The sequence below is a fragment of the Rhodovulum viride genome, assembly GCF_003265965.1.
GTDB lineage: Bacteria > Pseudomonadota > Alphaproteobacteria > Rhodobacterales > Rhodobacteraceae > Rhodovulum > Rhodovulum kholense.
In genome coordinates this window covers 166,233-222,439 of sequence record NZ_MUAV01000006.1, presented here as the reverse complement: position 1 = coordinate 222,439, position 56,207 = coordinate 166,233, and the positions used below count along the sequence as shown (strand labels likewise).

Here is a 56,207-nt window from a genome sequence, read left to right as displayed (position 1 = left end):
GCACCCGGCTCTGCAATTCGGGCGTCCGCTGGCTGCATGTGCCGCCGACCAACGCCCCGGCCGAGGCGCGTCCCGACGAGCGCGCCGCCTGGCCGAACCTGCACGAAGAGGCCCGCCGTGCCATCATGTGGCGATTGCTTGACGAGGGTGCCGCGCTCTTCTCGGCCTGCTGGCGCGCCCCGATCCCGCGCGTCGCGGTCGAGAACCCGGTGATGCACCCGCATGGCCGCGCCCGCCTGCCCGCCGATCTGCCGAAACCGCAGATCGTCCAGCCATGGTGGTTCGGCGAGCCCTTCTTCAAGGCGACCGGCCTTTACCTGCGCGGCCTCGCGCCCCTGAGCGCCACCGACCGCCTGACCCCGCCCGCGCCCGGCACCGAGGCGCACAAGCGCTGGAGCGCGGTCCACCGGGCCCCGCCCGGCCCCGACCGCTGGAAGATCAGATCCCGCACCTTCGAGGGCCTCGCCGCCGCTGCGGCCGTCCAATGGGGCGGCGACGCAAGACAGGAGGCCGCGTGATGAAAGAGACCGAATGGCCCCGCGAGATCTGGGCCGCCCAACCCGACCCGGACGATGCAGAGGGCAGGCACGTCTTTTCAGAACACGCCACCGTCCCGCGTTTCGAGGGAGACAGCGAGCGCGATTGCGTGTTCCACCGCTATGTGGACGGCGACATCGTCGACAGCGCGGATCGCTACCACCGCGAAATGCTGATCGCCGCGCGCGCCCGGGCCGACGCCGCAGAGGCCGAACGCGACCGGCTCCGCGCCGAGCTCGGGCGGCTGCGGGAGGACGCAGGACGGTATCGGTGGCTGCGCGCCCGGGATCTCGACACGATCCAGTCCGGGGGCGTCTTCGCGGGCAAAACGCCCGAAAACCTCGTCTTGAACCTGGAAGACCTCGACGCGGCGATTGATGCCGCCCGCCACCACGGGGACCGGGGCAATGGCTGATACGCTCCGCGCCAGCTTCGGCCCGTTCGAGGCCGAAGCCGTCCCGGCCGAAGCCCGTCTGACAATCAGCAGGGACGGTACGCCCGTGATCCGGCTCTTCGGCCGCGATCTGGTTCGCAGCACGCTTCTGGGCGGCAGCTGGTGCCCTGACATGCAGCGCGCTCTGCGCTGGGGCCTTCAACGGATCGAGGCCAGGCTCGGCGAGGATCTCCGCTTCCGCGCCGGTGTGATGGCCGCATGCGATCTCATTTCGCGCCTTCGCCTGGCCGGGGATCCGAGGCGCGCCGAGCGGCTTCTGCTTGGGGATATGGACGCCGGGCGGTCGCAGGGCGAGACCCCGCTCTCACAAGACTGCGGCGCGCCGGAGAACGACAAGACCGTCTGCGGCGGCAGCTACTCCGCGCCAGACGCCATGCCCAAACCGGTCGAAGAGCCTGCGGCCGAAGCGTTCCGCGAGGCCGTCGCCGAGCTGGTTTATTCTGTCATGAAGGAAGGAAAGACCGATGTTTGAGAATCCGTCGCAAGCCGCGCCAATCTACATTCGTCCGAAGGATGCCCCTGCTTTGCTCGGGGTCAGCACATCCACGTTTCACCGATGGATGAACCGTGCCGGAGATGAGTGGCGCACCATCAAACGCGGGAACGTGAGGCTCGCGAGATTCGAGGATGTCCAAGCCTGGCTCGAAAGGGGCGACGCATGAAGCCGATATGCTCAGGTCGCCGTGAAATCCGCTACGCTTTTGGGGGACTAGATGGGGGACTAACCGGAAAAATAGAGCCAAGCCTTTGATTTTGCTTGGACTATGGTGCGGTCGAGAAGACTCGAACTTCCACGGGAGTTACCCCACAGCGACCTCAACGCTGCGCGTCTACCAATTCCGCCACGACCGCACGTGTCTGGTAGTGCCGGGGTTCATAGCGAGTCGGTTCGGGGATGTGAAGGGGGATTCTTGCCTTTTTCGCCCCATCGGGTGCGGCGCAACGGCCGGGTTCCGCAGACGTGCGACACCCGGCCTCGCGGACAGCTAGTCCGCGACCGAAAACGCCGGCAGCGCAGGCATGGCCGCCTGCCCCGGGACAGCGGGGGCGGGCGCCGCAAACGCGGTCCCGTCGCCGCGCCCGCCGATCCGGTAGGCGGCCTTGCGGATCAGATCCGACCGTTCGGGCTGGCCGGGGGCAAAGACCGGCGCGGCGCCCCGCGCCACAGCATCGAGCCCCGCATCGTACCAGTCGAGCGCCAGATCGGCCCGGGTCGCGGTGCCGAAACCCTGGCTCAGATGGTGGCCCAGAAGTTCGCCATAAACGTCCTCGCCCAGCACGTTCAGCAAAAGCGCCGACCCCAGAGCCACATCCATGTTGTCGGTGCGATAGCCGACCGACAGGCAGATCCGCGCGGTGCCCGTCAGCTGTTCGGGCGACATGCCCGAGCCCTGCACGAAGCCCCCGAGATCGGACATCACCTCGGCGCGCGGCCGGAAGGACAGCGCCGAGACATAGGGCTTGAGCAACGGCCCGAGGCGGTCGCATTGCGCGGCGATCTGATCCTGCGAGAGGGTCGAGACCCGGCCCGCCATGTCCTCGCCCGAAGCGATGGCATAGGTGCGCGCGAGGCAGAACTGTTCGTTCAGCGCGACCGAGGGGTCGGTCATCGCCGCCGAGGTGACGAAACCGCCATTGGTGCTGGTCAGCAGGCTGACCTTGTTGCAATGCGAGGCCAGCGACTTGCCGGTGCCCGAGCCCAGGAAATTGGGCAGCCCCGTTACGCCCGGGCCCGGATCGCGCGCGGCATTCATCACCGGGATGGTCGCGGGGACCGGGGCTGGCGCGGGCGCGGCGGGCGCGATGACAACGGTGGTGTTCGGCACCGGCTGCGCCACAGGCGGCGGCGCAATGCCGGCGGCCTGCTTCTGATAGGTGCGCAGCAGCCCGCGCGGCCCCATCGGGTCGCCGGCGATCATCTGTGCGGTGGCCGGGCCGCCCGCGATGGCGCGGCGATAGGAACCGGTCAGGAAATCGCGCTCATAGGGCTGGAGCCGTCCCGTGACCGGGTACCCCATGGTCGCCTGATACTCGGAAATGGCCGTGCGCGACCGGCTGCCCAGAACGCCGTCGACGGCGCCGACCGGGAAGCCGAAATAGTTCAGCGAGGTCTGGACCTCGCGGTTCTGCGCCACCGTGGCCGGGTCGGCATAGGTCCGGTGCTGGCCGGTACGGTGCTGCCGCCCCTTGCTGGCCTCGTTGAGGATGGCACCGCCGATGATACCGGCGATCAGTCCGCCGACGACATCGCCGCCATCGGCGGCGGCCCGGGTGGCGGGGGTGAGGGCGAGGCTGGCCGCGAGGCAGGCCATTGCAACTTTCGTCTTCATGCCGACATGTCTCTCCTGCAATGCCGTGAAGGCGCCCGCCCCACCCGGAAGGCACCAGACTGCCCGCACTGTCCGGGCGCACCGCGATACCTGTCAAGCAAGGAAGGCCTTAAGATGGAGCCGGAATGGATTGAATTCGAACAGCTTTCTCCGTATCTGGAAACTGTTGCCGCAATGGAAACGCGCGCCGATGCCATCGCTGCCGGCCGCGCGGGCGAGGCGATCTGGCTGATCGAACATCCTCCGCTTTACACTGCGGGCACCTCGGCCCAGCCCGCCGATCTGACAGATCCCGGCCGGTTTCCGGTCTTCGAGACGCGCCGGGGCGGGCAATACACCTATCACGGGCCGGGCCAGCGGGTGGTCTATGCGATGCTCGACGTGGGCCAGCGCGGCCATGACGTCCGCCGCTTTGTCTGGCAGCTCGAGGAGTGGGTGATCGCGACCCTGGCCGAGTTCAACGTCCGGGGCGAACGGCGCCCGGGCCGGGTCGGGGTCTGGGTGGTGCGGCCCGAATTGCCCCCCGGCCCCGACGGCGCCCCGCGCGAGGACAAGATCGCGGCCATCGGCGTGAGGCTGCGCCGCTGGGTCAGCTTTCACGGGCTGGCGATCAATGTCGATCCCGATCTCGGCCATTTCGACGGCATCGTGCCCTGCGGCATCCGCGACCATGGCGTCACCAGTCTGGTCGATCTGGGGCTTCCGGTGACGATGGGCGATGTCGACGTGGCGCTGAAGCGCAGCTTCGCCCGGGTCTTCGGCCCGCTGCCCGCGCGCCGGACGGCGACGGGATAGCCGCCTCTTCGCAAGCGGACGGGCCCCGAATCCGAGGCCCCTCCGCAGCATATCCTGTTTCGGCGACCGGTCAGTGCCGCGTCGAGCGGGTCGAGATGTCTTTCAGCGAGGCCGCGCCTTCGATCAGCAGCGGGTGGCGCTCGGTCTGCTGAGCGTCCTCCCGGGCACCGTGCAGTTCCTTTTCGTATTCCTCGGCCTTCAGGCGGAAGAACCGCTGCGACAGATCCTCGTACATCTCGCGCGCCAGCAAAAGCCCCATCACCAGCGCGGACAGGATGAACAGCGGGTGCTGATAGATGAAGAGGAAGACGATCAGATGCACCGTGATCAGCAAAAGCGCCCCGACGCGCAGCAGCAGAGCAGGCCAGTCTTCCGGTCTGACTTTCTTCAGGTAAGTGAACATGAGCTGGTCCCCGCCTCCGTGTAAGCGTTCACGTTATCCCCCCTCGGGTCCGGGAGGAAGTGCCCGCAGATGCTTCCTATCCGCCGATCCGTTACCAAATCGCTTTCCAGATGGCCCCGCAGGCGCGTGACACAAGACTTACAGGACAGGCTCCGCCGAAAAAACGGGCACAGGTTGCCGCAGGGCCGCGCGCGTCACCGCGTTCAGGCCAGGCGCTGCCGCACCGCGGGGCCCACGGCCGCGAAATCCATCCGCCCGGCATATTCGGCTTTCAGCAGCGCCATGACCCGGCCCATGTCGCGGATCGAATTGGCCTGGGTCTCGACGATGGCGGCGCCGATCGCCGCATCGACCTCGTCCTCGGTCAGCTGGCGGGGAAGGAAGTCCTCGATCACCCCGATCTCGTCGCGTTCGCGTTCCGCGAGGTCGAGCCGCCCGCCCTCTTCATAGGCGCGCGCGCTTTCCTGACGCTGCTTGACCATCCGCGCGAGGATCGCCAGCACCTCGGCCTCGCCGACGCCGTCCTCGCCACCTTCGGTCCGCGCCGCGATGTCGCGATCCTTGATCGCGGCATTGATCAGCCGCAGCGTTCCCAGCCGGTCGGCCTCCCTGTCCTTCATCGCCGCCTTGAGCGCCGCCGAAATGCGGGTGCGCAGGTCCATGGGGTGCCTCGTGTCTTTGCTTGGATCAAGTTGGGCAAGATAAGGGCAGGATCTTGCCATGACAACCCGGAGAGACCCGCGCCAAGTCCTTGAAATCGTGTGGTTCTACAATTTGCCGCTGGCTCTTGATTCTTCCTTGGCACCGACCTAGTGTCCGCGCGACCAGCGCCCAGGAGATCCCGATGCCCGCCGCCACGCCCCGCCCGACCGCCTGCCTGACCCTTGCCGATGGCACAGTTTTCTACGGCCAGGGCTTCGGCGCCGTGGGCGAAACGGTGGCCGAGTTGTGCTTCAACACGGCGATGACCGGCTATCAGGAGATCATGACCGATCCGTCCTATGCGGGTCAGGTGGTGACCTTCACCTTCCCCCATGTCGGCAATGTCGGCGTCAATGACGACGACGACGAGACCGCCGAGCCCGTCGCCGAGGGCATGGTGGTGAAATGGGACCCGACCGAGCCGTCGAACTGGCGCGCCGCCGAAGAGCTGAAGACCTGGCTGGCCCGGCGCGGCCGGATCGGCATCGGCGGGCTCGACACCCGGCGGCTGACCCGGGCGATCCGCCAGCAGGGCGCGCCGCATGTGGCCATCGCCCATGACCCCGAGGGCAGGTTCGACATCGAGAAGCTGGTCGCCAAGGCGCGCGGCTGGTCCGGACTTGTCGGGCTCGACCTCGCCAAGGACGTGACCTGCGCCCAGAGCTATCGCTGGGACGAGATGCGCTGGGCCTGGCCCGACGGTCACGCCAAACGGACCGAGCCCGGCCACCGGGTCGTTGCCATCGACTATGGCGCCAAGCGCAACATCCTGCGCTGCCTCGCCTCGGCCGGCTGCGACGTGACCGTACTGCCCGCGACCGCGACCGCCGAGGACGTCCTGGCGCTCGATCCCGAAGGCGTCTTCCTGTCGAACGGGCCGGGCGATCCGGCGGCGACCGGGGACTATGCGGTGCCGATGATCCGCAAGGTTCTTGAAAAGGACGTGCCGCTGTTCGGGATCTGCCTCGGCCACCAGATGCTGGCGCTGGCGCTGGGCGCCAAGACCGTCAAGATGAACCACGGCCATCACGGCGCCAACCACCCGGTCAAGGATCTGGAAACCGGCAAGGTCGAGATCACCTCGATGAACCACGGCTTCACCGTGGACAGCCAGACCCTGCCCGAGGGCGTCAAGGAAACCCATGTGTCGCTGTTCGACGGGTCGAATTGCGGCATCCGGATGACCGGCCGCCCGGTCTTCTCGGTGCAGTATCACCCCGAGGCGAGCCCGGGCCCGCAGGACAGCTATTACCTGTTCGAACGCTTCGCGGCCGCGATGGCCGAACGCCAGCAGGCCTGACCGGACTGGAGGCTTCACAGGGGGCTTCGGCCCCCGTCCCCAGTTCGGCCCCCGTCACCGCCCGCCTCCGGGCTCAGTCTTCCAGCAGATCCAGCACCCGCTCGGGCGGACGGCCCAGCACGGCGCGGCCATCGGCCATCGCAATCGGCCGCTCGATCAGCCTGGGATGAGCGGCCATGGCGGCGATCAGCACCTCGTCGGGCGCGTCCTTCGTGAGGTCGAGATCGGCAAAGAGATCCTCGCCGGTGCGCATCATGTCGATGGCGGGTCCGCCCAGCATGTCAAGCGTCTCGCGCAGTTCCTTTTCGGTCGGCGGCACGTCCAGATAGCGCCGCACGGTCGGCTCGGCCCCCTTCTCTTCCAGAAGCCGCAGCGCCTCGCGCGATTTCGAACAGCGCGGGTTGTGCCAGATCACGATGCCGGTCATTCCCAATCCTTTCGTCCGGTGCCCACGGCCTCGGCGACATGCGCAAAGCCGTCCCGCGCCAGCAGCAGGTCAAGCCCGTCGACGATGTCGCGCACGAGGCTCATGCCGCCATAGACAAGCGCGGTGTAAAGCTGCACCGCCGAGGCGCCCGCGCGGATCTTGGCATAGGCCTCTTCGGCCGAGCCCACGCCGCCCACCCCGATCAGGGGAAGACGGCCACAGGTGGCGGCCGACAGCCGCGCCAGCACCCGGGTCGACCGGGCGAAAAGCGGCGTACCCGAAAGCCCGCCGGCCTGCCCCGCATCCGGGCTTTTCAGCCCGGCCCGGGCCAGCGTCGTGTTGGTGGCGACGATGCCGGAGACCCCGGCCTCCAGCGCCACCTCAGCGATATCGTCGATCTCGGCGTCGGTCAGATCCGGCGCGATCTTGAGGAAAACCGGGATCGGGCGGGAAAGTTCCGCCCGCGCGGCCATCACGCCCGCCAGCAACGCCGTCAGCGCCTCATGCCCCTGCAGATCGCGCAGCTTTTCGGTATTGGGCGAGGACACGTTCACGGTCGCGAAATCCACATGCGCGCCGCACGCCGCCAAAACCGTCGCGAAATCGGCCGCACGGTCGGCGCTGTCCTTGTTGGCGCCGAGGTTCAGCCCCACCGGCACGCCCGCGGGGCGCGCCGCCAGCCGGGCACCGATCGCCTCCATGCCGTCATTGTTGAAGCCAAAGCGGTTGATCGCCGCCCGGTCCTCGATCAGCCGGAACAGCCGCGGCCGCGGATTGCCGGGCTGCGGGCGGGGCGTCGCGGCCCCCACCTCGAGAAAGCCGAAACCCGCGCGCATCAGCGGGCCCAGCGCCACCGCGTTCTTGTCATAGCCCGCCGCAAGCCCCACCGGATTGGGTAGCGACAGCCCGGCCAGATCGGTGGCAAGGCGCGGGCTGGTCAGCCGCCCCGGCAGCGGCACGAGCCCGCTTTGCAGCGCCGTCAGCGACAAGCTATGGGCGCGTTCGGGATCCATCCGGTGAAACACCGCAAGACCCGCACGTTCGAGCGGCGTCATACCACCCCCTCGGGAAAGATATGGCCCGTGGCACCCAGCGGCAGCGACTTGTCCCAGACCAGATCGGCAAGCCGAAGCTCGCGGTAAAGATGCGGGAACAGCGCGCCGCCGCGCGAGGGTTCCCATTTCAGGTCGGCCCCCAGCCTGTCGGCCTCGACAGCGACCAGCACCAGATCGCTTTCCCCGGCGAAATGCTTCTCGGCGGTGCCGGTCACCTGCTCGGCGGTCGACAGGTGAATGAAGCCATCGGCCAGATCGACCGGCGCGCCAAGGCTGGCGCCCCGCTCGCGGAGCGCGTCCCATTCGGCGCGGCGGAAAATCTTGTAGATCAGCATGTGCCCGACATGCCCCCTGCCGCGCCCCGGGTCAAGCGCGGCGGGCTTTGACAGCCTCATCGAACCGCGCCACTCTGGCCCGCGTCAACCCAGATGGAGACCCTGACCGATGACCATGCGCATCCTCTCCTCGGCGGCGGTGCTGGCGCTGCTGTCCGGCGGCGCGGCACAGGCCGAGTTCGCGCTGACCCTGCTGCACACCAACGATGTGCATGCCCGGCTGGAGCCGATCTCGAAATACGATTCGGGCTGTCCCGAAGAGGACAACCTGGCCGGGGACTGCTTCGGGGGGTCGGCGCGGCTGGCGAGCGCCATCGCCGCGGCCCGGGCCGAGGGCGGGCCGAGCCTGCTGCTCGATGCGGGCGATCAGTTCCAGGGCACGCTGTTCTACACCTATTACAAGGGCAAGGCCGCGTCCGAGATGGTCAACCGGCTGGGCTATGACGCCATGGCCGTCGGCAACCACGAATTCGACGACGGCCCCGAGGTGCTGGCCGAATTCGCCGCCCGGCTGACGATGCCGCTTCTGATGGCCAATGCCGATCTCTCGGCCGAACCGCAGCTGAAGGACAGGATCCGGAAATCGGTCGTGATCGAGGAAGCGGGCGAACGGATCGGCGTGATCGGCCTCACCCCCCGCGACAACCCCGAACTGGCCAGCCCCGGCCCCAATATCGTCTTCACCGATCCCATCGACGCGGTCCAGGCCGAGGTCGACCGCCTGACCGCCGAGGGCATCGACAAGATCGTCCTGCTCAGCCATTCGGGCTATGAGGCCGACAAGCGGATCGCGGCAGGTACCAGCGGCGTCGATGTGATCGTCGGTGGCCACAGCCATACGCTTCTGTCGAATACCGACGAGACCGCCGCAGGCCCCTACCCGACCATGGTGGGCGACACCGCCATCGTGCAGGCCTATGGCTATGGCAAGTATCTCGGGCGGCTGAACGTGGTCTTCGACGATGCGGGCAAGCTGGTCTCGGCCGAGGGCGCGCCGATCCTTCTCGATGCCTCGGTCGCCGAGGATGCGGAGGTCAAGGCCCGGGTCGCCGAACTGGCGCAGCCGCTGGAAGAGATCCGCCAGAAGGTCGTGGCCGAAACCACCGCCCCCATCGACGGCGAACGCGGCTCCTGCCGCGCGGGCGAATGCCAGATGGGCAATCTGGTGGCCGAGGCGATGCTCGACCGGGTGCGCAGCCAGGGCATCCAGATCGCGCTTCAGAATGGCGGGGGCGTGCGCGCCTCGATCGACGAGGGTCCGGTGACCATGGGCGAAGTGCTGACGGTGCTGCCCTTCCAGAACACGCTGTCCACGTTCCACGTCCCCGGCGCGACGGTGCGCGCGGCACTGGAACACGGGCTGAGCCAGGTCGAGGAAGGCGCGGGCCGCTTCCCGCAGGTCGCGGGGCTGCGCTTCACCTGGGACCCCGAGGCCGAGCCCGGCCAGCGGCTGCGCACGGTCGAGGTGCAGGAAGGTGCCGAGTGGCTGCCGCTCGATCCCGAAAAGTCCTACGGGCTTGTGTCGAACAACTATGTCCGGAACGGCGGCGACGGCTATGCCATGTTCCTCGACGCGCGCGAGGTCTATGATTTCGGCCCCGATCTGGCCGATGTGACGGCCGACTATCTGGCCGCCCGGGCGCCCTATACGCCCCGTCTCGACGGGCGCATCGCCACCGAGTGACCTCGGCCCGGGCGGCGCGTCCAGTCACGATGCCCCGCCCGGCGGGCGCGGCCGATCTTCCGGCTTGATCTTGCGCCCCCGGGCGGGTTCAACGGGGTCCGACCCGGCCCCGCGAAGGTTCCCCGATGCCCGACCCCGACCCCGCCGCCCCGATCGCGGGCACCCGCCCGCCCCCGCTCGCGACTGGGGTGCTGGTCGCGGGCGCGGGCTTTGCGGGCCTCGTCGCGGCCATCGAGGCGCGTCTGCAAGGCGCGGCGGTGACGCTGATCGACCCGGCCCCCCCGCCCCTGCTGGGCGGCAATACCCGCCATTGCCGCAACATCCGTCTGGCCCATGACCGCGAGACGCCGTGGCAGCGCGGCGGCTATCCGGCGGCCGAGTTCGCCACCGATCTGGCGCGGCTTTCCCCGCCCGAAACCGGCCTCGGGGGCGTTCTGGCCGAGGGCTCGACCGGGCTCGGCCCCTGGCTGGCCGCCCGGGGCGTCGCCTTCGAGCCCTGGGCCGAGGGCAACCTGCCCTTCTCGCGCCGCACCGCCTTCTTCCGGGGCGGCGGGCAGGCGCTGACCAACACGCTTGTCCGTTGCGCCGAAGGGCTGGGGGTCGAGATCCTTTGCGGCTGGCGGATCGAAGCGCTTCCCCAAGGCTGGGCCGAGGATCGCACGCTGGTCCTGACCGCCGAAACGCCCGACGGTCCCCGCGCCCTCGAGGCCGGGGCGCTGATCCTCGCCTCGGGCGGCTACGGCGCCAACCGGGCCGAACTGATCCGCCATCTCGGCCCCGGCGCGGATGCGTTCGCCAATCGCGGCACGCCGCATCAGCAGGGCGCACCGCTTCTGTGGCTGATGGCCCATGGCGCAAAGACGGCCGGGCAGCCCGGCGACGGGCATCTGGTCGCCGTCGATGCGCGCGCGCCACGGGACGACGCGGGCATCGTCAGCCGCGCCGACGGGATGCAGGTCGGCCTTGTCGTCGACGCGGACGGGCGGCGGCTCCGCGACGAGGGCGCCGAGACCGGATCGGCGCGCTATTCGGTCTGGGGCCGGGCGCTGGCAGAGCGCGCCGATCCGCGCGCCTGGCTGATCCTCGACGCCGAGGGCGCCCGGCGGCTGCCGCCGCTCCTCTACCCGCCGCTTGCCGCCGACAGCCCGACCGAACTCGCCCGGCTCTGCGGCATCGATGCCGAGGGGTTGACCCGGACGCTGCAGACAGCAACGGAAGACGCCCCGCTCGACCCGCCCCGAAGCCGCCCCGACGGCGTGCCCCTCACCGGGTCGCCCGTCGCGGCGATCCCGCTGGTGCCGGGGCTCGGCTTTACCCGCCACGGGGTCGCGGTCGACGCGACCGCGCGGGTCCGGCTCGCGGGCGGCGGCACCGCGCACCGGGTCTTTGCCGCGGGCGCCGCGATGACCGGCGCGGTGCTGGGCGAGGGCTATCTTTCCGGCACCGGGCTGACCGTCGGCGGCGTCTTCGGCCGCATCGCCGGGGCAGGCGCGGCCGCGCTTGCGGGCCCCGCCGCCAACCGCCCGCGCCCCGCCGCCGTTCCGGCCCCGGCGGCGACGGACCCCGCTCCGCCAGAGCCCGAGCCCTGGGCCGAGGCCGCCCGCGCGCTGAACATCTGCAACACCTGCGGCTTCTGCACCGGGCTTTGCGCGGTCTTTCCGGCGGCCCGGCGGCGCCCAAGCCTCGCGGCGGGCGATCTGCGCCATCTGGCCCATCTCTGCCATGACTGCCGGTCCTGCCATTACGACTGCCAATACGCGCCGCCCCATGCGCTGGCCGTCAACCTGCCCGCGGCGCTGGCCGCCGCGCGCGCCGCCGATCACGCAGCAGGGCTGCCCCCGCGCCTGCCCGACCTGATCTTCCTGATATGCCTGATCGGCCCGCCGCTGGCCGCCCTGATCCTGCTCCCGCCCGGAGTTCTTTTTTCCGCCCGAAACGGGCCGGGCGCCTTCTATGCGGTGATCCCACACGCGGCGATGGCGGGCGGCGCGGCACTGGCCTTCGCGGGGGCCGGTCTTGGCCTCGGGCTGCGGCTCTGGCGGTTCTGGCGCGCAACCGGCGGCCCACCCGCCCGGCCGTCGCTTGAAAGCCTCGGCCGGGGCTGCCGCGATGCGCTGACGCTGGCCAATCTCGGGGCCGCACGCGCCTGCGACGGGGCGCACGGCCCGGTCGGGCGGGCGCGGCGCTGGAGCCATCACCTGCTGGTCACAGGCACCGCGCTGACCGCGCTCGCAACCCTTGCCGGAGCCGTCCTGCATCTTGGCGGCGCGCTGGCGCCCTATCCGCTGGCCAGCGCGCCCGTGCTGCTGGGCAGCCTTGGCGGCATCGCCATGCTGGCCGGGCTCGCCGGGCTCGAACGCTGGCACCGGACCGCCGACCGCCGACCGGCCGCGCCGCGCATGCAGGCCGCCAATCGCGGGCTTCGGGCGCAGCTTGCCATCGTCGCCGCCTCGGGCCTTGCGCTTCTGGCCTTGCGCGACGGCGCCGCCATGGGGCTGATGCTGGCGCTCCATCTGGGCGCGGTGCTGGGGCTGGTGCTGGCGCTGCCCTTCGGCAAGCTCGGCCATGGCGGGTTTCGCAGCCTCGCCCTGATCCGCCATGCGGGCGAAGAGGCCGCCCGCCGCCCCGGCCCCGACCATCGCGCTTGACAAGACCCGCGCGGGGCGGGCATGACACGCGGCGCTGGTGCCCGCCTCAGGACGGGTGAAAAGGGAATGCGCCAGAGGCCGGAGTCGATGCATCGGGCCTTCAAGCGCAGCCGCCCCCGCGACCGTGACCGGAGAGGCCGCCCGATGCCACTGGCCCGATGAGGCTGGGAAGGCAGGGCCGCCGCCAGAGGCCCCGCCTCTGACATCCGCAAGCCGGGAGACCTGCCAGCCCGAACGACGTGAACCGGACGGGGTGTTCCGGTGTCGGGTCCGGCTTCGGCTCTGCCCGCGCTTCGCCCTTGTCCCCCGACCAAGTGGGGCCCGACGATGAGTGTTTCCGTTTCCTTCTGCCGCCGGGCCTGTCCGGCATGAGCGCGCCCGAACCCGCCCCGGTCGAGCTGCTGGTCTGCACGACCTGCAAGCGCCGCCAGCCCGCCGATCCCGATACCCCCCGTCCGGGCAGCCTGCTTCACGAGGCCCTCCGCGCCCATGGCTTGCCCGACGGCGTGCGCCTTGTGCCCGTCGAATGCCTCTCGGCCTGTGCCTCGGGTTGCACCGTCGCGCTGCGGGGGCCGGGCCGCTGGACCTATGTCTATGGCAATTTCGACGAGACGACCGGCGCGCCCATCCTCGCCGAGGGCGCCCGTGCCTATCGCGACGCCGCCGACGGGCTCGTGCCCTGGCGCGAACGCCCCGAGCATTTCCGCAAGAACTGCATTGCCCGCATCCCGCCCATGGAGGCCCTGAAATGACCGATCTCGCCAAGCTTCCCGTCACCGTCGTCACCGGCTTTCTCGGCTCGGGCAAGACCACGCTGATCCGCCACCTGATGCAGAATGCGGGCGGCCGCCGGCTGGCCGTCCTGGTCAACGAATTCGGCGATGTCGGCGTCGATGGCGAGATCCTGAAGGGCTGTGCCCTGCCCGACTGCCCGGCCGAGAACGTGGTCGAGCTTGCCAATGGCTGCATCTGCTGCACCGTCGCCGACGAGTTCATCCCGACCATGGAGGCGCTGTTGCAGCTTGACCCGCGCCCCGACCACATCCTGATCGAGACCTCGGGGCTGGCGCTGCCGAAACCGCTGCTGAAGGCCTTCGACTGGCCCGCGATCCGCTCGCGCATCACCGTCGACGGGGTGATCGCGGTGGCCGATGCCGAGGCCGTGGCCGCGGGCCGCTTCGCGCCGAATGTCGCCGCGGTCGATGCCCAGCGCGCCGCCGATGACAGCCTCGATCACGAGACGCCGCTGTCCGAGGTCTTCGAGGACCAGATCGCCTGCGCCGATATCGTGCTGCTGACCAAGCCCGATCTGGCCGGGCCCGAAGGCGTGGCCGCCGCCCGCGCCGTGATCGAGGCCGAGGCGCCGCGCCCGCTGCCCGTGGTCGAGGTGACCGAAGGCGCGGTCGATCCGCGCGTGATCCTGGGACTTGGCGCGGCCGCCGAGGATGATCTGGACGCCCGGCCCAGCCATCACGACAGCGGCGCCGAGCATGACCATGACGAATTCGAAAGCGTGGTGATCGATCTGCCCGAACAGGACGACCCCGAGGCGCTCTCGGCCCGGATCGAGGCTCTGGCGCGCACGCAGAACATCTTGCGGGTCAAGGGCCATGTCGCGGTCGCGGGCAAACCGATGCGGCTTCTGGTGCAGGCGGTGGGCGCGCGGGTGCGCCATCAGTTCGACCGGCCCTGGGCGCCGGACGAGACCCGCGCCACCCGGCTTGTCGTGATCGCCGAGCATGACGATATCGACGAAGGCGCGATCCGCGCGGCTCTGAGCGCCTGAGGCCGCCCCCATGCATGTCGTCTTCCGCGAAAGCCACGGGCTCGAGGAAACCGCCGTTCCGACGGATCTGGGTCAGGACCCGGCCGATCTGGCGGTGCTGTCCTTTTCCGACAGCGATCTCGGGGCCTTCGCGGCGGGCTGGCATCGCGGCGGCGGCCCCGAAGGCCGGATGCCCACCCTCAGGTTGGCCAATCTCGCGGCCCTGATCCATCCGCTCTCGGTCGATACCTATGCCGAGCGCACGCTTTCGGGGGCGAAGGGCATCCTGATCCGGCTGATCGGCGGGCGCGCCTATTGGGAGTACGGGCTGACCCAGATCGGGGCGCTGGCCCGCGCGCATGGCATCGCGCTGGCCGTGCTGCCCGCGGACGGGCGCCCCGATCCCCGGCTCGACGCGGCCTCGACCCTGCCGGTCTCGACACTGCGGCGGCTGTCCGAACTTTGCGACGAGGGCGGTGCGGTCGCGGCGCAGGCGGCACTGGCGCAGCTGGCGCTGGCCGCGGGGCTTTACGCCGCGCCCGTGATCGGCACCAAGACCGTGCCCGAAATGGGCGCCTGGAGCCCCGAGGGCGGCGCCGTGCCCGCGCCCGACCTGTCGCCGGTGGATGCCCCCCGGATCGTCCTGACCTTCTACCGCGCCTATGTCACCGCCGCCGATCTCGGCCCCGTCGAGGCGCTTTTCGACGCGTTCCGGGCGCGCGGCTGCGCCGTCACCGGCCTCTTCGTGCCGTCCCTGAAGGCGCCCGAGGCGGCGCGCTGGCTGGCGGACCAGCTGCGCGCCCTGAGCCCTGCCGCCATCGTCAACGCCACCGCTTTCTCCGGCAAGGGCGAGGATGGCAGCTCGGCGCTGGACGCGGCGGGCGTGCCGGTCTTTCAGGTGGCGCTGTCCGCCGCGCCGGAAACCGCCTGGGCCGAGGCCGAGCGCGGGCTTTCCCCCGCCGATCTCGCCATGCATGTGGTCCTGCCCGAGGTCGATGGCCGGATCTTCGCGGGCGTTGCGTCCTTCAAGGAGGCGGGCACCCGCGACCCGCATCTGCAATTCGCCCGCATCGCCCATCGCGCCCATCCGGGCCGGATCGCGGCCATCGCCGACCGCGTCATGGCCTGGACCGGCCTTGCCCGCACATCGCTGGCCGACCGCCGCCCGGCGTTGATCCTGTCCACCTATCCCGGACGGCCGTGGCAGATGGCCCATGCGGTGGGGCTCGATGCGCTGGCCTCGGCCGAGGCGGTTCTGGACGATCTGGCCCGCGCGGGCCTGCCCACCGCCCCCACAGGCGATCTGGCCAAGGCCCTCGGCCGCGAGACCCTGAGCTGGCCGCTCGCGGACTACCACACCGCGCTGGCCACCCTCCCCGTACCCCTGCGCGACGCCCTGTCGGACGCCTGGGGCGCACCCGAGGCCGATCCGGCCTGCCGCTACGGCGCCTTCCAGTTCGCGGCCACCCGGCGCGGCGCGGCGCTGGTGGCACTCCAGCCCGAACGCGGCACGCCCGAGGCGCGCGAGGGCGATTATCACGACCTCTCGCGGGTGCCCCGCCACGGCTATGTCGCCTTCTACCTGTGGCTGCGCCGCGCCATGGGCTGCGATGCGCTGATCCATATGGGCGCGCATGGCACGCTGGAATGGCTGCCCGGAAAGGCGGTCGCGCTGTCCGAGGCCTGCTGGCCCGAGGCGCTGATCGGCGATCTGCCGGTGATCTATCCCTTCATCGTCAACGACCCCGGCGAGGCGGCGCAGGCCAAGCGCCGGATCGGAGCCGTCACCCTCGGCCACCTGCCGCCGCCCCAGCGGCGGGCGGGCGTCTCGGACCGGCTGGCCCGGCTCGAAACGCTGCTCGACGAGTTTTCCAATGCCGACGGGCTCGACCCGCGCCGCCGCGACCGACTGATGGCCGATATCCGCGCCGAGGCGCGGGCGCTGGGCGTCGAGGCCGATCTGGGGCTGGGCCCGGGCCTGTCACCCGCCGAGGCCATCACCCGCATCGACCGCTTCGTCTGCGACGTCAAGGAAAGCCAGTTCGGCGACGGGCTGCATGTCTTCGGCCGCCCGCCGGAAACTCAGCCGGAAACACAGCCCGAGGCCGCCTCCGGCTTCGACACCGGCGCCTCTGTCGCGGCCGAGAGCGCCGCCCTTCTCGGCGCGCTGCAGGGCGCCCCGGTCGCCCCCGGCCCCTCGGGCTCGCCCTGGCGGGGGCGGCGCGACGTGCTGCCGACGGGGCGCAACCTCTTCACCACCGATCCGCGCGCGGTGCCGACCCGTGCCGCCCATGCCCAAGGCGTGCGGCTGGCCGAGGATCTGGTGCGCCGCCACCTGCAGGACCATGGCGACTGGCCCCGGCAGCTGGTCGTCGATCTCTGGGGCTCTGCCACCATGCGCACGGCGGGCGAGGATTTCGCCATGGCGCTGCACCTGCTGGGCGTGAAGCCGGTCTGGGACGAGGGCTCGGGCCGCGTCTCGGGCATCGAGGTGGTGCCCATCGCGCTGCTCGACCGGCCGAGGCTCGACGTGACCCTGCGTGTCTCGGGGCTGTTCCGCGATGTCTTCCCGTCGCTTTCGGCACTCTACCAGCAGGCGGTGCGCGCGCTCGGCCAGCGCGACGAGGCGCCTGACTGGAACCCCCATGCGGGCCGCCCCGAGACGCCGCGGGTGTACGGCCCCGCGCCGGGGATCTACGGGATCGGCCTGGAGACGCCCGAACCGACCGAGGCGGGCCGTCAGGCCGCTGGCGCCGCTTGGCTCGCCGCCAGTGCCTGGGCGCTGGACGGGTCCGAGGCGCGGCGCGACGCGCAAGGCATCCGCGACCGGGTCGCGGGGGCCGAGGCCTTCGTCCATGCCCAGGACCTGCCCGAGACCGACCTTCTGCTGGCGGCCGATTACGCCCGGCACGAGGCGGGCTTTGCCGCGGCGCAGGGTGTCGCGGGCGGCCGCGCCGCGCTCTACCATCTGGACAATACCGACCCCGCCCGGCCGCGCACCCGGACCCTGAGCGAAGAGATCGCACGCGTCGTCCGCGCCCGGGCCACCCACCCGGCCTGGCTGGCAGGGATGCAGCGCCACGGCTTTCGCGGCGCGGCCGAAATCGCTGCGACGCTCGACCACATGGCCGCCTTTGCCCGTCTGGCGGGGGTCGTACCGGATCACCTTTTCGACCTCTATTTCGAGGCTACGCTGGCCGATCCGGGCTTGACGGCCTTCCTCGAAGAGGCCAACCCGCAGGCGCTCGCGGCGATGCGGGCCGAATTCGCGGCGCTGGCGCGGGACGGGCTCTGGCAAACCCGCCGCAATTCGATCGCCGCCGCCCTGACAGACCTGGAGACCCCGAATGCCCCATGAGTACGAAAAGGACGGCGCGGCGATCTACCTGCAGTCCTTCGCCACGATCCGGGCCGAGGCCGATCTGGCCCGCTTCGACGCCGATGAGGAACAGGTGGCGGTGCGGATGATCCATGCCGCAGGCATGGTCGAGCTGGCGCCCCATATCCGCTTTTCGCCGGGCTTCGTGACAAAGGCCCGCGCGGCGCTCGAGGGCGGCGCGCCTATCCTCTGCGATGCGCGCATGGTGTCCGAAGGGATCACCCGCAAGCGCCTGCCCGCCGATAACGAGGTGCTCTGCACCCTGCAGGCCGAGGGCATCGCCGAACGCGCCGCCGCCATGGGCAACACCCGCTCGGCCGCCGCGCTGGAACTCTGGCGCCCGCATCTCGCGGGCGCGCTGGTTGCCATCGGCAATGCGCCGACCGCGCTGTTCCATCTGCTGAACATGCTGGAAGACCCCGCCTGCCCGCGCCCCGCCGCCATCATCGGCTGCCCGGTGGGCTTCGTCGGCGCGGCCGAGTCCAAGGACGCGCTCTGGGCGGACCAGCCCGTGCCCTGCTGCATCGTCGAGGGGCGCCTGGGCGGCAGCGCCATCACCGTCGCCGCCATCAACGCGATCGCCAGCCGCAAGGAATGACCATGGCAACCGTCTACGGCCTGGGCCTCGGCCCGGGCGACCCCGACCTGATGACCGTCCGCGCCGACCGCCTGCTGCGGGGCGCGCGCCATGTGGCCTTCTTCCGCAAGGCGGGCTGCGAGGGCCAGGCCCGGTCCATCGTCGCCAATCTGATCCCCGAGGGCGCCGCCGAGCACCCTATGGAATATCCCGTCACCACCGAAATCCCCTTCGACGATCCGCGCTACAACGAGATCCTCGCGGCCTTCTACGCGGACTGCACCGCGCATCTGAAGGCGCTGGCCGAGGCGGGCGAGGACGTGGTCGTGCTGTGCGAGGGCGACCCGTTCTTCTACGGCTCGTTCATGCATCTCTATACCCGCCTCAAGGACGATGTCCCGGTCGAGGTCGTGCCCGGCATCACCGGCATGTCGGCGGCCTGGACGGCGACCGGCGCGCCGATCACCTGGGGCGATGACGTGCTGTCGGTGCTGCCCGGCACCTTGCCCGAGGAGGACCTGATCCGGGGCCTGCGCGCCGCCGATGCGGTCGTGGTGATGAAGATGGGGCGCCATCTGGGCAAGCTCAGGCGTGCGCTGCTGATGGCGGGCCGGGCCGACGAGGCCTGGATTGTCGAATATGCCTCGATGAAGGGGCAGACGGTGACCCGGCTCAAGGACTATCCCGCCACCTCGGCGCCCTATTTCTCGATTGCCCTGATCCACGGGCGGGGGCGGCGGCCGTGACCGGCTGGGTCGCCATCGCAGGCCTTGGCCCGGGCGCCGAGGCCCTGGTCACGCCCGAGGTCACCGCGACGCTCGCCGACGCCACCGACGTCGTGGGCTACATTCCCTATGTGGCGCGGGTCGCGGAGCGGCCCGGGCTGACGCTCCATGCCTCCGACAACCGGGTCGAGGTGGACCGCGCCCGCCATGCATTGCAGATGGCCGCCGAGGGCCGCCGCGTCGTCGTGGTCTCGTCGGGCGATCCGGGTGTCTTCGCCATGGCCGCCGCGGTCTTCGAGGCTTTGGAGGCCGGCGCGCCCGACTGGCGCGATCTCGAGATCCGGGTGCTGCCCGGCATCACCGCGATGCTGGCCGCCTCGGCCCGGGCAGGCGCGCCGCTGGGCCACGATTTCTGCGCGATCAACCTTTCCGACAATCTCAAGCCCTGGGCATTGATCGAAAAACGCCTGCGGCTCGCGGCCGAGGCCGATTTCGCGATGGCCTTCTACAACCCGCGCTCCAAGGCCCGCCCCGAGGGCTTTGCCCGGGTGCTGGAGGTGCTGCGCGCGGCCTGCGGCGACGACCGCCCGGTGATCTTCGCCCGCGCGGTCTCGACGCCCGAGGAAAAGCTGACCGTCGTGCCCCTGACCGAAGCCCGCCCCGAGATGGCCGACATGCGCACCGTGGTGCTGGTCGGCTCCTCGCTGACCCGGGTGCTGCGTGCGGGCGACCGGCCGCTGGTCTACACCCCCAGATCCGCCCCGGAATGAGCGAGCCAGTCCAGAACCTCGTCGGGATGCGCCAGTTCCCGCCGCGCGGGCAGGACGGGACGGTCGATCATCAGGACCGGCAGGCCCAGTGCCCGGGCCGCATCGATCTTGGCCCGCGCGCCCGTGCCGCCCGCGTTCTTCGACACGACAAGCTCGGTGCCATGCCCCTCCATCAGCGCCCGGTCGCCCGCTTCGGTGAACGGCCCGCGCGAGACGATGACATCGGCCTGCGGCAAGGGCAGCGGCCCCTTCGGCGCATCGACCAGACGCAGCAGATAGCGGTGCTGGGGCTGGGCCGCGAAGGCCTCCAGATGCATCCGCCCCACCGCCAGGAACACCCGCCGGGGCGGACCGGACAACGCCGCAACCGCAGATGCGATGTCGGGCACATGCCGCCAGGTGTCAAGCAGCCCGGCCATCCAGGCGGGACGGGTCAGCGCGACCAGCGGCAGGCCGAGGGCCGTGCAGGCCTCGACCGCGTTCCGGCTCATCTGGGCCGCGAAGGGATGGGTCGCGTCGATCACATGGGTCACGCCCTCGGCGCGCAGATAGGCGATCAGGCCCGGCACGCCGCCAAAGCCGCCAACCCGCATCGGAATGGGCTGGGCCTTCGGCGTCTCGACCCGGCCTGCCAGCGACAGCGTGGCCTTGAGCCCGGTGCCCGCCAGCCGCGCGGCCAGCGCCGTCGCCTCGGTGGTGCCGCCAAGGATCAGAAGGGTGGGACGCATGGCTGAGACTCCGTGGCTGACCATCGTGGGGCTGGGCGAAGATGGCCCGGACGGGCTGCCGCCTGCAAGCCGTGCGGCGCTGGAAGAGGCCGAAATCGTCATGGGTCCGGCGCGGCATCTGGCGCTTCTGCCGGATCTCGCGGCCGAGAAGGTCGACTGGCCGGTGCCCTTCGCCGACGGGCTGCCAATCCTGCAGGGTCTGCGCGGGCGCCGGGTCGCAGTGCTGGCCTCGGGCGATCCGTTCTGGTTCGGCGCAGGCAGCGTCATCGCACGGACCTTCGCGCCCGAGGACTGGTGTGCCCTGCCCGGCCCTTCGGTCTTTTCGCTGGCCGCCGCGCGGCTTGGCTGGCCCTTGGAGGCCACCCATTGCGCCGGTCTCCATGCCGCCCCCTTCGCCCGGCTGCGCCCCCTGCTGGCGCCGGGCTTCACTGCCATCGTCACCCTTCGGGACGGCGCGGCGGTGGCCGAGTTCGCGGCCTTCCTGACCGAAGCGGGCTTCGGCGACAGCCGCCTTCACGTGCTCGAGGCCCTTGGCGGCCCGCGCGAGCGCATCCGCGAGACCACCGCCCGCGCCATGGACCTGGAGGGTATCGCCCATCCGGTGGCCGTGGCGCTGGAAACGGCGGGCGACGGCCCCGCCATTCCCGCCGCCTCGGGCTGGCCCGACGGCTTTTTCGACAATGACGGCCAGATCACCAAGCGCCCCGTCCGCGCACTGACGCTGTCGGCGCTGGCCCCGCTGCCGGGCGAGCATCTGTGGGATATCGGCGGGGGTTCGGGGTCGATTTCCATCGAATGGCTCGCCCGTCACCCGAGGATGCAGGCGACCGCCATCGAGACCGATCCCGTCCGCGCCGAACGCATCGCCGCCAATGCCGCGGCCCTCGGGGTCGAGCGGCTGCGTGTCGTCACCGGCCGCGCGCCGGAGGCGCTCGAGGGGCTCGCCGCCCCCGATGCGGTCTTTGTCGGCGGCGGGCTCTCGCAAGAGCTGCTGGAGACGCTCTGGGCGCGCCTTCCCCCCGGCACGCGGATCGTCGCCAACGCCGTCACGCTCGAATCCGAAGCGCTGCTGGCCCTCTGGCAGGCCGCCCATGGCGGTGAGCTTTTGAGGATCGAGCTGGCCGAGGCCCGCCCGCTGGGCCGCAGGCGCGGCTGGCGCGCCGCCTTCCCGGTGGTGCAATGGACCGTCCGGCGGTGAGGGTCGCAGGCTTTGGCTTTCGGGCCGCCGCGACCGAGGCGAGCCTGACGGACGCGCTCGCGCGCGCGGGCGGGCCCACCGGGCTGACGGCGCTGGCCGCGCCCGCCGACAAGGCCGCCGCAGCCGCGATCACCGCACTGGCCGCGCGGCTGGCCCTGCCCATATGCCCGGTCACCGCCGACGCGCTGCACCGCCCCGCCACGCCGACCCGATCGGCGCAGAGCCTCGCCCGTCGCGGGACCGGATCGGTCGCCGAAGCCGCGGCCCTTGCGGCCTGTGGCGAGGGGGCTCGCCTTCTGACCCCGCGCAAGGTATCGAACGACCGGATGTCCACCTGCGCCATCGCAACGAAAGACCTGCCATGACCGTCCATTTCATCGGTGCCGGGCCCGGCGCCCCCGATCTTCTGACCCTGCGCGGCCGCGACCTGATCGCCGCCTGCCCGGTCTGTCTTTATGCCGGATCGCTGGTCCCCGAAGAGATCCTCGGCCATTGCCCCGAGGGCGCGCGGATCGTGAACACCGCGCCGATGGACCTCGATGCCATCATCGCCGAGTGCAAGCGCGCCCATGAGGCCGGGCAGGACGTGGCGCGGCTGCATTCGGGCGATCTGTCGGTCTGGTCGGCCATGGGCGAGCAGATCCGCCGCCTGAAGGCCGCAGGCATCCCGGTCAGCGTGACCCCGGGCGTGCCGTCGTTCGCCGCCGCCGCCGCCGCGCTCGGGACCGAGCTGACCCTGCCCGGCCTGGCCCAGTCGGTGGTGCTGACCCGGACGCCCGGCCGCGCCTCGTCGATGCCCGAGGGCGAGAGCCTGGCCAATTTCGCCGCGACCGGAGCGACGCTCGCCATCCATCTCTCGATCCACAACCTCGCGAAGGTGGTCGCGGATCTCGTGCCCCATTACGGCGCCGATTGCCCGGCGGCCATCGTCTACCGCGCCAGCTGGCCCGACCAGCAGATCCTGCGCGGCACGCTCGGCACGCTGGAAGCCGCCCTGCCCCAGGACATCGAGCGCACCGCGCTGATCCTTGTCGGCCGCAGCCTCGGCGCCGAGGGCTTCGATGAAAGCTGCCTATACGATCCCGATTACGACCGGCGGTTCCGGCCGCGCTCGGCCCGGGCGGGCAGCGATGGCTGAAAGGCCGCCGGGTCTGGTGATCGCGGCGCCCGCCTCGGGCAGCGGCAAGACCACCGTCACGCTGGGGCTCCTTCGGGCCTTCCGCGCGGCGGGTGTTGCCGTGCAGCCCTTCAAGAACGGCCCCGATTACATCGACCCGGCCTTCCATGCCCGTGCCTCGGGACGGGCCTCCTACAATCTCGACCCCTGGGCGATGGACGAGGGTCTGCTGGCCACGCTGGCGGCCGAGGCCCAAGGCGCCGATCTGGTGATCGCCGAGGGCGCGATGGGGCTTTACGACGGCACCCTGACGCGCGGCGTCGCGGGCCATGGCACAAGCGCCGAACTGGCGCGGCGCTTCGGCTGGCCGGTGGTGCTGGTGATCGACGTCTCGGGGCAGGCGCAATCGGCGGCGGCGGTGGCCCATGGCTTTGCCAGCCATCCCGACGCGCCGCCCGTCGCGGGCGTGATCCTGAACCGCGTCGCGGGCGCGCGGCACGAGGCGATGATCCGCCCCGAAATGGCCCGGCTCGGCATCGCGGTCCTGGGTACCCTGCCCCGCCGCCCCGACCTCACCCTGCCCGAACGCCATCTGGGCCTCGTGCAGGCGGGCGAGCAGGCCGATCTGGAGGCGCGGATCGACGCCATCGGCCAGTTCGTCGCCGAGCATGTCGAGCTAGACGCGCTCCGCGCCGCCGCCCGGCCCGGGATCTCGGGCACCACGGGCAACTGGCCCGCCCCCCCGGCCCAGCGCATCGCGCTTGCGCGGGATGCGGCGTTTTCCTTCGCCTATCCGCATCTTCTGGAAGGCTGGCGCCGCGCGGGCGCCGAGATCCTGCCCTTCTCGCCGCTGGCCGACGAGGCGCCTGACGCGGGCGCCGATCTGGTCTGGCTGCCCGGCGGCTATCCCGAGCTTCATGCGGGCAGGATCGCCGGGGCCGCGCGGTTTCTGAAGGGCCTCCGCGCCCATGCCGGAACCCGCCCCGTCCATGGCGAATGCGGCGGCTACATGGTGCTGGGTGAGACCCTGATCGACAAGGACGGCACGGCACACGCAATGGCGGGGCTTCTGGGCCTTGTCACCAGCTTCGAAAGCCGCCGCCTGCATCTGGGCTATCGCCGGGCCGAGCTGCTGGCGCCGATGCCCGGCCACGCCCCCGGCACGAGGCTGCGGGGCCATGAATTCCATTATTCGACGATCCTTTCCCAGCCCGACGCGGCCTTGGCACGCGTCACCGATGCCAATGGCGCCGAGCTGGCCGAAACCGGATCGCGGCGCGGCCCGGTCACGGGCAGCTTCTTTCACCTGATCGCGGAGGACCCAAGATGAGCGGTTTCGTGAGCTTCGTGAGTTCCGGCCCCGGCGATCCCGAGCTTCTGACCCTTAAGGCGGTCGACCGGCTGTCAAAGGCCGATGCGGTCCTGTTCGACGATCTGTCCTCGGGGCCGATCCTGGGCCACGTGCGGCCGGGCGCCGATCTGGTCGGCGTCGGCAAGCGCGCGGGCCGGGCCTCGCCCAAGCAGGACCATGTCAGCCGCCTGCTGGTCGATTACGCCGCCTCGGGGCAGCGCGTGGTGCGGCTCAAATCGGGCGATTCGGGGCTGTTCGGACGGCTCGAAGAGGAAATCACCGCGCTGCGGGCGGCGGGCATCGGTTACGAGGTCATCCCCGGCGTCACCTCGGCCTGCGCAGCGGCGGCGGCGGCGGGCATTCCGCTGACCCGGCGGCTGACCGCGCGGCGGGTGCAGTTCGTCACCGGCCATGACGTGACCGGCGACCTGCCCCGCGACATCGACCTGGCCGCGCTGGCCGACGAACATGCGACGACGGTGGTCTACATGGGCAAGCGCACCTTCCCCGCGCTGGCCGGGGCGCTGATCGCGCGCGGCCTGCCCGGCACCACGCCCGCGCTGCTGGCCGAGGGCGTGGGCACGCCCGATCAGGCGCTGACCCGGACCACGGTCGCGGACCTGGCGGCACGTCTGGCCGAGGCCCCGGGGTCGGCCGCGCCGGGTCTGATCCTGTTCGGGCCGCTGGTCGAGGAGGCCCCCGATGCATGAGCTGTTCCTGATCGGCATCGGCACCGGCAACCCCGATCATATCACCTTTCAGGCCGCCGAGGCGATCCGGAGCGCCGATCTGATCCTGATCCCGAAGAAGGGGGCCGACAAGGCCGACCTCGCCGATCTGCGCCGCCGGATCTGCGCGCGCGTGATGGGCGAGGACGCAAGCGACCGGATCGCCGAGTTCGACCTGCCCGTCCGCGACGCCTCGGGCGACTATCGCGCGGGCGTTCTGGACTGGCACGACGCCATTGCCGGGGTCTGGACCGACACTGTCGCCGCCGCCAGCCCCGCACCGCAAAAGGTCGCGCTGCTGATCTGGGGCGATCCCTCGCTGTACGACAGCTCGCTGAGGATCGCGGCGCGGCTGTCGCCTGCGCCCAAGATCACCGTCATTCCCGGCATCACCGCGATCCAGGCGCTCTGCGCCGCCCATCGCATTCCGCTGAACGAGATCGGCGCGCCGGTCGTCATCACCACGGGGCGGCAGATCCGCGACCATGGCTGGCCCGAAGGGGCCGATACCGTGGTCGCGATGCTCGATGGCGGCTGTGCCTTCCAGACGCTGGCGCCCGAGGGCATCCGGATCTGGTGGGGCGCCTATCTGGGCATGGCCGAGGAAATCGTCCTGTCAGGGCCGCTGGCCGAGGCCGGGCCCGAGATCCTGACAACCCGCGAAGAGGCCCGTGCCCGGCATGGCTGGCTGATGGACATCTACCTGATGCGCCGAAGTCAGAAGCGGGGCTGAGACCGGCGCGGACCGCCGGGGCTGACGGCTGACGCGGGGGCTGACCGTTGACGCAGGGCTGACCGCTGATGCGGGGGCTGAGGGCTTACGCCGGAACCAGCCGCCCGGCGCTGAGCCGCATTCCCTCGGGCGCGATGCGCGCGCGCATCTCTGCGTCATGGGTCACCAGCAGGATCGCCTGCGGCAAGCCTTGCAGGATCGCGACCAGCCGCTCGGCGTTTTCCTCGTCCAGCGCATTGGTGGGCTCGTCCAGAAGCAGCACCTCGGGCTCCATCGCCAACACGGCGGCAAGGCTGACCAGCCGCTTTTCGCCGCCCGACAGCCGGTGGGTGATCCGGTCCTTCAGATGCATGAGGTCAAGCCGGGTGAGAACCGCCTCGACCTGCTCCATCGCCGCCGCGCGCCCAAGCCCCAGATTGAGCGGCCCGAAGGCCACATCCTCGGCCACGGTGGGGCAGAACAGCTGATCGTCGGGGTCCTGAAACACCAGCCCCGCCCGGCGGCGCACCTCGTGGAAGTCGGGCTCGGCCCGGCGCTCCTGCCCGAAGGCCCGGATCTGCCCCGATTGCGGGACGAGAAGCCCCACCATCAGCTGCAGAAGCGTCGACTTGCCCGACCCGTTCGCGCCCGCGATCGACAGCCGCTGGCCCGCCTCGAGCGTCAGGCTCGCGCCTTGCAGGATCCTGGGCCGGCCGGGATAGCCGAAAACGAGCCTGTCGAGGTCAAAAAGCGCCATGGGCGACCTCGGCAACCAGCATCGCCATGAGGACCGTCGCCAGCCCCGCGCCGAAGACCGCGTCGCGCGGCCCGTAGGCGAAGGCAGCGAGGACCGGCATCCGGCCCGAAAAGCCCCGGCATTTCATCGCCGCCAGCACCCGTTCGGACCGTTCGACCGCGCGGACCAGCATCATGCCGACCAGATAGCCCAAGCTGCGATAGCTGTGCCAGGACGTGCCCGGCCGGAAGCCCCGGACCTTCATCGCCCGGCGCAGCCGCAGGTGTTCGGCGCGCAGCACCTCGATATAGCGGATGGTGAACAGCAGCAGATGCACCAGCCTCTCGGGCGTGCCCAGCCGGTGCAGCGCCTGCCCCATCACCGCCGGTTCCAGCGTGCCCGCCAGCGACAGCAGCGCCAGAACGACGGCATTGGCGGTCAAGAGGATCTCGGTCGAATGGACGATCCCCTCGCGCGAGGCGGCAAATCCCCAAAGCGTGAAGACCGGATCGCCGGGCGTGGTGAAGGGCAGCATGGCGATCAGCAGGAAGATGAACCCGTCCATCGCCGCCATCCGCCGCAGCGTCGGGCCGACCGCCCGCCCCGACAGCGCCATCAAGGCGATGGCAAGGATCAGCGCGGCCAGCAGCAGCGGCAGCCAGGAACAGGCGACGGTCACGCAGGCGAAGCCCGCCGCCCCGATCAACCGCGCGCGGGGATCGATCGCGTCGAGCGCGGCGCCCTCCGGCCCGGCGCGGTCCTGCATCAGGATGTCGGACATGCCCCTATCCCTTCAGACGCCGGCGCGCGGCGATGTAGAAGCCAAGCCCGAAGAGCCCCGCGATATAGCCGATCCCGCCCAGGATCGACTGCAGGTCGTTCCGTTCGCGATAGGCGGCGATCTCGCGCCGGAGCGGGCGCATCTCGTCGCGGACGATCCGTGCGATCTCGGCCTTGTCGGTGTCGCTCAGCCCCGGCGCGGCGACCAGCGGCACCGCCGCCAGCGCTCCGGAGGCTGCCCCGGCGGGCGCCCGATCCAGGGGGAAGGTCGACGGATTGCCCGCGCCGGTTTCGTCCCCCGCGCCAGGGGCGACGCCGGTTTCGGCGGCGGCCCGGGCGGCGGGGCTGTCGAGGATCGCGGCGACCTCATCGGCGCTCAGGGTGAATTCGGCGACATGGCCCGCGCCCAGATCGGCGCGGAAGACATGGGCGACGGCGGCGGTGGGGCGGTAGGTGAAGATGCCGTCGCCATCGGTCCGGGTCTCGCCCAGCCGGGTGCCCGCCGGGTCGAAGACCTCGACCAGGGCGTCGGCGGCCATGTCGCCATTCGAAAAGCCGATCTCGCCCTCGATCAGCGCACCATCGGCATAGGCCCCGCCGATCACCTTATGGGCCAGCGCAGGCAGCGGCGCCATCGCAAGCGCCAGGGTCAAAGCAAGGGGACGGATCATCGTTGGGGTCCTTGAACTGTCGCAAAGAGGTCGGGCTTCACCTGGGCGGCAAGATAGACGGCGGCGGCGGTCAAAAGGCCCTCGACCGCCATCACCGGGATATGGGCCAGAAAGACCAGCCGGGCGGCGGGCAGGAAGGCCGCGCCCGACAGCGCCAGCGCCAGACCGACGCCAAGCGCCGTCAGCGCGATGGCCAGCGCCCCGCCCATCCCGGCCCAAAGCGCGGCGATCCGGGGGGTGCCGCGCGCAAGACCCCGGCGGCAGAGATAATGCACGATCACTGCGGGCAGCGCGATGTTCAGGGTATTGACCCCCAGCACCGTCAGCCCGCCGAACCCGAAAAAGACCGCCTGCAGCAAGAGCCCCACGAACAGCGCCGGAAAGGCGGCCCAGCCAAGCACCAGCCCGGCCAGACCGTTCAGGATCAGGTGCACCGAGGACGGGCCGATGGGCACATGGATCAGCGAGGCCACGAAGAAGCTGGCCGAGAGCATCCCGGCAGCGGGGATCTTTTCCAGCGTCAGATCGCGCAATCCGCGCGCCACGCCCCCCGCCGCCAGCACCGCGCCGCCGATCACCACGGGCGCCGCCAGCGCCCCGTCCACGATATGCATGGGCCCGCCCCTATTTCAGATCGAAGGCGCGGATCCAGAGCACCGCATCCTGGCTGAGCTCCTTGCCCTCGAACGCGGTATCGGGGCCCACGCCCAGCGCGGCAAAGCCCCAATAGCCCGCCTTGGGCACGCCGAAAGTGAAATAGCCGTTCTCGTCCGACACGGCCACGATCGCGCCCCCCGGCAACGGCCCGGCGGTCGCGGGCTTGGGCGCGCCCGTGGCCATGTCGGGCTCGGCCGCCATGTATTCGATCTCGATCTCGGCGCCCGCGACAGGCTGGCCCGCCGACAGCACCCGCCCGGTGAAGGTCGAGCCCGCGATCACGTTATAGGGTTTGACCAGCGGCACGATCTCGGCCTTCAGCCCCTGCGGGCTGTCCCAGTCGGTCGGCATCTGGCCGCGATTGAGATAGGTCTTGGTGATCTGCTGGATGTAGATATCCTCGGAGTCCTCGTAATAGGGCGCGGGCACCGTCACCAGCACATAGTCGCCCATCCGCTTGACCGGCAGACTGCCATCCCAGGCGACGGCCTCGTTCAGCGGGCCGCGAAAGACGGTCTGGCTGAGCGTCGCGCGAAGGTCGATCTTCTCGCCGCGATGGATGGCGTAGAATTCCAGCGGTTCGCCCATGTCCATGACCGGGCCGCTTTCCTGCGGGTGCCAGAAGATCAGCTTGACCGGCACGTCGCCGGGCGCGTCGATCAGGCTTTCTTCGGTATAGGCCAGCTGGAAATGCGCGGCGGCCACCCCGGGAACGAGGGTCAGCGCCAGCGCGGCGGTTACGAGATTGCCGTGGAAGATCAAGGTCGTTGCCTTTCAACAGGGGCGGCCGGACAGGCCGCGGGTGAAAGGACGAGGGGATGAGAGGCTCGAACGGGTCGCAACGCGGCCGATCCGGGCCAGACGCGCACCCCGGCGTCCGGTGGAAACCGCCTCCCTTGCGGGGAAACGGGCGGCCGGCAGGTCTCCTGGCTTGCGGGTCTCAGCTTGGCTGGCCTTCCCGGGGGGTATCCCCAGTGGCGTTCTCAGCCGTGCTCGCCGCTTACAGTTGCGGGGGCAGCCGCGGACTTGCCCCTTGCGGGGGCGCACCGCGTTCCCTTTTCACGTCCGGACCCTCGGGGCCCGGGCGAACCGGTCACGGCTTCGTCATGGCAAGCGGCTCGGGACTTGTCAATCGGCACGACCGCCGCGCGGCCCGGGTTTGACGCCGCGCCCCCGCCCGCTAAGCTGTCCCCGACACGCGCAAGGAGCCCCCATGACCGACGAGACCGCCGATACCGTTGCCGACGACGCCCGCCATGCCGCCAAGATGGCCAGGAAGAAGGCCGCGCGCGACAAGATCATGGCCGGGAAATCCGGCGAGAAGGGGCTGATCCTCGTGCATACCGGCACCGGCAAGGGCAAGTCCTCCTCGGGCTTCGGGATGATCCTGCGCTGCATCGCCCATCAGATGCCCTGCGCCGTGGTCCAGTTCGTCAAGGGCGCCTGGGACACGGGCGAGCGGCGGCTTCTGACCTCGCATTTCGGCGATCTCTGCCAGTTCCATGCCATGGGCGAGGGCTTTACCTGGGAAACCCAGGACCGCGCCCGCGACATCGCCGCCGCAGAAAAGGGCTGGGAAAAGGCGAAAGAGTTGATCCGCGATCCCGCCATCCGCATGGTGCTGCTGGACGAGATCAACATCGCGCTGCGCTACGGCTATCTGGATGCCGACCGCGTGGTGGAGTTCCTCCAGGCCGAGAAGCCGCCCCTGACCCATGTCGTGCTGACAGGCCGCAACGCCCCCGAGGCGCTGATCGAGGCGGCCGATCTGGTCACCGAGATGACGCTGGTCAAGCACCCGTTCCGGTCGGGCATCAAGGGCCAGCCCGGCGTCGAGTTCTGAGCCGCGCTTGACATCCGGAAAGCCCCGTCCGACACCCCTGCCGAACGCCGCAGGAGCCCCGATGACATCCCACAGGACCCCGAGCCCGCCTTCCGACCTGCCCCCCGACGACGCCGCGCCGCCGATGCCCGAGATTTCGGTGCCGATGCTCGATCCTGCCCCGCCGCGCCGGGCGAAGGCGCTGATGTTCCAGGGCACCAGTTCGGACGTCGGCAAGAGCCTGCTGGTCGCCGGGCTCTGCCGCGCCTATGCGCGGCGGGGCGTGAAGGTGGCGCCCTTCAAGGCGCAGAACATGTCGAACAACGCCGCCGTTGCCGCCGACAGCGACCTGCCCCCCGGCCCCGACGGCGAAGCCCCGAGGGGCGAGATCGGCCGGGCCCAGGCGCTGCAGGCCCGGGCGGCGGGCCTGCCCCCCTCGATCCACATGAACCCGGTGCTGCTGAAACCCCAGGCCATGGTCGGCTCGCAGGTGGTGCTGCGGGGCCGCGCGCTCGGCAACTGGCCCGCGCGCCATTATCACGAACTCAAGCCGAAGCTCCTGCCCGCGGTGATGGACAGCTTCAACCGCATCGCCGCCGAGGCCGATCTGGTGCTGGTCGAGGGCGCGGGCTCGGGAACCGAGACCTATCTGCGCAAGAGCGACATCGCCAACATGCGCTTTGCCGAGGCCGCCGACCTGCCGGTGGTGCTGGTCACCGATAACGACCGGGGCGGCGCGATGGCCGCTGTCGTGGGGTCCTGGCTGCTGCATACCGAACCCGAGCGGGCGCGCGTCGCGGGCTTTCTGGTGAACAAGTTCCGCGGCTATTTCTCGCTTTACGACCCGGCCTGCCGCAGCATCGCCGAGATCACGGGCTGGCCGCTTCTGGGGGTCGCACGCTGGTTCGACGCGGCCTCGCGCCTGCCCGCCGAGGATGCGCTGGCGCTGGAACGGCCCGCTTCGGGCGGCGGGCACGGGCTGGTGATCGCGGTGCCGCTGATCGCAAGGATGGCCAATTTCGACGATCTCGACCCGCTGTCGGCCGAACCGGACGTCGATCTGCGCTGGGTCCGGCCCGGCGAGCCGATCCCGGCCGAGGCCGATGTCGTGCTGCTGCCGGGGTCCAAGACCACGCGGCCTGCGCTCGACTCGCTCCGCGCCAATGGCTGGGACATCGACATCCTGGCGCATCTGCGCCGCGGCGGACGGGTCGTGGGCATCTGCGCGGGGTTCCAGATGCTGGGCCGCACCGTGCGCGACCCGCAGGGCCTCGAAGGCCCGCCGGGTGAGACCCCGGGGCTGGGGCTTCTCGACATCGAGACCGAGATCGGCCCCGAAAAGCGGCTGGCCGAGGTCGACGCGCTCGACACCGTCAGCGGCGCCCGGGTCACCGGCTACGAGATGCATATGGGCGTGACCCGCGGTCAGGGGCTCGAGCGGCCGTGGCTGATGCTGAACGGCCAACCCGAGGGCGCGCTGTCGGCCGACCGGCGGGTGATGGGCTGCTATGTGCACGGGATCTTCGGCGCCGACGGGTTCCGGCGGCACTGGCTGACGGCGATGGGGGGCCGCGCCTCGGGGCTTGACCATGCCGCGCGGATCGAGGCGACGCTGGATGCGCTGGCCGACCAGCTCGAGACCGATCTCGATCTCGATGCCCTGCTGACGCTGGCCCGATGACCGCCCGGCGGCTCATGGTCCTGGGCACCGGCTCGGACGTGGGGAAAAGCCTGCTGGTCGCGGGGCTGGCCCGCGCCTATGCCCGGCGCGGGCTGAAGGTCGCGCCCTTCAAGGCGCAGAACATGTCGAACAACGCTGCCGTGACGGCGGATGGCGGCGAGATCGGCCGGGCACAGGCGCTGCAGGCCCGCGCGGCGGGCGTGGCCCTGTCGGTCGACATGAACCCGGTGCTGCTGAAGCCCGAGACAGACATCGACTGCCAGGTCGTACTGCGCGGCCGCGTGCTGGGGCGGCAGTCGGCCAGCGCCTATCAGGCGCTGAAACCCACGTTGAGGGCCGAGGTCGTGGCCAGCCTGAACCGGTTGTCCGAGGCCCATGATCTGGTGCTGGTCGAGGGCGCGGGCAGCGGGGCCGAACGCTATCTGCGCCCGCAGGATATCTCGAACATGGGGCTGGCCGAGGCCGCCGATCTGCCCGCCATCCTTCTGGGCGACGAGTCGCGCGGCGGCGTGACCGCGGCCGCCATCGGCCATCACCGGCTCTGGACCGAGGCCGAGCGGGCGCGGGTCGCGGGCGTCATCGTGACCAAATTCCGCGGCGATCCGGCCGTCTTCGCCCCTGCCGCGGCCGAGATCCGCGCCGAGACCGGCTGGCCGGTGCTGGGGCTGTTGCGCTGGTCCGAGGCCGCGCGCGCCCTGCCCGAGGAAGATTCGCTGGGACTCGGGCGGCGCGGCGGCCGGACCGGCCGGCTGGTGATCGCGGTCCCCGAACTGCCCCGGATCGCCAATTTCGACGATCTCGACCCGCTGGCGGCAGAGCCCGACGTGGACCTGCGCTGGCTGAAATCCGGCCAGCCGGTGCCGGGCGATGCGGATGCGGTGATCCTGCTGGGGTCGAAGACCACGCGGCCCGCGCTCGAGGCGCTTCGGGCCGAGGGCTGGGACATAGACATCCGCGCCCATCTGCGCCGGGGCGGGCATGTGCTGGGGCTTTGCGCGGGCTATCAGATGCTCGGCCGTGTCGTGCGCGACCCCGAAGGCATCGAGGGACCGCCGGGCGAAACGCCGGGGCTTGGGCTTCTCGACATCGAGACGGTGATGACCGGCGACAAGCGGCTCGTTGCGGTCGACACGCGCGATGCGATCAGCGGCGCCCGCGTCACCGGCTATGAAATCCATGCCGGGCGCGTCTCGGGGCCGGGAACCGACCGGCCCTGGCTGCGGCTTGACGGCCAGCCCGAAGGCGCGGTCTCGGCCGATGGCCGCATCCGGGGCAGCCATGTGCACGGGCTTTTCGGCGCCGACGGGTTCCGCGCAGCCTGGCTCGCGGCGATGGGCGCGACCGCCGCCGAGGCCGGCCCCGACCGGGTCGAGGCCGCGCTCGACCGTCTGGCCGACGAGATCGAGGCCGATCTGGACCTCGACGCGTTGCTGACGCTCGCGCGCTGAGCCCCCGGCGCCCGGCGCCCGCCGGACGCGACCGACGCTTGCGAACCCCGCCCGCCGCCCGTATCGGAAAAGGCACGAGCGGACCCGACCCAGAGGAGATCGCAGGTGAGCAAGACCCCCCATGGACGGGCGCAGGACCTTGGCTGAGCGGACCGCGACGGCGGCCCCGCCCGAGCGGCTGTCGGCACAGATCCGCGACACGCTGGGTCTGTTCCGCAGTTCGGGCTTCGGGCGGCGGGCGGCGCTTCTGGTCGCGGCGCTGGTCTGCGTGATCGGGCTGACCGCCTATATGCAGATCCGGCTGAACGCCTGGAACGAGCCCTTCTACGACGCCCTCACCCGCAAGGACATGGCGGCCTTCGTGACCCAGCTTGGCGTCTTCGCGGTGCTGGCGGGCATCCTTCTGGTGCTGAATGTCAGCCAGCTCTGGCTGGACCAGACCATGAAACTGACGCTGAGGCGCGGGCTTTTCCGGGCGCTGGTGCGCGACTGGATGGCGCCGGGCCGCGCGCTGCGGCTGTCGCGGGCGGGCAAGATCGGCGAGAACCCCGATCAGCGGTTGCAGGCCGATGTCGACCAGCTGGCCGATCTCAGCGCGGCGCTGGGGATCGGGCTTTTTCAGGCGACGCTGCTTCTGGGGTCGTTCATCGGCGTCCTTTGGCAGAAATCCGAGGGGTTCAGCCTGAGTTTCGGCGGCCAAAGCCATGAAATCCCGGGCTTCATGGTCTGGTGCGCGCTGTTCTACGCGGTCGCGGCCTCCTGGCTCAGCTGGCGCGTCGGCCGGCCGCTGGTGGCGCTTCGGGCCGAGGAATCCGCCCGCGAGGCGGTCTTGCGCTTCGATCTGGTCCGGATCAGCGAGGCCGCCGGGCGGATCGCGCTCGAACGCGGCGAGCGGGCCGAAACCTCGCGGATCGAAACCAGCTTCGCGGGCGTCGTCGGCATCGTCGAGGCGGTGATCCTGGCCACCGCCAACCTGACCTGGGTGACGGCGGGCTATGGCTGGTTCACGCTGGTCGCCCCGATCCTGGTGGCCGCGCCTTTCTATTTCACCTCGGACATGAGCATCGGCGAGCTGATGATGGTGGCAGGCGCCTTCACTCAGGTGCAGGGGTCGCTGCGCTGGTTCGTCAGCAATTTCGCCGTGATCGCAACCTGGCGCGCGACGCTGTTCCGGGTCACGAGCTTTCACCGCGCGGTGCTGGCGGTCGACCGCGCCGAAGCTGCGGCCGAAGCGGACGGCCCCCGGATCGACCGGCGCGAGGACGCGGGCCGCATCGAGATCGCGGGGCTCCATGTCGTGACCCCGCATGTGGGGGTTCGGCTCGATCCGCCTGACGTCACCGTCGCCCCGGGCGAGCGGGTGCTGCTGCATGGCGGCTCGGGGTCGGGCAAGACGCTGCTGTTCGACACGCTGGCCGGGCTCTGGACCCGGGCCGAGGGGCGCATCGCGATGCCGCCGCCCGATCGGGTGATGTACCTGCCGACCCGGGCCTATGTGCCGCCGGGGCGGCTCGATCTGGCGCTGTGCTACCCCGAACCGGCCGACCGTTATGGCCATGACCAGATGGTGGCGGCGCTCGACGCGGTGGGGCTTGGGCATCTGGCCGCCGCGCTGGGCGAATCGGGGCGCTGGGACCAGCTTCTGGGCCAGAGCGACAAGCAGTGTCTGGTCTTCGCCCGGGCACTCTTGCGCTGTCCCGACTGGCTGGTGATGGACGACGTGCTGGACCAGCTCGACCCCGAGGCCCTGACCCGGATCGAGGCGCTGTTGCAGGGGCGGCTGGCGCGGCTTGGGGTGCTGGGCATCGGCGACGGGGCCACGCCCTTGCCGGTCTTCGGCCGGGTCGTGCAGATCGTCGCCGAACCGGGCAGCGCCCAGCCCGGGGCCGGGACCGCCGCCCCCTGACGCAAGGCCCGGCCCGACGGCGCTATTCTTGACGTAGCGGAAACTTGTGGAAACCACACGCAAGGAATGAGAGGATCGAAAGCATTCTACCTTGGGAGGACCAAATGTTTGCTCGATCCGTCTTTTCCGCTTTCCTTCTGTCCGCCGCAGCCCCCCTCGGGGCCCAGACCGTCTATGTCGATCAGGGCGACAGCTGGACCGGCGCGCTGCGCTCGGCCTTCTACACCCAGGATCAGGGCTCGCGGATCATGCCGTTGGCCTGGATGCAGGCGCTGACCGGGCCCGACGGGACGCCGTTCCTGGCGGACAGTCTGGCGCGCTACGGCTATCTGCCGATGCCCGACCGCGACGACGACGCGACCCTGCCGGTCGGCTTCACCACCAATGACAGCCCCGACGGCACCGCCATCGGCATGACCTGTGCCGCCTGCCATACCCGCCAGATCGAGGTCGGCGGCACCGCCTACCGGATCGACGGCGGCCCGGCCATTGTCGATTTCCAGAGCTTCCTCGCGGATCTCGACGCCGCGGTGCTGGCGGTGCTGGCCGATGACGCGGCCTTCGACGCCTTCGCCGACAAGGTGGCGGGCGGCGATGGCGACCGCGCCGACCTGCGTGCCGAGCTCGAGATCTGGAGCAAGCGGTTTCACACCCTCATCGCGGGCTCGCTGCCCGATCCGGCCTGGGGTCCGGCCCGGCTCGATGCGGTGTCGATGATCTTCAACCGGCTGACCGGGCTCGATCTGGGGGCGCCCGAAGACGCCTATCTGATCCCCGAGAACATCCTGATCGCCGATGCGCCCACGCGCTATCCGTTCCTGTGGAACGCGGCGCGTCAGGACATGACCCAATGGCCGGGCTTTGCCGAGAATGGCAACGACCTTCTGGGGCTCGCCCGCAACCTGGGCGAGGTCTATGGCGTCTTCGGCGAGTTCCACCCGACGGCAAAACCGGGGCTGTTGTTCGACCGCGACTATGTCACCGACAATTCGGCGAACTGGGAGGGGCTGAAATCGCTTGAGGACGCGATCTGGAAGATCGGCGCGCCGCGCTGGCCCTGGGCGCTGGACGAGGATCTGGCCGAGCAGGGCCGCACCGTCTTCGACCGCGCGACCGACCAGGGCGGCTGCGTCGAGTGCCATGGCAAGAGACAGGGCGCGTTCCGGTCGATCTTCCATTCGACCTGGGCGACGCCGATCCTGCCTGCGGGGACCGACGAACGCGAATGCGAGATCCTGACCCGCACCGCCAAGACCGGCGTTCTGGAGGGCGCAAAGGTGCCGCTGTCGGGCAAGATGCTCGGCGCCGAGGCCGCCGCCTTCGACCTGCTCGGGCTGTCGGTGATCGGGGCGATCATCCAGCATGCCACCGGTTTTCGCCCGACAAGCGACCTCGCCTCGGCGGCCCGCGCCGATCTTGCCAACGACGCGGACTTCATGGGCAGGTTCGACGACCTGCGCGGCGCCTTCCCGTCCAGCGGACCGGACGGCGTCACGCTTGAAACGGCGGCCCCGGCCTGCGCCTACGAATCCCGGGTGCTGGACGGGATCTGGGCGGCCGCACCCTATCTGCATAACGGCTCGGTCCCCACGCTGCGCGATCTGCTGACCCCGCCCGCCGAGCGCACCGCCGCCTTCACGCCCGGCCCCGCCTATGACATCGACGCGGTCGGCATGGCCGCCGGGCAGACCGCCTTCGATCATGTGATCGAGACCACCGGCTGCGACCAGATCAGCTCCGGCAACAGCCGCTGCGGCCATGACTACGGCACGACGCTGAGCGATACCGACAAGCGCGCCCTGCTGGAATATCTCAAGTCGATCTGACGCCCGAGCCCCGGGACGCGCCCGCCGCGTCCCGGCCCCGCCACGTCCCTCCCGACCGGCGCAGGATTGGCGCAGGATTGGCGCAGGATTGGCCAGCGGTCGCGCGCTGCGGGTCTTTGTGCCCGACCGGTCGCCAGCCGGGCCCGCAAAAGGCGTCAAGCCCCCGACTGCGGCGGCAATCACCATTGACAACCGGAACGCGATAAATAAGCAACATCTTCACCGAATTGGAATCATCCGGCCATTTCAAATCACCCACATCTAACCACTTGCAAATAAGTCATTTCAGATTCTCCGGGACCGACCGACCCGGCGCCCGCGCGACCCCGGCCGGTCGCGACGACGGCCACCCTGCCCCCGGGTAGGGAATTATCCACGTTTCGAAGAGAGAATTTTTTGGACTTTCGGCGGCTTTTCGCCGACAGTTATCGCGGCGCATTCGGAAAGGTGAGCCATCCGGCCCCCCTCGCGTCACACAAACAATCAAGGGCGTCTTGTCCGGGCGGCCGCCTGAAAGGGGCTGGCACGTCGCGGGGAAGGTGCGCGCGAACGAGGCGAGAGCGGTTGTGAGTAAACTGACTGGGTTTTGGGGGCTGGTGACAGCCTACTGGGTCTCCTCCCGCTGGAAAGAGGCCTGGGTCCTGACCATCGTGGTCTTCGGCCTGACGACGCTTCTGAGCAAGGCCAGCGTCTGGGTCGCGACCTCCAGCGCCGATTTCCTCGCCGCGCTTGCCAATTTCCATCGCGCCGAGGCGGGCGTCGATCCGGCCGAGCTGCTGCTGACCGCCGCCGCGGCGCTTGTCGGGATCTACGCCGCGCGGGCCTGCGGCGTCGCCTGTCGCCACTTCCTGTCCACGACGCTTCACCGCCGCGCCCGCGCCTGGCTGGTCGGCCGCTTCGACGCGGCGATCCTGGCCGACGAACGCATCGCGCTCGATCTGATGAGCGACCGCAGCGAAACCGAGCGCGGCGCCCGCCTGCCCGATGCCATCGACCAGCGGATCGACGAATGCTCGATCGGGCTTTACGGCGGGCTGATCGGGCTGACCATGGGGCTTTGGGGCGCGATCACCTCGGTCTGGTTCGTCTCGGCCGCGATCCTCGAACGCAGCCAGCCGGTGCCGCAGCTCGACCGCTGGGGCGCCTCGGCCAATGCCTGGATCGAGGCCCAGGTCGGCCCCGCCCTCGCCGCCCGGGTCGATCTGGTGCCCGGCGTCCATGGCACGGCCCTGCTGGTCGCGGGGCTGATCCTGCTTTACGTGCCCGCGATCACCTGGATCGCCTGGCGGCTCGGGCGCATCCTCGAACGCCAGAAGCTGCAGCGCCAGCGCCGCGACGGCGCCTGGCGGGGCGAGCTGGGCGGGCTTTTGCACCGGGTCGGGCAGATCGCCGCCTCGCGCGGGGAACGCGCCCAGCGCCGGATCAACGCCCGGCTTTATGCAGCGCTCGACCGGACCTGGGGCCGGCAGAACGGGCTGGGCGCGGCGATGATGCTGTTCACCGATCTCTACAACTTCCTGTCGCACCGGCTGCTGGCCTATCTGCCCGCCCTGCCCGCCTTCATGGCCGGGCATATGAGCTTCAAGACCTTCGCCGCCAGCAGCGAGCTGACCGCCGGGCTGATCGGCGATCTTTCGTGGTTCATCAACGTGATGCCGGAGATTGCGACGCTGCGCGCCAATGCCGGGCGGCTGACCGAACTGGCCCGCGCGGTCGAGCGGGTTCGCGCGCGCCAGGACTTCTATGCCGAGACCGGGATCAGCCGCTTCGACCGGCGCCGCGACGCCCGGGGTGCGCTGGTCGAGATCCGGGATCTGGCGCTGTGCCATCGCGGCCACGATGCCGAACCCTTCCTGACCGTGCCGCGCCTGCGGCTCGGGCGCGGCGACCGGATCTACCTGCGCGGCGCCAATGGCTGCGGCAAAAGCAGCCTGCTCAAGGCCGTGGCCGGGCTCTGGCCCTATGGCGAGGGCCGGGTCTCGCTGGCCGGGGGCGCGCGGATGTTCTTTGCGGGACAAGAGCCCGACCTGCCCGAACGGATGAGCCTCAAGACGCTGGTCTGCTACCCCGAAGCTCCCGAGAAGCACGGCGATCTGGTGGTCGCGCGCGTCCTGTACCGGGCCGGGCTGGGGCAGTTCATCACCTCGCTCCATCACGACCTGCATCACGGCAAGACCTGGCGCACCGTGCTGTCGGGCGGGCAGAAACAGCGCCTCGTGCTGGCCCGCATCCTGCTGACGCGCCCCGATATCCTGCTGCTAGACGAGGCGACCTCGGCGCTTGACGCAAACGCTGCGGTAGATTTCCACGACGCGCTGTGCGAGGAATTGCCACGGACCGCGGTGATCGCGGTACTGCATGGCGAAACCGCGCCCTACGACCCGGACGGCCGCCCCTTCTATGCCGCGGTGCTCGACATTGCGGGGGGCGTCGGACAGGTCCGTCCGGTGCTGGCGCCGGGTCTGGCCGCCGCCCGCCACGCCGCGGAGTAGCCGGGCAGGCCACCGGCGCAAGGGGGAATGCGCATGGACCGCAGACGCGGCGGCGAGACCGTCGACCGGCTGATGACGCAGATGACGCTGGCCGAAAAGATCGGCCAGCTGAACCTGCTGGCCGCGGGCGAAGGCCTGGTGACCGGCGCCGCCACCGCAACGCCGCTGGCCAAGCGGCTCGATGCGGGACAGGTCGGCGCGATCTTCGGCACCAAGTCGCTGGCCTCGGCCCGGGGCCTGCAGGACCGGGCTCTGGCGGGCTCGCGGCTGAAGATCCCGCTGTTCTTCGCCGAAGACGTGATCCACGGCCACCGCACCGTCTTTCCGCTGCCGATCGCGCTGGCCGCGAGCTGGGACATGGCGCTGATCGAGGCGACCGCCGCCTTCGCCGCCGCCGAGGCCTCGGCCGAGGGGCTGCATCAGGTCTATGCCCCGATGATCGACGTCTCCCGCGACGCGCGCTGGGGGCGGATGGCCGAAAGCCCGGGCGAGGACCCGCATCTGGCGGGCGCCATCGCCGCCGCCATGACCCGCGGCCTGCAGGGCGACGACCCCGCATCGCCCGGCCGGGTCGCGGCCTGCCTCAAGCATTTCGTGGCCTATGGCGCGCCGCTCTCGGGGCGCGACTACGACAATGCCTCGCTGGCCTGGGAGGATCTGCTGGAGATCTACCTGCCGCCCTTCGCCCAAGGTGTGGCGGCGGGCGCGGCCTCGGTCATGGCCGCTTTCAACGCCGTCAACAAGCTGCCGATGCATGCCCATGAGCCATTGATCGAGGGCTGGCTGCGCGGCCAGACCGGTTTCGACGGGCTGGTCGTGTCGGACTATACCGGCATCCGCGAGCTGACCGCCCACGGGCTGGGCAGCCCGGCAACCGTCGTGCTGCGCGCGCTGGCCGCGGGCATCGACATGGACATGGTGGGCGAGGATTACCTCACCCATCTGCCCGCCCTGGCCGAGGCCGGGCTCGACGCGCCCGAGGCCGGGCTGTCCGTCCCGGCCGAGCGGGTGCGCGCCCTGATCGACCGCGCCTGTGCCCGGGTGCTGGGTTTCAAGGCGCGGCTCGGGCTGCTTGACGATCCCTGGCGCGGGCTGACCGGCACGCCCGCCGCGCCCGACCGGGCCGAGGGCCGGGCGCTGGCCCGCAAGGCCGCCGCACGCTCGGCGGTACTCCTGAAAAACGACGGGCTCCTGCCACTTGCCCCCGGCGCGCGGGTGGCGCTGATCGGGCCGCTGGCGCGGGACCGGGCGAACATGCTGGGCACCTGGGCCGTCTCGGGGCGGGCCGCCGACGTGACGCCGCTTTTCGAGGCCATGACCGCCATCGCCGGACACCCGCCCGCCCATGCCCCGGGCTGCAATCTGGTCGAGGAGGACTGGCTGATCGACCGGCTGAACGTCCATGGCGTCACCGTGACCCGCGACCCCCGCCCCGAGGCCGAGATGCTGGCCGAGGCGGTCGCGGCCGCGCAGACGGCCGATATCGTCGTGGTGGCGCTGGGCGAGGCCAAGGAACATGCGGGCGAATCCTCGTCGCGGCTTTGCCCCGACCTGCCCGCGCCGCAGCGCCGCCTGCTGGACGCGCTCGCCGCCACCGGCACGCCGCTGGTCGTCGCGGTCTTCGCGGGCCGGGCGCTAGCGCTCGATGGCGTGGACGGGCGTTGCGGCGCGCTGCTTTACGCCTGGCATGGCGGCATCGCCGGGCCCGAGGGCGTCGCCGATCTGATCTTCGGCCGCACCGAGCCCTCGGGGCGGCTGCCCGTCACCCTGCCCGCCGCCCCCGGCCAGACCCCTGTCTGCCATGCCGAGGACCCGACCGGCCGCCCCTGGACCGGACGCTTCGTCAAGTTCCGCACCGGCTGGCTGGATCTGCCGGGCGACCGCCAGCCCTACCCGTTCGGCTTCGGTCTGTCCTACACCGAGGTCGATTACGCCCCCCCGCGCCTGTCTGCGACCGATGCCGGGCCGGAGGACCGGGTGCGCCTCAGCGTGACCCTGACCAATACCGGCCCCCGCCCCGCGACCGAGACAGTTCAGGTCTACCTGTCCGACCCCGAGGCGCGGATCACCCGCCCAGCCCGCCATCTGGTGGCGTTCCGCCAGGTCGATCTGGCACCGGGCGAGGCCCGCGAGCTCGTCTTCGAGATCGGGGCGGACCTGGCGCGCTATCCGCTGGCGCCCTCGCTCGAAACCGCGCGCTGGGTCCGCGACCCGGGCCGGATCGTGCTGCATGTCGGGCCGAACAGCCGCGACACCCGTCCGGTAGAGCTGACATGGCGGGCGTGATCCGCGGCCTGGACGATGCCGCGCTGCGCGACCGCATCGCACAGGCGACGGCGGGGTATTTCCTCGACTGGAGCCATCCGGTCAGCGGCATGGCCCGCGAACGCAGCGCCGGGGCCTTCGGCTATGACATCGAAGACACGGTCTGCACCGGCGGCACCGGCTTCGGGCTTCTGGCCCAGATCGTCGCGGCCGAGCGCGGCTGGCGCCCCCGGCGCGAGATCCTCGACCGCGTCGAACGGCTGGTGGGGTTTCTGGAGACCGCCGACCGCTTCGACGGGGTCTTTCCGCATTTCCTGCATGGCGCGACCGGGCGCGTCCTGCCCTTCATGGCGGGCGACGATGGCGGCGATCTGGTCGAGACCGCCTTCCTGATGACCGGCCTGCTGGGCGCCGCCGCCTTCTTCACCGAGGCCCCCGGGATCGGCGCCCGGATCGAGGCGCTTTTCGACGCGGTGAACTGGGCCGCGCATCTGCGCGAGGATGGCGCGGTGATGTGGCACCGCCATCCCGACCGGCCCTTTGCCCCGAACGCCCTGCCGATCCGGGGCTGGAACGAGGCGATGCCGGTCTTCGTCCTGGGCGCCGGGTCGGACACCCATCCGATCCCGCCCGAAAGCTATCACCAAAGCTGGGTCCGGACGCCCACCTTCCTCAACGGCCGCAGCTATGATGGCACGGTCCTGCCGCTGGGTCCCGACTGGGGCGGGCCGCTGTTCCTGTCGCAATATCCCTTCCTCGGGATCGACCCGCGCGGGCTGACCGACGCCTATGCCGATTACGGCGCCCAGGCCCGCGCCCATGCGCTGGTCAACCGCGCCCATTGCCTGGCGAACCCCAGGGGCCATACGGGCTATGGCGCCGCGTGCTGGGGCCTCACGGCCAGCGACGACCCCAAGGGCTATGCCGCCCATTCGCCCACCCATGACACCGGCGTCATCACCCCCACGGCGGCGCTCTCGTCCCTCCCCTACGCCCCCGCCGAGGCGATGCCGGTTCTGCGCCATCTGCACGACGATCTGGGCGACAGGATCTGGGGCGAGGCGGGCTTTGTCGATGCCTTCTGCCCGAATGGGGACTGGGTCGCGGAAAGCCGTCTGGCCATCGATCAGGGCCCGATTGTCGTGGGGCTGGAAAACCACCGCTCGGGGCTGATCTGGCGGCTGGTCTCGGGCCGCCCCGAGATCCGGCGGGGCCTGTTGCGGCTGGGCTTTTCCGCGCCCTATCTGGCCGCCAGCGCCTGATCGCGGGCCGCCGCCGCCATCAGGAAGGCCGCCGCCGACCAGGTCAGCCCGAGGCAGGAGGTTGGCGCGCCGGTCCTGCGGTCGGCCTGTTCGGGCAGGTCGTCCCCCTCGGGCGCGAGGTCTTCGACCACCGCCATCAACGCCTCGGCGCGGCCGAACTCGGCCGCGTCGCCGGTCGCCGCCGCGATCCGGTAATGCGCCTCGGCAAAGCCCAGCGTGACCGGAAACCACGGGTTGCCGCCGCAGAAGATATCTTCGGCACAGCGCCCCAGCGCGGGGGCCGCGCGGCCATGGTTCACGGGATAAAGCCGGGCAAACAGCGTCTCGAGCGCCGCCATGGTGGCCCGGGTCCGGGGCGCGGTCAGGGCAAAGGGGCCATCGCTCCGCCCGGCCTGCACCAGCGCCAGCACCGTCGCGGCATCGAGCAAGCCCGGCGTCGCCTCGAGGCTTTCGCGCCAGCCGCCCGAGACCGGATCGGCGGCTTCGGCAATCAGATCGGCCAGCCTGTCGGCCGCCTCGGCCAGATCGGGGCGCCCGAGGCGCCGTGCTCCCAGCTCCAGCGCATCCCATTGCGCGATCAGCGTAAAGCTGCTGCGCCGGACGGGCTCTTCCTCCCAGGGGCCGAGGCAGGGCGCCCCGGCCATCGCCAGCGTGAAGTCGAGATCGCGCGCGATCAGCCGGTCGGCCTCCGGGCCGCGCGCCTCGGGCATCGCCGCGCCCAGCCGCATCAGCGCCGCCGCCCTGAGCGCCGGTCCATCGTATTGCGGCCGCCCCCAGCGTTCGAGATCGGGGCCGCCATCGGCCGCACAGCGCGGCTCGGCCAACCAGGCGGCGCCGGTCAGGGCGGCAAGTTCGGCATCGGGGCGCAGATAGGGCCGGAAGGCCTCGGTCGCGCTGTGTTTCAACGGGTTGACCGGCGGCCCGCGCCGGTCGGGGTCCGAGATCGCCAGCGAAAAGCGGACGTGATCGGCCACCGCCTGCCGCCAGAAGGGCGCGGCCTCGGGCTCGGCCGCCATCGCCGCGGGCACGGCCGCCAGCGCGATGGCGGCGTCACGCGTCCAGTGGTGGAAATAATCGGGCTCGGGGTCCCATGAGGCCACCCGCGTCGAGGCCAGGATCGACCCCCGCGCGGGCACCACCGTCCAGCCGAAGCCCGCGCGGTGGCGCGACAGCCCGGTGGCCGACACCGCGCGGCGCAGCGCCCGCGCCGCCCCTCCGCGCCGGGCCGCAACCCAGCCCGGGTCCGGCCCCGCGCTCACGCGCCCAGCGCGGCCAGCGCGACGCCCAGCATCGCGGCCACGTCGGGGCCCGCCGGGCAATGGTTCTGCCCCGGCAGCGCCCCGAAGAACCGCCCGTTCGGCGCCGCGTTGAAATAGGCGCGCGCATCGGCCAGCGGCACGATCCCGTCCTCCGCCCCGGTGATCACGCCCAAGGGCGCCGCGACCCGGGCCAGCGCGGGCGCGGCATCCTCGGCCTCCATGCCCGCGCGCATCAGGGGCACCTCGCGCTCCAGCGCGGCGACAGCAGGCGGCCCCATGGCCACGCGCGCCGCCAGCAGCCGCGCCCCCGACAGCACCGGCGAGGCGCCCAGCACATGATGCGGGTCGCCCAGATCGGCGGCCAGATGGCCGATGGCGAAGCCGCCCAGACTGTGGCCCGCCAGCGCCAGCGGCGCGTCCGGCCAGCGCGCGCGGGTCCAGACCATGACCTCGGCCGCGGCCCGGCGCAGCCCGTCCATGGTCAGCCGGTCGGCCGGCCCCGAGGCGGGCAGCGCGATGGAATTGGGCAGTTCCGGTGCCACGACGCGCCAGCCGCGCGCCAGATAGGCCTCGGCGATCTCGGCGATCTGCGGCTGGTCCGGCGCGCCGTTGCGGCCATGCACCAGCAGAACCGTGCCAACAGGCGTCGTCACATCGCAGCCGATGACGACCGGCACCGGCCCGTCATCGCGGTCGCGGCCAGACCGGGCGGTCCAGAGATCGGAGGGCGTGTCCATGCGCCCAGTCTAGCCCGGCCGAGCGCCGCCGCAAGATCGGCCTTGCGGCCCGGCCGCGGAATTGCTGCAAGACTGGAAAATCTGCGGTTCCGCGTTTCACGATCCGAACCCAGCCCCACGCTGCTAGACCGCAAAAGACTGCGAGGAGGTCCGCCCGATGCCCGACCGCACCGTCTCCCTGTCGCTGCAGACCGGCACCGGCTTTCTGTCCGGCGCGCTGGACCGCGATGTCTTCGGCGGGATTTATCTTTCCTACAACAATCTCGCGCGGTTCGACGCGGCCTGTCAGGCCTTGGGGTTGCAGGCGATCCGATGGCCCGGCGGCACGCTCGCCGAGACCCGGGCCGACCGCTACGGCTTTGCCTTCGCCGATTTCGTGGCCCCCGCCGCGCATCGCGCCGGGCTGACCGAGATGCTGGCCCATGCCCGCGCGGTCGATGCCAGCTTCTCGATGATCCTGCCGCTTGCGGCCTATGCCGGGGACGAGGCCGGGCTGCGCGCCGCGGTGGCCGGGTTCATGGCGCGGCTTCTGGGCGGCGAATTCGGCCCGTTGCCGCGGGAATTCACCCTCGAACTCGGCAACGAATATTACGCCCAGGACAGCCTTGCCGAGGCCCCCGCGCTTTATGGCCGGCTTGCCAATGCCGCCGCCGAAGAGGTGTCGCGCGCGGTCTTCGATGCCGCGATCAATCCCGGGTTCATCGACGTGTCTGTCGCGGTCCAGGCGGGCCGAACGGCGGCCGAGGACGCCGCGATCAGGGGCCGGATGACCCCGCTTGCGCTGGCCCAGATCGACGAGCTGGTGGTGCACCGCTTTGCCCCCGACTATGCCGGGGCCGATCAGCGCACCGGGGCGGCGGCCGAGGCTCTGGCCGCCTGGGGCGACGCGGTCGAGGCGGCGGGCGGGTCCGCGCCGACGCTGTTCCTGTCCGCCTGGACCGTCGACAGCCTGACCCGGAGCGAGGCGCTCGATCAGTATGTCGCGGCCCGGGCGCGGCTTTTCGGGGTGGAAATCGACCCCGGCTCCATCGACCTCGACGCGCGCGGCGACGTGGGCTTCGAGACCTTCTGGCAAAGCGGCGTCGTCACCGGCCCCGACGGGCAGGCGGTGGCGCTAGACGCGGGCCTTGCCGCACGCGACTACGGGTTGGCCCAGGCCCGGCTGTTGCTGGAAACGCTTGCCAGCTATGCCGCGCTCGGGCTTGAACGGGGAGCGGTCTACGGCATCGACATGGGCCATGCCGGGCATCTGTCGGACCGGTTCGAAACCTTCGTCGCCGCCGACATGATGCGGATGATGAGCGAAAGCCTGATCGGCACCCGGCTGGTGTCGGCCCCCGCCGACGAGGCGGCCGAGGCGGGGGCGGTGCAAAGCTACGTGTTCGAGGCCGAGGACCGGATCGTCGTCTTCCTGACGGCCGGCGCGCTTGGCGCGGGGGGGCCGGTCGAGGCGCAGCTCGATCTTGGCGGCATCGCGGGCGGTTTCGCCCATGTCTGGGCCGAAAGCCTGACCGCCGAGCTGGCCCCCGACTGGCGCACGCGCTACGGGGTGCCCGACACGCCCGGGGTCGACGAAAGCCCCGAGGCGCGGCTTTACGAAACCGGGCTGCGGCAGGCGCTGGCGCCGCAGATCACGGGCGACACGCTGCGGCTGACGCTGAGCGAGGATCATCAGGTGATCCGGCTGGTGATGGCCCGGACCACGGCCGCAATTCCCGCACTCGCCGACTGGGCCGGGGCGGTGAGCGAACCGTTGGGCTACAGGCCGGCGCCGCCGGTCTTCAGCGACGGCTCGGCGGAGGCGGACCTGCTGACCGGCGGGGGCGGCGGCGACCGGCTGAACGGGCTGGACGGCGACGACCGGCTGCTGGGGCTCGGCGGAAACGACGCCCTCCATGGCGGCGCGGGCCATGACACGATCGACGCGGGCTCGGGCGATGACACGCTCTGGGGCGAGGCCGGCACTGACCGGCTGGACGGGAATGGCGGCGACGACCTCGTGTTCGGCGGCACCGGCGACGACACGCTGCTTGGCGGCGAGGACAGCGATTCGCTGCACGGCAACGAGGGCGACGATCATCTCGACGGCCGCGCGGGCAACGACACGCTCGCGGGCTATGACGGCAACGACATGCTGGTGGGCCGGGCCGGCGACGACATGCTGCAGGGCGACGGCGGCAACGACCGACTGATTGGCGGCGACGGCGACGATCTGATCTTCGGCAGCGACGGCGACGATGCTCTGCGGGGCGACGCGGGCCGCGACCGGCTGCACGGCAATGCAGGCGAAGACGTGCTCGACGGCGGCGCGGGCAACGACGTTCTGGCGGGCTACGAGGGGGACGACACGCTGGCGGGCGGCACCGGCGACGACACGCTGCGCGGCGAGGACGGCCGCGACGCGCTTTACGGCAATGACGGCAACGATTTCCTCAACGGCGGCGCGGGGGCCGACCTGATGGTCGGCGGCGCGGGCGACGATACCTATGTCGTCAACGATCCCGGTGACCGCGTCGTCGAGCTCGAGGACGGCGGCACCGACCGGGTGCTGGCCTCGGTCGATCTGGCCTTGCGCGATTTCGGGCGCGAGATCGAGCGGCTCGACCTGCTGGGCAACGACGATCTGGCGGCCATCGGCAACGGCCGCTCGAATGTCATCGCCGGCAATGCCGGCAACAACCTGATCGACGGCGCCTGGGGCGATGACCAGCTTTGTGGCGGCGCGGGCGACGACACCTTCCGCGACAGCCCGGGCAACGACCGGATCTGCGGCGGGGCCGGGGCGGATCGCTTCGTGCTGGATGCCAATACCGGCTACGACCGCGTGCAGGACTTCGAGGTCGGGGTCGACAGGATCGTGCTTGGCGAGGGGCCGAGCGCCACCGATGTGAAGGTGCTGGATGTCGCGGGCGATGCCGTGGTGCGGATCGCGGGCGGCAACCAGCTCAAGCTGATCGGCGTCGACAGCGATCTCGTCGTGATCGACGACTTCCTGTTCCTCTGATCCCCGCCGCGCCCGGCCCGGCCTTCGGTCCCGGGGCCGACGCGGCATCGCCACGCGGAGAGCGGGCGAGGCGCCTGCGACTCGCTCCGCCGCCCGTCGCCTTGCTGCCCTTTTGGGCGCCAGCGCTGCCATCGCCCAGAAATTGGACGGGATTCCAATCGCCTGGCTGCGACAGATCGCGCCAATCCGGCCCCTGCCCCCGCAAATCCGCTATAAAGTCTGACTTGTTAATGTTCAGCCTTGCGAGGCTCCGGCCGTCACCGTTATGTCGCTTTTATACATAGCGAAACACAGCGACGACAGGAGCCCGGCAGATGTCGGACCCATCCCTGAAGGCAGCCCTGACGCTGCAGCGCGAAGGCGACCCCCGGATCGGCGGCGACCGCATCCGGCTTCTGCGGGCCATCGACGCCAATGGCTCGATCGCGGGCGCCGCGCGCGAGATGGGGCTGTCCTACAAGGCGGCCTGGGACGCGGTCGGCTCGATGAACAACCTCTTCGCCCGGCCCCTGGTCGAGGCCGCGCCGGGCGGCCGGACCGGCGGCGGCGCGCGCGTCACCCGCGCGGGCCATGCCCTGATCGCCTGTTTTTCCATGCTGGAAGCCTCGCTCGGCAAGGCGCTGGCCGCCATCGACACAGGATTGAAGACCTCGCCGGGCGGCGCGGTGAACACACTTTGGAGCCTGATGATGCAAACGAGTACCCGCAACACGTTTCGCTGCACCGTGACCCGGATCACGCCCGGCGCCGTCAGTACCGAGGTCGACATGGCGCTGACCGACGGCCACACGCTGACCGCCGTCATCACCGAACGCAGCGCCACCGACATGGGGCTGGCCGAAGGGTCCGAGGTCTTCGCGCTGATCAAGGCGACCTTCGTGATGCTGGCCGCGGGCGAGGCGCCCGCGAACATCTCGGCCTGCAACCGGCTGACCGGCACCGTCTCGGCGCGCGAGGACGGTCCGGTGAACAGCGAGGTCACCCTCGATCTGGGCGAGGGCAAGACCATCACCGCCATCATCACCCGCACCAGCGCCGATGCGCTCGACTTCGCCGTCGGCAGCACCGCGACCGCGCTGTTCAAGGCCAGTCATGTGATCGTCGCCATGCCGTGACCCGGCCCGAAAACCAGCCCGACACCCGGCCCCGTCTTCATCCATGAAAGGACCCATCATGACCTTCCGTCTGACTGCCCTGCGCGCGGGCTCTGCGGCGTTTCTGGCAGCCCTTGCCCTGAGCGCCCCGGCCCGCGCCGCCGACACCATTGCCGCCGTTGCCGCCAACTTCACCGATGCCGCGACCGAGATCGGCGCGGCCTTCGAAGCCGCGACCGGCCATCATGTCACCTACAGCTTCGGCTCGACCGGCCAGCTTTACACCCAGATCACCCAGGACGCGCCCTTCGAGGTCTTCCTGGCCGCCGACCAGGCCCGCCCCGAAAAGGCCGAGGCCGAGGGTTTTGCCGTGCCCGGCAGCCGCTTCACCTACGCGGTCGGCAAGCTCGTGCTGTTCAGCACCGATCCCGAGGCCATCGACGACAGCCCGGCCGCGCTGGAAAATCCCGACCTGACCCATGTCGCCATCGCCAATCCCGAAACCGCCCCCTATGGCGCGGCGGCGGTCGAGACGATGAAGGCGCTTGGGCTTTACGAGACGCTGGAACCGAAGATCGTGCAGGGCAAGAGCATCAGCCAGACCCATCAGTTCGTCGCGACCGGCAACGCGCCGGTGGGCTTCGTCGCGCTGTCGCAGGTGATCGCCGACGAGACCGGGTCGCGCTGGCTGGTGCCGCAGGACCTTTACACCCCGATCCGTCAGGATGCAGTCTTGCTGGCGAAGGGCGCCGACAGCGAGGCCGCCAAGGCCTATATCGACTTCCTGAAAAGCCCCGAGGCGCTCGCCATCATCGGGAAATACGGCTACGGCACCGAGGACTAGGCGATGACGGCGTCCCCCCTCTTCGACGCGGCGATGATCGAGACGATCCTGCTGACGCTTCGGCTCGCGGGCATCACGACGGTCGTGCTGCTGCTGGTGGGGACGCCGCTGGCCTGGTGGCTGGCGCGGGGCGGCGGGCTCTGGAAAGAGATCGTCGCCACCGTGGTCGCGCTGCCGATCGTGCTGCCGCCGACCGTGCTGGGCTTTTATCTGCTGATCGCGATGGGGCCGCACAGCCCGCTGACCGCCCTGCTGGGGCGGCAGCTGTCCTTCACCTTCACCGGGCTCGTGCTGGGCTCGGTCATCTATTCCCTGCCCTTCGTCGTGAACCCGATCCGCAACGCCTTCGAGGCGATGGGTCCGCGCCCGATGGAGGCCGCGGCGACGCTGCGCGCAGCCCCGCTCGACGCCTTCGTCAGCGTCGCCCTGCCGCTGGCAAGCCCCGGCATCATGACCGGCGCGATCCTGGGCTTTGCCCATACCGTCGGCGAATTCGGCGTGGTGCTGATGATCGGCGGCGGCATCCCGGGCCGGACCAAGGTGCTGTCGGTGACGATCTTCGACTATGTCGAGACGCTGCAATGGCCCAAGGCCCATGTGCTGGCGGGCGGCATGCTGGCGATGTCCTTCGTCGTGATCCTGGCGATGATGCTGATCGAGCGGCGCCTGAACGGAGGCCGGCGATGATCGAGGCCGAGTTTCGCGGCCAGCTGGGCAGCTTTGCGCTGGCGGCCGAGTTCACCGCCCCGGGCGAGGGCATTACCGCGCTGTTCGGCCCCTCGGGCTGTGGCAAGACCACCGTGCTGCGCGCCATCGCGGGGCTTCTGCGGCTGCCGGCCAGCCGCCTCAGCGTGAATGGCGAAACCTGGCAGGACGGTCGGCAGTTCCGCCCGACCCATCGCCGCGCCATCGGCTATGTCTTTCAGGAGGCGAGCCTTTTCCCGCATCTCTCGGTTCGCGCCAACCTGACCTTCGGGCTCTCCCGGGTGAAGGGACCGATCCGGATCGGCGAGGACGAGGTGGCCGATCTGCTGGGCATCGCGGCCCTCTTCGACCGCCCGACCCGGATGCTGTCGGGCGGCGAACGCCAGCGCGTCGCCATCGGCCGGGCGCTGCTGTCCCAACCCGAACTGCTGCTGATGGACGAGCCGCTTTCGGCGCTCGACCGGTTTTCCAAGGACGAGATCCTGCCCTATCTCGAACGGCTGCATGCCGCGCTGTCGATCCCGGTGCTCTATGTCAGCCATGACATCGCCGAGGTCGAGCGACTGGCCGACACCCTGGTCCTGATGGAGGCGGGCCGGGTCCGCGCCGCCGGGCCCCTGGCCGAGATGCTGGCCGATCCGGAGCTGCCCCTGATCCACATGCCCCAGCCCGCCGCCGTGATCGACGGCGAGGTCGTGGGCCGCGATACGAAATACGGCCTCTCCGAGGTGCGGGTGCCGGGCGGCGTGGTCGTCGTGCCGGGCGATCTGGGGCCGACCGGCCGCACGCGGCGGCTGCGCATTCCCGCGAGCGATGTCAGCCTCGGGCGGCATGCGCCGCTCGACACCACGATCCTGAACGCCCTGCCCGCCCGGATCGAGGGCGCCGAGCCCGCGGGCGACCATCAGATCACCGTGCGCCTGCGTCTTGGTCCCGACGGGCGGGGGGCGGCCCTTCTGGCGCGGGTCTCGCTGAAATCCTGGGACCGGCTGGCGCTGAAACCGGGCGAGCTGGTGGTCGCGCGGCTCAAGGCCGTGGCGCTGGCCGAACCCGCCCCCTCGGCCGTGCTGGCGCCCCCCGCCGCCGCCGCCCGCCTTCGCTGAGGGCCGGGGGTGAGGACCGCGCCTCGACAGACGTCGGTCGCGCGTCCCCACGCCACGCCCGCCGCACGGGCGCAACGCGGCAGGCAAGGCACCGGACGCGGTCGCGCGCGCTGTTGGCCGGCCCCGGACCTTGCTGCCCGGCGCGGCCCTCGCCACGCTGGGCCATGACGCTCTGCCAGCCCCCCAGGGAAAGGACACCATTGCCATGCTGCCCCTCGACGACGCCACCCTCCTTGGCCTTCTGAAGGAGGATGCCCCCTATGGCGATCTGACCACCCGAAGCCTCGGTTTAGGCGCATCCGGGGCCAAACTGACGATGCGCGCACGCGGGCCGATGACCGTCTGCGGCAGCGAAGAGGCCGCGCGGATCTTCGCCCTTCTGGGCGCTCGGGCCGAGATCGCGGCCCCAAGCGGCACGCCGGTCGCGGCGGGCACGCTGCTGGCCGAAGCCACCGGCCCGGCCGAGGCGCTGTTTCTGGGCTGGAAGGTCGCGCAGACCCTGACCGAATGGGCCTCGGGCGTGGCATCGGCCACCGCCGCCCTCGTCGGCGCGGCCCGCGCCGTGACCCCCGGCATCGGCATCGCCTGTACCCGCAAGGCCGTGCCCGGCACCCGCGCGCTGTCGCTGAAGGCCGTCGTGGCGGGCGGCGCCGAGATCCACCGCACCGGGCTGTCCGACACGGTGCTGCTGTTTCCCGAACACCGCGCCTTCGGCGGCCCGGACGCGCTTGCGGCGCAGATCGCCCGGCTGCGCGCCGCCTGCCCCGAGCGCCGCGTGGTGGTCGAGGTCAAGACCCTGACCGAGGCCGAGGCCGCCGCCGAGGCCGGGGCCGATGTGCTGCAGCTTGAGAAATTCACCCCCGAGGAGGCCGAAGCCGCCGCCCGCGCGCTGGCGGGCTGGACCGGCTGCCTGGCCGCGGCCGGGGGCATCACCGCCGCCAATGCCGCCGCCTATGCCGCGAGCGGCATGCAGGTTCTGGTCACATCCTCGCCCTATTACGCCAAACCTGCCGATGTTTCGGTCGCCATCGCCCCGACCTGAGCCCCGACCTGAGCCCCGGCCCGAGACCTGGCCTGATCCGGGCCTCTTGCCCCATGCGCCGTGTCGGGCGTAAACCTGAGCGCAAGACTCACCTTTATTCCAGCCGAGGACTCTGCCATGACCGATGCCCTCCCCGAGATCCGGCCCCGCAGGCGCGGCGGCCGGGGCGCGTCCCTAACCGAGATCGCCACCGGGCAGCTCGTCCGCGATGTCTGGCTGTCGCCGCACCGGCCGTTCTTTGCGCTCTCGGCGCTCTGGGCGGTGCTGGCGGTTCTCTGGTGGCGGTTTGGCGACCGGATCGGGCTGCCGGTCCCGGCGCTCGGGACGACGACGCTCTGGCACGCGCATGAAATGACCGTCGGCGTCGGCGGCGCGGCGATGGCGGCCTATTTCCTGACCGCGATGCCCAACTGGACCGGAGCGCGGCGGGTGACCGGGCGGGGGCTGATGGTGCTGGCCGGGCTCTGGGCGCTGGCGCGGCTGGCGGCCGCCCTGGGACAGGTGCTGCCGCTGGCCGTGGTGCTGGCGCCGGGCCTGGCCTTCTATGCGCTGTTCACGGCCGCCTATACCCGCGCGGTGGTCTCGCAAAGGCGCTGGGACCGCTGGGCCATCCCGGCCGCCATCGCCTTTCTGGGGCTGGCCGATGCCGCCTTCCTTGCAACCGCGCTGGGGTATCTGAGCTTTCCGGGCGACGCCGCCATGACCCGGGTGCTGGTGCTGTTCTTCGCGATCAAGGTCTCGATCATCGCGGGCACCATGGCCCCCGCCTTCATCGCGGGCTGGGTCGGGCGCACGGGCGGCCGCCTGCCCGAGGTCGACCCGATGGCCAGCCGCGCGGGGCTTGTCCTGATGCTGGCCGCGATGGTGCTGACGCTGGGCGGCGCCGTGACTGCCGGATCGGCGCTGTTGATCGCGGCCGGGGCGGCGCAGCTCTGGCGGATGCGGCATTGGCGGAGCGTCTCGGCCTTCGGCTACGCGCCCGCGCTGATGCTGGTGCTGGCCTTCACCTGGGCGCCCTTGGGACTGACGCTGACCGGGCTGGCGGCGCTGGTGCCCCTGCCCTGGCGCGAGGCCGACGCGGTGCACGCGCTGATGATGGGCGCGATGTCGGGGCTTGCCTTCTCGATCGCGGCGCGGGCGGCGGCCCGGCGCGCGGGCGGGCTCCTGCGGATCGGTCCGGTCCACAAGGCAGGCTTTGCGCTGATCTGGGGCGCGGTCTGGCTGCGGCTCGCAGCCCCTGCGGTTCCCTCGCTGTACGAGCCGCTTCTCGATGCCACGGCCGTTGCCTTCTGCGCGGGCTGGGGGCTGTTCCTGCTCGGCTATATCCCCAGCCTGCGCGGCCCGGTCATCAACCCGGTCTTCAATGCCGGCGGCCACGGGCATGGTCACGCGCACGGGCACGGGCAGGGCCATGGGCACGGGAATGGTCACGGTTGCGGCTGCGGTGGTCATGGTCACGGCGGGCAGGCGCAGGGCGGCTGCGGCTGCGGCGGTCGTGGCGGGCAAGCCGGTCGGCAAGGCGGCTGCGGCTGCGGCGGCCATGACCACGGCAACGCAGGCAGCGCCTGCGGCATCGGCCCAAGCCGACGCGCCGGGCCGTTCCGGATGCCGGGCGAGGCCTAGGCCGGTTCGGTCAGACCGCCGATCTCGCACAGCAGCCGGACGATGGCCCCGACGCCCTCGCCCTGTTTCAGCGCGGCGAAGACGGTGGGCTGCGCCCCGCGCATGCGCTTGGCATCGCGATCCATCACCCCCAGATCGGCGCCGACATAAGGCGCGAGGTCGGTCTTGTTGATGACCAGCAAGTCGGACTTGGTGATCGCGGGCCCGCCTTTCCGGGGGATCTCCTCGCCTGCGGCGACGTCGATCACATAGACCGTCACATCGGCCAGCTCGGGGCTGAAGGTCGCCGAAAGATTGTCGCCGCCCGACTCGATCAGCACGATTTCCAGATCGGGAAACCGGGCGGTCAGCTCGGCAATGGCGGCAAGGTTGATCGAGGCATCCTCGCGGATCGCGGTGTGCGGACAGCCGCCGGTTTCGACCCCCTTGATCCGGTCCGAGGGCAGCACCTGCATCCGCATCAGCGCCTCGGCGTCTTCCTGGGTGTAGATGTCGTTGGTGACCACCGCCACCGAATGGGTGGTCGAGAAGGCGCGGGCCAGGGCGGCCGTCAGCGTGGTCTTGCCGGCGCCGACGGGGCCGCCGATGCCGATGCGAAGGGGGCCATGCGGGGAAGTCATGTTCGAAAAAGCCTCGAATACTGGGTTTCATGCGTCATCGACGCGATATCGGCCAGGAAACTCGTCCCGGCAAGGTCATCGAGCGTCTCGGTCAGCGCGACCTCTGCCACCTCCTCGCAAAGGGGGTGCAGCGCGGTCAGCACCCGCTGGCCCTCGGTCTGGCCGATCGGGATCAGACGGATGCCCGCCGAGACGAGGTTTGACACGAACGCCTGCAGATACATCCGCGCGGTCAACCCGAGCGGCAAATCGTGCAACCGCGCGGCGCGGCCAAGCGCCACCGGATAGGTGAAATCGGGCAGATCGTCCGGCCAGACCGCGGCGGTGACCCGGGCGAAGGCCGCGCCCTGGGCCGTTGTCTCGGTCCGCCGTTCGGCCGAAGGCTGGAAAGCGCGGGCCAACGCGTCAATTTCGGGCAGATCCCCGGGCGGCGCCTCATAGGCGGCCCTGAGGAAGATGGTGTCGGACCGCCCGGCACCGAAGCGCAGGATGTCGGCCAGCCAGTCCGTCAGCGCCGCGCCATCCGCGACCGCGCCGGTCGCGACCGCCGATTCCAGCCCATGGCTATAGGCGAAGGCCCCCACCGGATAGGCGGGCGAGAGCCATTGCGCCAGTCGCAGGATTTGGCCGTCAGTGGCCATGCCCGCAGCAGCCCCCGCCTCCGCACCCGCCGGTCTTGCGCCCGGACGCGGCCTTAGGGGTGCCATGATCGTGACCGCCGCAGCCGCAACCACCCTGCCCCGACCCGCCGCAGCAGCCTTCGGCCCCATGGTCGTGGTCGTGGTCATGCGCGTGCAGATGGTCCGCCGCCCCGTGGGTATGGTCGTGGGCGTGGCCATGGTCGTGGTGATGATGGTGCCCATGCCCGTGCCCGTCCTCGTGTCCATGCCCATGGTCATGGGCGTGATCA

The 56,207-nt window shown here is 70.9% G+C and carries 51 protein-coding genes, 1 tRNA gene and 2 riboswitches (1 of these 54 only partly in view); of the genes, 34 read left to right on the top strand and 18 right to left on the bottom strand.

Features of this window, described 5'->3' with window-relative positions:
• The 3 genes from BYZ73_RS07360 to BYZ73_RS07350 form a co-directional block, all read left to right on the top strand.
• Positions 1 to 518: hypothetical protein (locus tag BYZ73_RS07360; protein ID WP_112315451.1), on the top strand; the 518-nt coding region annotated here is incomplete at its 5' end.
• Positions 518 to 952, top strand: coding sequence for a hypothetical protein (locus BYZ73_RS22695; RefSeq protein ID WP_181497989.1), 435 nt, complete (start codon positions 518 to 520; stop codon positions 950 to 952). The genes BYZ73_RS07360 and BYZ73_RS22695, both read left to right, overlap by 1 nt.
• A complete protein-coding gene (locus BYZ73_RS07350) occupies positions 915 to 1,463 on the top strand; it encodes a hypothetical protein (protein WP_112315450.1) in 549 nt (182 codons plus the stop codon). Before BYZ73_RS22695 ends, BYZ73_RS07350 begins: the two co-directional genes overlap by 38 nt.
• Positions 1,464 to 1,756: 293 nt before the next feature.
• Here BYZ73_RS07350 and BYZ73_RS07345 read toward each other — a convergent pair.
• Both BYZ73_RS07345 and BYZ73_RS07340 read right to left on the bottom strand, forming a co-directional pair.
• Positions 1,757 to 1,843 (bottom strand) — tRNA-Leu (locus BYZ73_RS07345).
• Between the two features lie 134 nt (positions 1,844 to 1,977).
• A complete protein-coding gene (locus BYZ73_RS07340; protein ID WP_112315449.1) occupies positions 1,978 to 3,321 on the bottom strand; it encodes a peptidoglycan-binding domain-containing protein in 1,344 nt (447 codons plus the stop codon).
• Between the two features lie 114 nt (positions 3,322 to 3,435).
• Here BYZ73_RS07340 and lipB point away from each other — a divergent pair, with 114 nt between their 5' ends.
• Complete coding sequence (lipB, locus tag BYZ73_RS07335; RefSeq protein WP_112315448.1) at positions 3,436 to 4,116, top strand: lipoyl(octanoyl) transferase LipB; 681 nt, start codon at positions 3,436 to 3,438, stop codon at positions 4,114 to 4,116.
• 70 nt (positions 4,117 to 4,186) lie between these two features.
• On the opposite strand, the gene BYZ73_RS07330 is transcribed toward lipB, so the two are convergent.
• Both BYZ73_RS07330 and BYZ73_RS07325 read right to left on the bottom strand, forming a co-directional pair.
• The gene (locus BYZ73_RS07330; protein WP_108024943.1) at positions 4,187 to 4,519 is read right to left on the bottom strand and encodes a hypothetical protein; all 333 of its coding nucleotides are present in this window, start codon (positions 4,517 to 4,519) and stop codon (positions 4,187 to 4,189) included.
• A 203-nt stretch (positions 4,520 to 4,722) separates the two neighbouring features.
• Positions 4,723 to 5,181, bottom strand: a complete 459-nt coding sequence (locus BYZ73_RS07325) for a GatB/YqeY domain-containing protein (RefSeq protein WP_108024942.1) — start codon at positions 5,179 to 5,181, stop codon at positions 4,723 to 4,725.
• A 182-nt stretch (positions 5,182 to 5,363) separates the two neighbouring features.
• Here BYZ73_RS07325 and carA point away from each other — a divergent pair, with 182 nt between their 5' ends.
• On the top strand, positions 5,364 to 6,521 hold the full coding sequence (gene carA, locus BYZ73_RS07320) for a glutamine-hydrolyzing carbamoyl-phosphate synthase small subunit (protein WP_112315447.1): 1,158 nt from the start codon (positions 5,364 to 5,366) through the stop codon (positions 6,519 to 6,521).
• Between the two features lie 73 nt (positions 6,522 to 6,594).
• On the opposite strand, the gene arsC is transcribed toward carA, so the two are convergent.
• From arsC to BYZ73_RS07305, 3 genes are read right to left on the bottom strand one after another with little or no spacing between them, the layout of a single operon-like run.
• Positions 6,595 to 6,948, bottom strand: coding sequence for an arsenate reductase (glutaredoxin) (gene arsC / locus BYZ73_RS07315; RefSeq protein ID WP_112315446.1), 354 nt, complete (start codon positions 6,946 to 6,948; stop codon positions 6,595 to 6,597).
• Positions 6,945 to 8,003 (bottom strand): quinone-dependent dihydroorotate dehydrogenase, encoded by a 1,059-nt coding sequence (locus BYZ73_RS07310; protein WP_112315445.1) that lies wholly within the window; start codon positions 8,001 to 8,003, stop codon positions 6,945 to 6,947. The genes arsC and BYZ73_RS07310 overlap by 4 nt, the downstream gene beginning before the upstream one ends.
• Positions 8,000 to 8,338, bottom strand: a complete 339-nt coding sequence (locus BYZ73_RS07305) for a DUF952 domain-containing protein (RefSeq protein ID WP_108025108.1) — start codon at positions 8,336 to 8,338, stop codon at positions 8,000 to 8,002. Before BYZ73_RS07305 ends, BYZ73_RS07310 begins: the two co-directional genes overlap by 4 nt.
• Positions 8,339 to 8,447: 109 nt before the next feature.
• On the opposite strand from BYZ73_RS07305, the gene BYZ73_RS07300 reads away from it, so the two are divergent.
• The 8 genes from BYZ73_RS07300 to cobJ all read left to right on the top strand — a co-directional run bounded on the left by BYZ73_RS07300 (position 8,448) and on the right by cobJ (position 19,886).
• Entirely contained in the window at positions 8,448 to 10,022 is a 1,575-nt protein-coding gene (locus BYZ73_RS07300) for a bifunctional metallophosphatase/5'-nucleotidase (RefSeq protein ID WP_112315444.1), read from the top strand.
• Between the two features lie 125 nt (positions 10,023 to 10,147).
• Positions 10,148 to 12,670, top strand: a complete 2,523-nt coding sequence (tcuA, locus tag BYZ73_RS23530) for an FAD-dependent tricarballylate dehydrogenase TcuA (RefSeq protein ID WP_112315443.1) — start codon at positions 10,148 to 10,150, stop codon at positions 12,668 to 12,670.
• Positions 12,671 to 12,691: 21 nt separating this feature from the next.
• Positions 12,692 to 12,914: riboswitch (cobalamin riboswitch) on the top strand.
• 124 nt (positions 12,915 to 13,038) lie between these two features.
• On the top strand, positions 13,039 to 13,422 hold the full coding sequence (locus BYZ73_RS07290; protein ID WP_181497988.1) for a DUF1636 family protein: 384 nt from the start codon (positions 13,039 to 13,041) through the stop codon (positions 13,420 to 13,422).
• Entirely contained in the window at positions 13,419 to 14,456 is a 1,038-nt protein-coding gene (gene cobW, locus BYZ73_RS07285) for a cobalamin biosynthesis protein CobW (protein WP_112315442.1), read from the top strand. The genes BYZ73_RS07290 and cobW overlap by 4 nt, the downstream gene beginning before the upstream one ends.
• Positions 14,457 to 14,466: 10 nt before the next feature.
• A complete protein-coding gene (gene cobN, locus BYZ73_RS07280; RefSeq protein WP_112315441.1) occupies positions 14,467 to 17,793 on the top strand; it encodes a cobaltochelatase subunit CobN in 3,327 nt (1,108 codons plus the stop codon).
• On the top strand, positions 17,783 to 18,412 hold the full coding sequence (locus tag BYZ73_RS07275; RefSeq protein WP_112315440.1) for a precorrin-8X methylmutase: 630 nt from the start codon (positions 17,783 to 17,785) through the stop codon (positions 18,410 to 18,412). Before cobN ends, BYZ73_RS07275 begins: the two co-directional genes overlap by 11 nt.
• The gene (gene cobI / locus BYZ73_RS07270; protein ID WP_112315439.1) at positions 18,409 to 19,137 is read left to right on the top strand and encodes a precorrin-2 C(20)-methyltransferase; all 729 of its coding nucleotides are present in this window, start codon (positions 18,409 to 18,411) and stop codon (positions 19,135 to 19,137) included. The genes BYZ73_RS07275 and cobI overlap by 4 nt, the downstream gene beginning before the upstream one ends.
• The gene (gene cobJ / locus BYZ73_RS07265; RefSeq protein WP_108024924.1) at positions 19,134 to 19,886 is read left to right on the top strand and encodes a precorrin-3B C(17)-methyltransferase; all 753 of its coding nucleotides are present in this window, start codon (positions 19,134 to 19,136) and stop codon (positions 19,884 to 19,886) included. The genes cobI and cobJ overlap by 4 nt, the downstream gene beginning before the upstream one ends.
• Here cobJ and BYZ73_RS07260 read toward each other — a convergent pair.
• Positions 19,859 to 20,614, bottom strand: a complete 756-nt coding sequence (locus BYZ73_RS07260; protein WP_112315438.1) for a cobalt-precorrin-6A reductase — start codon at positions 20,612 to 20,614, stop codon at positions 19,859 to 19,861. The genes cobJ and BYZ73_RS07260 overlap by 28 nt on opposite strands.
• On the opposite strand from BYZ73_RS07260, the gene cbiE reads away from it, so the two are divergent.
• From cbiE to cobF, 6 genes are read left to right on the top strand one after another with little or no spacing between them, the layout of a single operon-like run.
• Complete coding sequence (gene cbiE, locus BYZ73_RS07255) at positions 20,613 to 21,812, top strand: precorrin-6y C5,15-methyltransferase (decarboxylating) subunit CbiE (protein ID WP_112315437.1); 1,200 nt, start codon at positions 20,613 to 20,615, stop codon at positions 21,810 to 21,812. The genes BYZ73_RS07260 and cbiE overlap by 2 nt on opposite strands.
• Complete coding sequence (locus BYZ73_RS07250; protein WP_108025104.1) at positions 21,809 to 22,177, top strand: cobalamin biosynthesis protein; 369 nt, start codon at positions 21,809 to 21,811, stop codon at positions 22,175 to 22,177. The genes cbiE and BYZ73_RS07250 overlap by 4 nt, the downstream gene beginning before the upstream one ends.
• Positions 22,174 to 22,950 carry a precorrin-4 C(11)-methyltransferase gene (gene cobM / locus BYZ73_RS07245; protein ID WP_112315436.1) on the top strand — a complete coding sequence of 259 codons (777 nt, stop codon included), beginning with the start codon at positions 22,174 to 22,176 and terminating at the stop codon, positions 22,948 to 22,950. Before BYZ73_RS07250 ends, cobM begins: the two co-directional genes overlap by 4 nt.
• Positions 22,943 to 24,259, top strand: a complete 1,317-nt coding sequence (locus BYZ73_RS07240) for a cobyrinic acid a,c-diamide synthase CobB (RefSeq protein ID WP_112315435.1) — start codon at positions 22,943 to 22,945, stop codon at positions 24,257 to 24,259. The genes cobM and BYZ73_RS07240 overlap by 8 nt, the downstream gene beginning before the upstream one ends.
• Positions 24,256 to 24,990 (top strand): uroporphyrinogen-III C-methyltransferase, encoded by a 735-nt coding sequence (gene cobA, locus BYZ73_RS07235; protein ID WP_112315434.1) that lies wholly within the window; start codon positions 24,256 to 24,258, stop codon positions 24,988 to 24,990. The genes BYZ73_RS07240 and cobA overlap by 4 nt, the downstream gene beginning before the upstream one ends.
• Entirely contained in the window at positions 24,983 to 25,741 is a 759-nt protein-coding gene (gene cobF, locus BYZ73_RS07230; protein WP_112315433.1) for a precorrin-6A synthase (deacetylating), read from the top strand. The genes cobA and cobF overlap by 8 nt, the downstream gene beginning before the upstream one ends.
• 85 nt (positions 25,742 to 25,826) lie before the next feature.
• On the opposite strand, the gene BYZ73_RS07225 is transcribed toward cobF, so the two are convergent.
• From BYZ73_RS07225 to BYZ73_RS07205, 5 genes are read right to left on the bottom strand one after another with little or no spacing between them, the layout of a single operon-like run.
• The gene (locus BYZ73_RS07225) at positions 25,827 to 26,477 is read right to left on the bottom strand and encodes an energy-coupling factor ABC transporter ATP-binding protein (RefSeq protein WP_112315432.1); all 651 of its coding nucleotides are present in this window, start codon (positions 26,475 to 26,477) and stop codon (positions 25,827 to 25,829) included.
• The gene (cbiQ, locus tag BYZ73_RS07220; RefSeq protein WP_112315431.1) at positions 26,464 to 27,237 is read right to left on the bottom strand and encodes a cobalt ECF transporter T component CbiQ; all 774 of its coding nucleotides are present in this window, start codon (positions 27,235 to 27,237) and stop codon (positions 26,464 to 26,466) included. Before cbiQ ends, BYZ73_RS07225 begins: the two co-directional genes overlap by 14 nt.
• Before the next feature lie 4 nt (positions 27,238 to 27,241).
• Entirely contained in the window at positions 27,242 to 27,907 is a 666-nt protein-coding gene (locus tag BYZ73_RS07215) for a cobalt ABC transporter permease (RefSeq protein WP_181497987.1), read from the bottom strand.
• Entirely contained in the window at positions 27,904 to 28,521 is a 618-nt protein-coding gene (cbiM, locus tag BYZ73_RS07210) for a cobalt transporter CbiM (RefSeq protein ID WP_112315430.1), read from the bottom strand. The genes BYZ73_RS07215 and cbiM overlap by 4 nt, the downstream gene beginning before the upstream one ends.
• Before the next feature lie 10 nt (positions 28,522 to 28,531).
• Positions 28,532 to 29,326: a DUF4198 domain-containing protein gene (locus tag BYZ73_RS07205; protein WP_245943075.1), complete on the bottom strand. Its 795-nt coding sequence runs from the start codon at positions 29,324 to 29,326 to the stop codon at positions 28,532 to 28,534.
• A gap of 137 nt (positions 29,327 to 29,463) precedes the next feature.
• Positions 29,464 to 29,673: riboswitch (cobalamin riboswitch) on the bottom strand.
• 104 nt (positions 29,674 to 29,777) lie between these two features.
• On the opposite strand from BYZ73_RS07205, the gene cobO reads away from it, so the two are divergent.
• From cobO to BYZ73_RS07165, 8 genes are all read left to right on the top strand, one after another.
• Positions 29,778 to 30,407, top strand: a complete 630-nt coding sequence (gene cobO, locus BYZ73_RS07200) for a cob(I)yrinic acid a,c-diamide adenosyltransferase (protein ID WP_112315429.1) — start codon at positions 29,778 to 29,780, stop codon at positions 30,405 to 30,407.
• A 145-nt stretch (positions 30,408 to 30,552) separates the two neighbouring features.
• Positions 30,553 to 32,067: a cobyric acid synthase gene (locus BYZ73_RS07195; protein ID WP_112315463.1), complete on the top strand. Its 1,515-nt coding sequence runs from the start codon at positions 30,553 to 30,555 to the stop codon at positions 32,065 to 32,067.
• On the top strand, positions 32,064 to 33,515 hold the full coding sequence (locus BYZ73_RS07190) for a cobyric acid synthase (RefSeq protein WP_112315428.1): 1,452 nt from the start codon (positions 32,064 to 32,066) through the stop codon (positions 33,513 to 33,515). The genes BYZ73_RS07195 and BYZ73_RS07190 overlap by 4 nt, the downstream gene beginning before the upstream one ends.
• A gap of 139 nt (positions 33,516 to 33,654) precedes the next feature.
• Entirely contained in the window at positions 33,655 to 35,421 is a 1,767-nt protein-coding gene (locus BYZ73_RS07185; RefSeq protein ID WP_181497986.1) for an ABC transporter ATP-binding protein/permease, read from the top strand.
• Between the two features lie 104 nt (positions 35,422 to 35,525).
• Positions 35,526 to 37,247 (top strand): di-heme-cytochrome C peroxidase, encoded by a 1,722-nt coding sequence (locus tag BYZ73_RS07180; protein ID WP_112315426.1) that lies wholly within the window; start codon positions 35,526 to 35,528, stop codon positions 37,245 to 37,247.
• Positions 37,248 to 37,813: 566 nt separating this feature from the next.
• Positions 37,814 to 39,739, top strand: a complete 1,926-nt coding sequence (locus tag BYZ73_RS22365; RefSeq protein WP_146746264.1) for an ATP-binding cassette domain-containing protein — start codon at positions 37,814 to 37,816, stop codon at positions 39,737 to 39,739.
• 33 nt (positions 39,740 to 39,772) lie between these two features.
• Positions 39,773 to 42,025, top strand: coding sequence for a glycoside hydrolase family 3 N-terminal domain-containing protein (locus BYZ73_RS07170; RefSeq protein WP_181497985.1), 2,253 nt, complete (start codon positions 39,773 to 39,775; stop codon positions 42,023 to 42,025).
• A complete protein-coding gene (locus BYZ73_RS07165) occupies positions 42,022 to 43,266 on the top strand; it encodes a glucoamylase family protein (RefSeq protein WP_220086803.1) in 1,245 nt (414 codons plus the stop codon). Before BYZ73_RS07170 ends, BYZ73_RS07165 begins: the two co-directional genes overlap by 4 nt.
• Here BYZ73_RS07165 and BYZ73_RS07160 read toward each other — a convergent pair.
• Positions 43,245 to 44,525, bottom strand: a complete 1,281-nt coding sequence (locus BYZ73_RS07160) for a glycoside hydrolase family 15 protein (RefSeq protein WP_112315423.1) — start codon at positions 44,523 to 44,525, stop codon at positions 43,245 to 43,247. The two genes, BYZ73_RS07165 and BYZ73_RS07160, sit on opposite strands and share 22 nt — an antisense overlap.
• A complete protein-coding gene (locus BYZ73_RS07155; protein WP_112315422.1) occupies positions 44,522 to 45,262 on the bottom strand; it encodes an alpha/beta hydrolase in 741 nt (246 codons plus the stop codon). Before BYZ73_RS07155 ends, BYZ73_RS07160 begins: the two co-directional genes overlap by 4 nt.
• Before the next feature lie 157 nt (positions 45,263 to 45,419).
• Here BYZ73_RS07155 and BYZ73_RS23990 point away from each other — a divergent pair, with 157 nt between their 5' ends.
• From BYZ73_RS23990 to BYZ73_RS07120, 7 genes are all read left to right on the top strand, one after another.
• Positions 45,420 to 48,266, top strand: a complete 2,847-nt coding sequence (locus BYZ73_RS23990; RefSeq protein WP_112315421.1) for a calcium-binding protein — start codon at positions 45,420 to 45,422, stop codon at positions 48,264 to 48,266.
• 314 nt (positions 48,267 to 48,580) lie between these two features.
• Complete coding sequence (locus tag BYZ73_RS07145; RefSeq protein ID WP_108024888.1) at positions 48,581 to 49,381, top strand: TOBE domain-containing protein; 801 nt, start codon at positions 48,581 to 48,583, stop codon at positions 49,379 to 49,381.
• 43 nt (positions 49,382 to 49,424) lie between these two features.
• Positions 49,425 to 50,204, top strand: a complete 780-nt coding sequence (gene modA / locus BYZ73_RS07140) for a molybdate ABC transporter substrate-binding protein (RefSeq protein WP_245943074.1) — start codon at positions 49,425 to 49,427, stop codon at positions 50,202 to 50,204.
• Between the two features lie 3 nt (positions 50,205 to 50,207).
• Complete coding sequence (gene modB, locus BYZ73_RS07135; RefSeq protein WP_075785554.1) at positions 50,208 to 50,891, top strand: molybdate ABC transporter permease subunit; 684 nt, start codon at positions 50,208 to 50,210, stop codon at positions 50,889 to 50,891.
• On the top strand, positions 50,888 to 52,012 hold the full coding sequence (gene modC, locus BYZ73_RS07130) for a molybdenum ABC transporter ATP-binding protein (protein WP_112315420.1): 1,125 nt from the start codon (positions 50,888 to 50,890) through the stop codon (positions 52,010 to 52,012). Before modB ends, modC begins: the two co-directional genes overlap by 4 nt.
• Before the next feature lie 205 nt (positions 52,013 to 52,217).
• Positions 52,218 to 53,054, top strand: coding sequence for a ModD protein (gene modD / locus BYZ73_RS07125; RefSeq protein ID WP_112315419.1), 837 nt, complete (start codon positions 52,218 to 52,220; stop codon positions 53,052 to 53,054).
• Positions 53,055 to 53,171: 117 nt separating this feature from the next.
• Positions 53,172 to 54,677, top strand: a complete 1,506-nt coding sequence (locus tag BYZ73_RS07120; protein WP_112315418.1) for an NnrS family protein — start codon at positions 53,172 to 53,174, stop codon at positions 54,675 to 54,677.
• Here the strand turns inward: BYZ73_RS07120 and ureG are convergent.
• The 3 genes in view from ureG to BYZ73_RS07105 are tightly spaced (each overlapping or abutting the next) and all read right to left on the bottom strand, a layout consistent with a single transcriptional unit that may run on beyond the window.
• Entirely contained in the window at positions 54,674 to 55,297 is a 624-nt protein-coding gene (ureG, locus tag BYZ73_RS07115) for an urease accessory protein UreG (protein WP_112315417.1), read from the bottom strand. The genes BYZ73_RS07120 and ureG overlap by 4 nt on opposite strands.
• Complete coding sequence (locus BYZ73_RS07110; protein WP_112315416.1) at positions 55,294 to 55,938, bottom strand: urease accessory protein UreF; 645 nt, start codon at positions 55,936 to 55,938, stop codon at positions 55,294 to 55,296. Before BYZ73_RS07110 ends, ureG begins: the two co-directional genes overlap by 4 nt.
• On the bottom strand, positions 55,928 to 56,207 hold the end of the coding sequence (locus BYZ73_RS07105; protein ID WP_112315415.1) for an urease accessory protein UreE. 479 nt of this gene lie beyond the right edge of the window; the window shows 280 of its 759 coding nt (coding positions 480-759); its start codon lies off the right edge, out of view; it ends in the stop codon at positions 55,928 to 55,930. Before BYZ73_RS07105 ends, BYZ73_RS07110 begins: the two co-directional genes overlap by 11 nt.

Bases quoted from the DNA above. Each gene is read 5' to 3' on its own strand.
- BYZ73_RS22695 (WP_181497989.1), top strand. From the start codon at position 518: ATGAAAGAGACCGAATGGCCCCGCGAGATCTGGGCCGCCCAACCCGAC.
- BYZ73_RS07350 (WP_112315450.1), top strand. From the start codon at position 915: ATGCCGCCCGCCACCACGGGGACCGGGGCAATGGCTGATACGCTCCGC.
- BYZ73_RS07340 (WP_112315449.1), bottom strand. From the start codon at position 3,321: ATGAAGACGAAAGTTGCAATGGCCTGCCTCGCGGCCAGCCTCGCCCTC.
- lipB (WP_112315448.1), top strand. From the start codon at position 3,436: ATGGAGCCGGAATGGATTGAATTCGAACAGCTTTCTCCGTATCTGGAA.
- BYZ73_RS07330 (WP_108024943.1), bottom strand. From the start codon at position 4,519: ATGTTCACTTACCTGAAGAAAGTCAGACCGGAAGACTGGCCTGCTCTG.
- BYZ73_RS07325 (WP_108024942.1), bottom strand. From the start codon at position 5,181: ATGGACCTGCGCACCCGCATTTCGGCGGCGCTCAAGGCGGCGATGAAG.
- carA (WP_112315447.1), top strand. From the start codon at position 5,364: ATGCCCGCCGCCACGCCCCGCCCGACCGCCTGCCTGACCCTTGCCGAT.
- arsC (WP_112315446.1), bottom strand. From the start codon at position 6,948: ATGACCGGCATCGTGATCTGGCACAACCCGCGCTGTTCGAAATCGCGC.
- BYZ73_RS07310 (WP_112315445.1), bottom strand. From the start codon at position 8,003: ATGACGCCGCTCGAACGTGCGGGTCTTGCGGTGTTTCACCGGATGGAT.
- BYZ73_RS07305 (WP_108025108.1), bottom strand. From the start codon at position 8,338: ATGCTGATCTACAAGATTTTCCGCCGCGCCGAATGGGACGCGCTCCGC.
- BYZ73_RS07300 (WP_112315444.1), top strand. From the start codon at position 8,448: ATGACCATGCGCATCCTCTCCTCGGCGGCGGTGCTGGCGCTGCTGTCC.
- tcuA (WP_112315443.1), top strand. From the start codon at position 10,148: ATGCCCGACCCCGACCCCGCCGCCCCGATCGCGGGCACCCGCCCGCCC.
- BYZ73_RS07290 (WP_181497988.1), top strand. From the start codon at position 13,039: ATGAGCGCGCCCGAACCCGCCCCGGTCGAGCTGCTGGTCTGCACGACC.
- cobW (WP_112315442.1), top strand. From the start codon at position 13,419: ATGACCGATCTCGCCAAGCTTCCCGTCACCGTCGTCACCGGCTTTCTC.
- cobN (WP_112315441.1), top strand. From the start codon at position 14,467: ATGCATGTCGTCTTCCGCGAAAGCCACGGGCTCGAGGAAACCGCCGTT.
- BYZ73_RS07275 (WP_112315440.1), top strand. From the start codon at position 17,783: ATGCCCCATGAGTACGAAAAGGACGGCGCGGCGATCTACCTGCAGTCC.
- cobI (WP_112315439.1), top strand. From the start codon at position 18,409: ATGACCATGGCAACCGTCTACGGCCTGGGCCTCGGCCCGGGCGACCCC.
- cbiE (WP_112315437.1), top strand. From the start codon at position 20,613: ATGGCTGAGACTCCGTGGCTGACCATCGTGGGGCTGGGCGAAGATGGC.
- BYZ73_RS07260 (WP_112315438.1), bottom strand. From the start codon at position 20,614: ATGCGTCCCACCCTTCTGATCCTTGGCGGCACCACCGAGGCGACGGCG.
- cobM (WP_112315436.1), top strand. From the start codon at position 22,174: ATGACCGTCCATTTCATCGGTGCCGGGCCCGGCGCCCCCGATCTTCTG.
- BYZ73_RS07240 (WP_112315435.1), top strand. From the start codon at position 22,943: ATGGCTGAAAGGCCGCCGGGTCTGGTGATCGCGGCGCCCGCCTCGGGC.
- cobA (WP_112315434.1), top strand. From the start codon at position 24,256: ATGAGCGGTTTCGTGAGCTTCGTGAGTTCCGGCCCCGGCGATCCCGAG.
- cobF (WP_112315433.1), top strand. From the start codon at position 24,983: ATGCATGAGCTGTTCCTGATCGGCATCGGCACCGGCAACCCCGATCAT.
- BYZ73_RS07225 (WP_112315432.1), bottom strand. From the start codon at position 26,477: ATGGCGCTTTTTGACCTCGACAGGCTCGTTTTCGGCTATCCCGGCCGG.
- cbiQ (WP_112315431.1), bottom strand. From the start codon at position 27,237: ATGTCCGACATCCTGATGCAGGACCGCGCCGGGCCGGAGGGCGCCGCG.
- BYZ73_RS07215 (WP_181497987.1), bottom strand. From the start codon at position 27,907: ATGATCCGTCCCCTTGCTTTGACCCTGGCGCTTGCGATGGCGCCGCTG.
- cbiM (WP_112315430.1), bottom strand. From the start codon at position 28,521: ATGCATATCGTGGACGGGGCGCTGGCGGCGCCCGTGGTGATCGGCGGC.
- cobO (WP_112315429.1), top strand. From the start codon at position 29,778: ATGACCGACGAGACCGCCGATACCGTTGCCGACGACGCCCGCCATGCC.
- BYZ73_RS07195 (WP_112315463.1), top strand. From the start codon at position 30,553: ATGCTCGATCCTGCCCCGCCGCGCCGGGCGAAGGCGCTGATGTTCCAG.
- BYZ73_RS07190 (WP_112315428.1), top strand. From the start codon at position 32,064: ATGACCGCCCGGCGGCTCATGGTCCTGGGCACCGGCTCGGACGTGGGG.
- BYZ73_RS07180 (WP_112315426.1), top strand. From the start codon at position 35,526: ATGTTTGCTCGATCCGTCTTTTCCGCTTTCCTTCTGTCCGCCGCAGCC.
- BYZ73_RS07170 (WP_181497985.1), top strand. From the start codon at position 39,773: ATGGACCGCAGACGCGGCGGCGAGACCGTCGACCGGCTGATGACGCAG.
- BYZ73_RS07155 (WP_112315422.1), bottom strand. From the start codon at position 45,262: ATGGACACGCCCTCCGATCTCTGGACCGCCCGGTCTGGCCGCGACCGC.
- BYZ73_RS23990 (WP_112315421.1), top strand. From the start codon at position 45,420: ATGCCCGACCGCACCGTCTCCCTGTCGCTGCAGACCGGCACCGGCTTT.
- BYZ73_RS07145 (WP_108024888.1), top strand. From the start codon at position 48,581: ATGTCGGACCCATCCCTGAAGGCAGCCCTGACGCTGCAGCGCGAAGGC.
- modA (WP_245943074.1), top strand. From the start codon at position 49,425: ATGAAAGGACCCATCATGACCTTCCGTCTGACTGCCCTGCGCGCGGGC.
- modB (WP_075785554.1), top strand. From the start codon at position 50,208: ATGACGGCGTCCCCCCTCTTCGACGCGGCGATGATCGAGACGATCCTG.
- modC (WP_112315420.1), top strand. From the start codon at position 50,888: ATGATCGAGGCCGAGTTTCGCGGCCAGCTGGGCAGCTTTGCGCTGGCG.
- modD (WP_112315419.1), top strand. From the start codon at position 52,218: ATGCTGCCCCTCGACGACGCCACCCTCCTTGGCCTTCTGAAGGAGGAT.
- BYZ73_RS07120 (WP_112315418.1), top strand. From the start codon at position 53,172: ATGACCGATGCCCTCCCCGAGATCCGGCCCCGCAGGCGCGGCGGCCGG.
- ureG (WP_112315417.1), bottom strand. From the start codon at position 55,297: ATGACTTCCCCGCATGGCCCCCTTCGCATCGGCATCGGCGGCCCCGTC.
- BYZ73_RS07110 (WP_112315416.1), bottom strand. From the start codon at position 55,938: ATGGCCACTGACGGCCAAATCCTGCGACTGGCGCAATGGCTCTCGCCC.